The organism is Streptacidiphilus jeojiensis (genome assembly GCF_042510965.1).
GTDB lineage: Bacteria > Actinomycetota > Actinomycetes > Streptomycetales > Streptomycetaceae > Streptacidiphilus > Streptacidiphilus jeojiensis.
The window spans coordinates 736,625-794,295 of record NZ_JBEUKS010000001.1 but is presented as its reverse complement, the minus strand read 5'-3'; the positions used below and the strand labels follow the sequence as shown (position 1 = coordinate 794,295).

At 71.8% G+C, this 57,671-nt stretch carries 48 protein-coding genes (2 of these 48 running past the window's edge); 19 read left to right on the top strand and 29 right to left on the bottom strand.

Annotated features, from left to right (window positions below; translation table 11 throughout):
• On the top strand, positions 1-293 hold the 3' end of the coding sequence (locus ABUW04_RS03585; protein ID WP_380562589.1) for a hypothetical protein. The gene continues 1,036 nt to the left of window position 1, outside the view; only the last 293 of its 1,329 coding nucleotides appear in the window; its start codon lies off the left edge, out of view; the stop codon is at positions 291-293.
• Here ABUW04_RS03585 and ABUW04_RS03580 read toward each other — a convergent pair.
• The 9 genes from ABUW04_RS03580 to ABUW04_RS03540 form a co-directional block, all read right to left on the bottom strand.
• On the bottom strand, positions 271-1,065 hold the full coding sequence (locus tag ABUW04_RS03580; protein WP_380562587.1) for a hypothetical protein: 795 nt from the start codon (positions 1,063-1,065) through the stop codon (positions 271-273). The two genes, ABUW04_RS03585 and ABUW04_RS03580, sit on opposite strands and share 23 nt — an antisense overlap.
• The gene (locus tag ABUW04_RS03575) at positions 1,050-2,237 is read right to left on the bottom strand and encodes an ATP-binding protein (protein ID WP_030258650.1); all 1,188 of its coding nucleotides are present in this window, start codon (positions 2,235-2,237) and stop codon (positions 1,050-1,052) included. Before ABUW04_RS03575 ends, ABUW04_RS03580 begins: the two co-directional genes overlap by 16 nt.
• A complete protein-coding gene (locus ABUW04_RS03570) occupies positions 2,234-4,462 on the bottom strand; it encodes a hypothetical protein (RefSeq protein ID WP_380562585.1) in 2,229 nt (742 codons plus the stop codon). The genes ABUW04_RS03575 and ABUW04_RS03570 overlap by 4 nt, the downstream gene beginning before the upstream one ends.
• A gap of 187 nt (positions 4,463-4,649) precedes the next feature.
• Positions 4,650-5,747, bottom strand: coding sequence for a patatin-like phospholipase family protein (locus ABUW04_RS03565; RefSeq protein WP_380562583.1), 1,098 nt, complete (start codon positions 5,745-5,747; stop codon positions 4,650-4,652).
• Positions 5,744-6,775 (bottom strand): hypothetical protein, encoded by a 1,032-nt coding sequence (locus tag ABUW04_RS03560; protein WP_380562581.1) that lies wholly within the window; start codon positions 6,773-6,775, stop codon positions 5,744-5,746. The genes ABUW04_RS03565 and ABUW04_RS03560 overlap by 4 nt, the downstream gene beginning before the upstream one ends.
• A complete protein-coding gene (locus tag ABUW04_RS03555; RefSeq protein ID WP_380562579.1) occupies positions 6,772-8,268 on the bottom strand; it encodes a hypothetical protein in 1,497 nt (498 codons plus the stop codon). Before ABUW04_RS03555 ends, ABUW04_RS03560 begins: the two co-directional genes overlap by 4 nt.
• Positions 8,258-10,528, bottom strand: a complete 2,271-nt coding sequence (locus tag ABUW04_RS03550; RefSeq protein WP_380562577.1) for a dynamin family protein — start codon at positions 10,526-10,528, stop codon at positions 8,258-8,260. The genes ABUW04_RS03555 and ABUW04_RS03550 overlap by 11 nt, the downstream gene beginning before the upstream one ends.
• Positions 10,529-10,720: 192 nt before the next feature.
• The gene (locus ABUW04_RS03545) at positions 10,721-12,238 is read right to left on the bottom strand and encodes a CATRA conflict system CASPASE/TPR repeat-associated protein (RefSeq protein ID WP_380562575.1); all 1,518 of its coding nucleotides are present in this window, start codon (positions 12,236-12,238) and stop codon (positions 10,721-10,723) included.
• Complete coding sequence (locus tag ABUW04_RS03540) at positions 12,235-12,570, bottom strand: hypothetical protein (protein WP_157623906.1); 336 nt, start codon at positions 12,568-12,570, stop codon at positions 12,235-12,237. Before ABUW04_RS03540 ends, ABUW04_RS03545 begins: the two co-directional genes overlap by 4 nt.
• A 97-nt stretch (positions 12,571-12,667) precedes the next feature.
• On the opposite strand from ABUW04_RS03540, the gene ABUW04_RS03535 reads away from it, so the two are divergent.
• Positions 12,668-15,877, top strand: a complete 3,210-nt coding sequence (locus tag ABUW04_RS03535; RefSeq protein WP_380562573.1) for a CHAT domain-containing protein — start codon at positions 12,668-12,670, stop codon at positions 15,875-15,877.
• 13 nt (positions 15,878-15,890) lie between these two features.
• On the opposite strand, the gene ABUW04_RS03530 is transcribed toward ABUW04_RS03535, so the two are convergent.
• Positions 15,891-17,006: a sensor histidine kinase gene (locus ABUW04_RS03530; RefSeq protein WP_380563434.1), complete on the bottom strand. Its 1,116-nt coding sequence runs from the start codon at positions 17,004-17,006 to the stop codon at positions 15,891-15,893.
• A gap of 7 nt (positions 17,007-17,013) precedes the next feature.
• Positions 17,014-17,709 (bottom strand): response regulator transcription factor, encoded by a 696-nt coding sequence (locus ABUW04_RS03525; RefSeq protein WP_380562571.1) that lies wholly within the window; start codon positions 17,707-17,709, stop codon positions 17,014-17,016.
• Between the two features lie 87 nt (positions 17,710-17,796).
• Here ABUW04_RS03525 and ABUW04_RS03520 point away from each other — a divergent pair, with 87 nt between their 5' ends.
• The 5 genes from ABUW04_RS03520 (at position 17,797) to vanX (ending at position 22,719) form a co-directional block, all read left to right on the top strand.
• The gene (locus ABUW04_RS03520) at positions 17,797-18,891 is read left to right on the top strand and encodes an endonuclease/exonuclease/phosphatase family protein (RefSeq protein ID WP_380562569.1); all 1,095 of its coding nucleotides are present in this window, start codon (positions 17,797-17,799) and stop codon (positions 18,889-18,891) included.
• An 82-nt stretch (positions 18,892-18,973) separates the two neighbouring features.
• The gene (locus tag ABUW04_RS03515) at positions 18,974-20,125 is read left to right on the top strand and encodes a lipid II:glycine glycyltransferase FemX (RefSeq protein WP_380562567.1); all 1,152 of its coding nucleotides are present in this window, start codon (positions 18,974-18,976) and stop codon (positions 20,123-20,125) included.
• A gap of 8 nt (positions 20,126-20,133) precedes the next feature.
• A complete protein-coding gene (locus tag ABUW04_RS03510; RefSeq protein ID WP_380563432.1) occupies positions 20,134-21,081 on the top strand; it encodes a D-isomer specific 2-hydroxyacid dehydrogenase family protein in 948 nt (315 codons plus the stop codon).
• Positions 21,074-22,114 (top strand): D-alanine--(R)-lactate ligase VanA-Sc, encoded by a 1,041-nt coding sequence (vanA-Sc, locus tag ABUW04_RS03505; protein ID WP_380562565.1) that lies wholly within the window; start codon positions 21,074-21,076, stop codon positions 22,112-22,114. Before ABUW04_RS03510 ends, vanA-Sc begins: the two co-directional genes overlap by 8 nt.
• On the top strand, positions 22,111-22,719 hold the full coding sequence (vanX, locus tag ABUW04_RS03500) for a D-Ala-D-Ala dipeptidase VanX (protein ID WP_380562563.1): 609 nt from the start codon (positions 22,111-22,113) through the stop codon (positions 22,717-22,719). The genes vanA-Sc and vanX overlap by 4 nt, the downstream gene beginning before the upstream one ends.
• Here the strand turns inward: vanX and ABUW04_RS03495 are convergent.
• The 7 genes from ABUW04_RS03495 to ABUW04_RS03465 form a co-directional block, all read right to left on the bottom strand.
• Complete coding sequence (locus ABUW04_RS03495) at positions 22,716-23,429, bottom strand: alpha/beta fold hydrolase (protein WP_380562561.1); 714 nt, start codon at positions 23,427-23,429, stop codon at positions 22,716-22,718. The genes vanX and ABUW04_RS03495 overlap by 4 nt on opposite strands.
• A gap of 119 nt (positions 23,430-23,548) precedes the next feature.
• Positions 23,549-24,499: an ROK family protein gene (locus tag ABUW04_RS03490; protein ID WP_380562559.1), complete on the bottom strand. Its 951-nt coding sequence runs from the start codon at positions 24,497-24,499 to the stop codon at positions 23,549-23,551.
• Positions 24,496-26,199, bottom strand: a complete 1,704-nt coding sequence (locus ABUW04_RS03485) for a class I mannose-6-phosphate isomerase (protein ID WP_380562557.1) — start codon at positions 26,197-26,199, stop codon at positions 24,496-24,498. The genes ABUW04_RS03490 and ABUW04_RS03485 overlap by 4 nt, the downstream gene beginning before the upstream one ends.
• Positions 26,200-26,262: 63 nt before the next feature.
• On the bottom strand, positions 26,263-28,914 hold the full coding sequence (locus ABUW04_RS03480; RefSeq protein WP_380562555.1) for a LamG domain-containing protein: 2,652 nt from the start codon (positions 28,912-28,914) through the stop codon (positions 26,263-26,265).
• The gene (locus tag ABUW04_RS03475) at positions 28,911-29,816 is read right to left on the bottom strand and encodes a carbohydrate ABC transporter permease (protein WP_380562553.1); all 906 of its coding nucleotides are present in this window, start codon (positions 29,814-29,816) and stop codon (positions 28,911-28,913) included. Before ABUW04_RS03475 ends, ABUW04_RS03480 begins: the two co-directional genes overlap by 4 nt.
• Complete coding sequence (locus tag ABUW04_RS03470; RefSeq protein ID WP_030258592.1) at positions 29,813-30,703, bottom strand: carbohydrate ABC transporter permease; 891 nt, start codon at positions 30,701-30,703, stop codon at positions 29,813-29,815. Before ABUW04_RS03470 ends, ABUW04_RS03475 begins: the two co-directional genes overlap by 4 nt.
• A gap of 76 nt (positions 30,704-30,779) precedes the next feature.
• Entirely contained in the window at positions 30,780-32,057 is a 1,278-nt protein-coding gene (locus ABUW04_RS03465; RefSeq protein ID WP_380562551.1) for an ABC transporter substrate-binding protein, read from the bottom strand.
• Between the two features lie 189 nt (positions 32,058-32,246).
• Here ABUW04_RS03465 and ABUW04_RS03460 point away from each other — a divergent pair, with 189 nt between their 5' ends.
• From ABUW04_RS03460 to ABUW04_RS03445, 4 genes are all read left to right on the top strand, one after another.
• Positions 32,247-33,275 carry a LacI family DNA-binding transcriptional regulator gene (locus ABUW04_RS03460; protein ID WP_030258586.1) on the top strand — a complete coding sequence of 343 codons (1,029 nt, stop codon included), beginning with the start codon at positions 32,247-32,249 and terminating at the stop codon, positions 33,273-33,275.
• A 352-nt stretch (positions 33,276-33,627) separates the two neighbouring features.
• Entirely contained in the window at positions 33,628-36,450 is a 2,823-nt protein-coding gene (locus ABUW04_RS03455) for a glycosyl hydrolase family 95 catalytic domain-containing protein (RefSeq protein WP_380562549.1), read from the top strand.
• Positions 36,451-36,490: 40 nt separating this feature from the next.
• Positions 36,491-38,122, top strand: a complete 1,632-nt coding sequence (locus ABUW04_RS03450) for a CocE/NonD family hydrolase (protein ID WP_380562547.1) — start codon at positions 36,491-36,493, stop codon at positions 38,120-38,122.
• A gap of 64 nt (positions 38,123-38,186) precedes the next feature.
• Positions 38,187-38,549, top strand: coding sequence for an AQJ64_40280 family protein (locus ABUW04_RS03445; RefSeq protein WP_380562545.1), 363 nt, complete (start codon positions 38,187-38,189; stop codon positions 38,547-38,549).
• Between the two features lie 69 nt (positions 38,550-38,618).
• On the opposite strand, the gene ABUW04_RS03440 is transcribed toward ABUW04_RS03445, so the two are convergent.
• The 3 genes from ABUW04_RS03440 to fdxA form a co-directional block, all read right to left on the bottom strand.
• Entirely contained in the window at positions 38,619-38,822 is a 204-nt protein-coding gene (locus tag ABUW04_RS03440) for a ferredoxin (RefSeq protein WP_030258578.1), read from the bottom strand.
• 2 nt (positions 38,823-38,824) lie between these two features.
• Positions 38,825-39,994 (bottom strand): cytochrome P450, encoded by a 1,170-nt coding sequence (locus ABUW04_RS03435; protein ID WP_380562543.1) that lies wholly within the window; start codon positions 39,992-39,994, stop codon positions 38,825-38,827.
• Between the two features lie 176 nt (positions 39,995-40,170).
• Entirely contained in the window at positions 40,171-40,491 is a 321-nt protein-coding gene (fdxA, locus tag ABUW04_RS03430) for a ferredoxin (RefSeq protein WP_030258573.1), read from the bottom strand.
• 202 nt (positions 40,492-40,693) lie between these two features.
• Between fdxA and mftR the strand changes: the two genes are divergently transcribed.
• Positions 40,694-41,308 (top strand): mycofactocin system transcriptional regulator, encoded by a 615-nt coding sequence (gene mftR / locus ABUW04_RS03425; RefSeq protein ID WP_380562541.1) that lies wholly within the window; start codon positions 40,694-40,696, stop codon positions 41,306-41,308.
• Here the strand turns inward: mftR and mftF are convergent.
• From mftF to mftA, 6 genes are read right to left on the bottom strand one after another with little or no spacing between them, the layout of a single operon-like run.
• On the bottom strand, positions 41,224-42,792 hold the full coding sequence (mftF, locus tag ABUW04_RS03420) for a mycofactocin biosynthesis glycosyltransferase MftF (protein ID WP_380562539.1): 1,569 nt from the start codon (positions 42,790-42,792) through the stop codon (positions 41,224-41,226). The two genes, mftR and mftF, sit on opposite strands and share 85 nt — an antisense overlap.
• On the bottom strand, positions 42,789-43,544 hold the full coding sequence (gene mftE / locus ABUW04_RS03415) for a mycofactocin biosynthesis peptidyl-dipeptidase MftE (protein ID WP_380562537.1): 756 nt from the start codon (positions 43,542-43,544) through the stop codon (positions 42,789-42,791). The genes mftF and mftE overlap by 4 nt, the downstream gene beginning before the upstream one ends.
• A 4-nt stretch (positions 43,545-43,548) precedes the next feature.
• Positions 43,549-44,730 (bottom strand): pre-mycofactocin synthase MftD, encoded by a 1,182-nt coding sequence (gene mftD / locus ABUW04_RS03410; protein WP_380562535.1) that lies wholly within the window; start codon positions 44,728-44,730, stop codon positions 43,549-43,551.
• Between the two features lie 59 nt (positions 44,731-44,789).
• Complete coding sequence (mftC, locus tag ABUW04_RS03405) at positions 44,790-46,034, bottom strand: mycofactocin radical SAM maturase (protein ID WP_380562532.1); 1,245 nt, start codon at positions 46,032-46,034, stop codon at positions 44,790-44,792.
• Positions 46,031-46,354 carry a mycofactocin biosynthesis chaperone MftB gene (mftB, locus tag ABUW04_RS03400; protein ID WP_380562530.1) on the bottom strand — a complete coding sequence of 108 codons (324 nt, stop codon included), beginning with the start codon at positions 46,352-46,354 and terminating at the stop codon, positions 46,031-46,033. Before mftB ends, mftC begins: the two co-directional genes overlap by 4 nt.
• A 15-nt stretch (positions 46,355-46,369) precedes the next feature.
• Positions 46,370-46,510 carry a mycofactocin precursor MftA gene (mftA, locus tag ABUW04_RS03395; RefSeq protein ID WP_063757583.1) on the bottom strand — a complete coding sequence of 47 codons (141 nt, stop codon included), beginning with the start codon at positions 46,508-46,510 and terminating at the stop codon, positions 46,370-46,372.
• A gap of 205 nt (positions 46,511-46,715) precedes the next feature.
• On the opposite strand from mftA, the gene mftG reads away from it, so the two are divergent.
• The 3 genes from mftG to ABUW04_RS03380 all read left to right on the top strand — a co-directional run bounded on the left by mftG (position 46,716) and on the right by ABUW04_RS03380 (position 50,368).
• Positions 46,716-48,281 (top strand): mycofactocin dehydrogenase MftG, encoded by a 1,566-nt coding sequence (gene mftG, locus ABUW04_RS03390; RefSeq protein WP_380562528.1) that lies wholly within the window; start codon positions 46,716-46,718, stop codon positions 48,279-48,281.
• 63 nt (positions 48,282-48,344) lie between these two features.
• Positions 48,345-49,043, top strand: a complete 699-nt coding sequence (locus ABUW04_RS03385; protein WP_380562526.1) for a TetR/AcrR family transcriptional regulator — start codon at positions 48,345-48,347, stop codon at positions 49,041-49,043.
• 95 nt (positions 49,044-49,138) lie between these two features.
• The gene (locus ABUW04_RS03380) at positions 49,139-50,368 is read left to right on the top strand and encodes an NAD(P)/FAD-dependent oxidoreductase (protein WP_380562524.1); all 1,230 of its coding nucleotides are present in this window, start codon (positions 49,139-49,141) and stop codon (positions 50,366-50,368) included.
• Between the two features lie 33 nt (positions 50,369-50,401).
• Here the strand turns inward: ABUW04_RS03380 and ABUW04_RS03375 are convergent, their stop codons facing one another.
• On the bottom strand, positions 50,402-51,889 hold the full coding sequence (locus ABUW04_RS03375) for an MFS transporter (protein WP_380562522.1): 1,488 nt from the start codon (positions 51,887-51,889) through the stop codon (positions 50,402-50,404).
• Between the two features lie 110 nt (positions 51,890-51,999).
• Here ABUW04_RS03375 and ABUW04_RS03370 point away from each other — a divergent pair, with 110 nt between their 5' ends.
• Positions 52,000-53,100, top strand: coding sequence for an acyl-CoA dehydrogenase family protein (locus ABUW04_RS03370; protein ID WP_380562520.1), 1,101 nt, complete (start codon positions 52,000-52,002; stop codon positions 53,098-53,100).
• Positions 53,101-53,165: 65 nt separating this feature from the next.
• Here the strand turns inward: ABUW04_RS03370 and ABUW04_RS03365 are convergent, their stop codons facing one another.
• Positions 53,166-54,167 (bottom strand): LLM class flavin-dependent oxidoreductase, encoded by a 1,002-nt coding sequence (locus ABUW04_RS03365; protein WP_380562518.1) that lies wholly within the window; start codon positions 54,165-54,167, stop codon positions 53,166-53,168.
• Between the two features lie 98 nt (positions 54,168-54,265).
• Between ABUW04_RS03365 and ABUW04_RS03360 the strand changes: the two genes are divergently transcribed.
• The 3 genes in view from ABUW04_RS03360 to ABUW04_RS03350 are tightly spaced (at most 36 nt apart) and all read left to right on the top strand, a layout consistent with a single transcriptional unit that may run on beyond the window.
• Positions 54,266-55,486: an acyl-CoA dehydrogenase family protein gene (locus ABUW04_RS03360; RefSeq protein WP_380562516.1), complete on the top strand. Its 1,221-nt coding sequence runs from the start codon at positions 54,266-54,268 to the stop codon at positions 55,484-55,486.
• Positions 55,486-56,619 carry an acyl-CoA dehydrogenase family protein gene (locus ABUW04_RS03355; RefSeq protein WP_380562514.1) on the top strand — a complete coding sequence of 378 codons (1,134 nt, stop codon included), beginning with the start codon at positions 55,486-55,488 and terminating at the stop codon, positions 56,617-56,619. The genes ABUW04_RS03360 and ABUW04_RS03355 overlap by 1 nt, the downstream gene beginning before the upstream one ends.
• Before the next feature lie 36 nt (positions 56,620-56,655).
• A protein-coding gene (locus tag ABUW04_RS03350) for an acyl-CoA dehydrogenase family protein (RefSeq protein ID WP_380562512.1) crosses the window boundary here: on the top strand, positions 56,656-57,671 show its 5' portion. It continues 172 nt past the right edge of the window; only the first 1,016 of its 1,188 coding nucleotides appear in the window; the start codon lies at positions 56,656-56,658; its stop codon lies beyond the right edge, outside the window.

The window sequence follows — 57,671 nt, the reverse complement described above, 5'->3', positions numbered from 1 at the left end:
GCAGCTTGGACGGCCTGCAGCTCACCTCTGCCGGAGCCCTGACGTCAGCTGACGGTACGACAGGTGTCCAGCTCCCGCACGGTCAGGAGGTCACCGCGGAGAACTGTCGGAAGGCGCTGGCCTCCCGGTCCGCCCGACTGCCGGCTGTCAGGCCCTGGGCCGGGCTGACGGTCTGCACAGGTACGAAGGGTTCCTCCGACGTGATGGTCGCCACCGTCACCGGGGTGCAGAACTCGGCGAAGCTGCACGCAGTCTCCATGACCGTCGGCATCACTGCGGCCGGCGGCACCTGAACAACCGCGCGGCCTCCTCGGCGAGGCGGCCCACGAGGTTCTGCGCGCGGTCCACCGGCGACTCGGACGACGGCTCGACCGGTGCCGCGCGGAGCGGTTCGACCTCGGTGAGGACGCCGTTGACCAGCAGGATCGCGCACGGATCCGGCTGTTCGGCGGCTGCCTGCGCGGCTCCGGCCACGGTGGTGAGTGCATGACTGGAGAAGGCCAGGCCCGGCTCCCCGGCCGCCAGGCGCTCGATCCGCGCCAGGAACGCCCCGCGCGCCCGCTCGCCGCCGACGGGTCCTGCCCACGACCCGTCGATCTCCGCCTCGGCGCTGGGCTCCGGGTGCGTGGCGTAGGCTGCGCCGAGCAGCTCGGCGAGGCGCCCCGCCACCGGCTCGCAGGGGACGGTGCCGGCCAGCATTCCGTCCACGGTATCGGCGTCGAAGACGGCGTCGAGGCGTGCCCCGAACCGTTCGCGCTGCTCGGGATCGAGTCCCATGGCGACGAGTGACCTGACCAGCCCGGGTTGGTCCGTCAGCTCCTCCACGACCAGCGTGTAGCGGATCCTTGTGCTGCGCACGTCCCGTCGGATCGACGGCACTCCGCTGACCAGCACGGCGGGTGAAGCCCCGCCGCGCACCACGATCTCCGGTTGCTCCAGGACGACTCGCCCGCGGTGCGCCAGCGGATGCCACCAGAAAACGGGGGGCGACTCGCCGAGGAAGTCGTAGTCGAGTTGCTGTGCCCACCCCCGGGTCATCAGATAGGGCTTCACCTCAGCTGCCACACCTCCACCCGGGGGTCGTCGGCTTCCGTGGACAGGGAGCGGAGTGCGCTGTTGAGCTTCCGTTCGCTCTGCTTGGCCGCGATCAGCTGTTTGGCGGTCAGTATTCCATCGCGCCGGGCCCACCAAGCCTCGCCGCTCAGATAGAAGGTGAGCGCGCCGAAGAAGCCCTTGCGCAGGTAGCGCCGTTCGAAGATCCTCCGCTGTTCCTCGGTGGCCGCCCTCGCAAGTTCCGTGTTCCGGGCCGCCTGCGCGGAGATGACGGACCGGCACAGCTCCCGCATCACCGTGGCGGCGGCCTTCTCCTGGATGCGCGGGGGCCGCCCGCGGAACCGGTAGTGTCCGGTGAACTCCAGATACTCCCCGCCGACGTCGTGCCAGATCGGCTCCATGAGTTCGACGCAGCCGTAGGTGTCGATGGGGGCGTAGACCACCTTCACCCGGCCGGGCGCCTCTGCCTCGGCCGCCTCCACGGCGTCACGGTAGGTGTCCTGGACGAGCTGCCTGAGTCGGGGTGCCTCCTTGCCGCCGCCGCCGTTGTCGTCGAAGTACTTCTCGCACTTGAGCGGGGCCAGTACCAGGACCGCGGGTTCGCTCCCGCTGTCCTTGCGGGAGCGGGCCCAGAGCCGGGTCATGGCGGTGACCTCCTCGATGCCGAGGAGGTCGACCACCGATCCGCGTTCGGCCGGCTTGCGCGCCTCCATCAGTACCGCCGCGTCGATGGGGACCAGCAGCATGACGCTCCGCTGGATGTGGTCCTCACAGGCCGGCCATTGCTGCTGGGCCTCGGCGGACCGGTTGCGGGTGACCGGGTTCAACCACCCGCCGGGGTAGTCGAGGATGCTGAAGGGGATCTCGATATCGATCCGGTCCTGCGGAGCCACGCCCGGCTCGCTGTCGGCGCGCAGGACCACCTCGTACAACGACGTCGTCTGGTTGCCGCTGAGCGCGGCGGCGTCGAACTCCTCGGCCGCGATCGCCCGGCGCAGCGCGCGCCGCTGCTGGTGGATGCGCTCCTCGGTGGTCTCTCCGGCGAGGATGCGGACGCCCGTTCCGGCGAGTTGCCGCTCCGTCTCGGAGAGGATAGCGGTCAGCAGCGTGGTCTTGCCGACCCGGGACGGGCCGACGACCGCGACCCTGAAGGGCTCCTGCTCGACGTCGACGAGCTCACTCATCCGTTGCTCCTCTTGCTGCCTGTCAGCGCCTGGTTGAGGTGGTTCAACGCGTCCTTGGCCCGCTGGATCCGGACCGTGGACGTGGCCGGTCCGGAGACCTCCTCGGGCCAGAGCTGGTCCTGGAAGCCGGTGGTGACATTGAGGAAGTCGTCCGGAGTCCCGGCCGACCGGATGAAGGCGTCCTCGAAGTACTGCCCGTAGGCGAGCAGGATGAGCGCGTTCGCCGACGGTTCGCCCGACAGCATGCCGCCGATGTCGGTGATGACCGACCTGGCCAGTCCTGAGATCTGATTGAAGAGCTGGTGTCCGCCTTCCGCGGTCGCGGCAAGCGTGAGCATGGAGAAGAACTGCTCCTCGGTCTCCTTGCGGTGGTACGGCATCAGCGCCTCCAGCTTGCGCCACACCTCGGGCAGCAGCCTGGTGCGGTAGTCCAGCCGTACGTCCAGGGCCTGGTCGAGGGCCTTCACCAGGGAGGGACTGTCGTGGTCGGCGCTGTCCAGGGTGTCGCGCAGGTTCCGCAGTACCTCCTCCGGGCTGTCGCCTTGCAGGAGGTTTGCGAACCGGGGCCCGAGCCCTCCGGCCAGCCCCTTCCAGAACTCGTTCCGGCGCTTGTCCAGCATGGAGTCGATGTCGTTGAACCGGATGGCGATCTCGGTCCGGATTCCGTTGAGCGTGTTCTGCATCACCGTGGCGGGGCCTGCGGCCCGCAGCATCTTCGGCAGGACCTGCTCGACCCAGGCTGCTTGCCCGCCTTCGACGCCAAAGCCGTCGATGACCCAACTCCTGGCCCGGTCCTGGACCTTGGTCACCTCGTCGAGGAACTCCTGATCCGCGTACTCGGCGCCGGTCCGGGCCTGGAGTTCCTCGATCCAGGCGTGCAGATGGGTGGTCACCTCGTCCAGCAGCTCGGTCCGCTTGTGGTCCAGGCGCAGCAGCTCGCTGGGGGTGTGGATCGATCGCAGCGCGGCGAGGTGGCGTCCGATCAGACCGCGGAGCTGCTCGCGGCCGGTCTCGCAGGCGGCCTGGGCGAAGGCGAAGACGTCGGCGTCCATCCGGGGCAGGGCAGTGGCGAGGTGTTCCAGGACGACCTGGAGCACCTGCTCCTTCACCTGCTCGCGGTCGGCGGAGTCCGCCGTGATCACGTTGTAGGAGCGGTCGTCCAGGCCCTCGTTGAGCCGGTCGCGGATGTCCCGCTGGAGGGCGTCGATGTTCTCGGCGGCGCAGCCACCGGAGTTGACCAGGATGGTGACGAAGTCCCGCACCGCTGCCGCGCCGCTGGCGTCGATGATGAGCTGCAGGGCGTCGCCGTCCTCGACCGACCACAGGGCGTTGGTGTCGGTGGGGCGTTTGACGACGATCACGAAGTCGACGTCGTCCTTGAGGCCGTCGAGGTGGTGCCGGTCGGCGTCGGGGACCAGCTCGCCCAGCCCCGGCAGGTCGACCAGGCCGAGGTCGGCCACGTCGTCGATGGGGAACCTGCAGGTCACGGCGGCATCCTTGACCGCGAGATAGCGGCGGTCGGGTACACCCGGGCCGGTCGTCGCCGCAGGATAAGCCACCCAGTCCTTGAGCGACGCCAGTTCGGACTCGGTCAGGGTGACCTCGCGCTGATGCCCGGTCAGGTAGCCACGGAACGAGGGCAGGGCCCGCTGCATCTCGCGCAACCGGGCCAGCATGGGACCGGATTTCGGATGGGGGCCGACGTCACCGGTGAGTTCGTCGGCGGTGGGCGGATAGCGGAAGGTGCTGAACTCCAGCAGGGTCCTCGGCGTCGGCATGAGGTTCAACGCCCGGTGGTAGGGCGCGAGCACACCGGCGCAGAAGGAGGCCTCGTTGTGCAGCGTCAGCACGGCCCCGGTGCGCACCGTCGAGTGGTAGATGCTGCTGCGCACGGCCGTGACCGGCTGGCCGCGGCCGGCCGGGATCTGATCGTCGCTCAGGCCGGAGAGTGACTGCAGCAGGGTGCTCTTTCCGTTCCTGGCCCGGCCGCTGACGCCGATGTTGATCGTCCTGCGGCTGACCCGTGACCGTACGCCCGCCAGTGCTCCCAGGGCGGCCACGGCGATGGCGTCCATCGCCGCGACGTCCAGGTCGGCGGTCGCCGCGATCGCGGTGACCTCGTCCCCCTCGCGCAGGTCGTCGAGGGCGGCCCCGAGATCGGCGATCATTCCCCTGACGGTGGTCCAGTAGGCGGTCTCCCGCTCCACCATCGGGATCTGGCGCATCCGGGCTTCCAGAACGGCTGCTATGCGCTCGTTGTTGGTCGGCAATGTGTGTCTCCCCCCAGAGAAGCCGGCACAGGTGCTACCAGCCATTGTCTGTTTCCATGGTGCCGCAGTGGCGGGTGCAGCGGATAGTGAACAGTGCAAGTTGACAGCTCATCAATGAGCAGGCCAGGGACGGGAGATGGCCTCACTCGTCGAGGCCGTCGAGGGCTGTCAGCATTGCTGCCTCGGCCGAGCGCAGGGCCGTGACGCTGTGCAGCGTCTCGGCGAGCGGGTCGAGGATGGCCGCGGTGTCGGCGCGGCCCTGTGCGCGCAGCCTGCGCAGCCGGTGCGGTGAGAAGTCCAGCATTCCGGTCATGTCGCCGCCGGGCCCCGCCGGTGCCAGCGGTCGACGGGGCCGGATCTCGATCATGCTGGTTCCGGGGAAGTCGTGGGCGTCCCAGGTCGAGCCCCGGGACAGGTGGACCACGATGACGATGTCGCAGCCCGCGTGCCGCACCAGCGCGCCGGCGGGGGTGTTGTCGGCGAGCCCGCCGTCCCGGTAGAGCCGACCGTTCAGTCGCCGGGGCGGCAGGATCAGCGGCAGCGCCGCGCTGGCCAGGACGGCCTGGCGGCAGTCATGGTCCGACAGCCCGTTGAGGTGCAGCCACTCCACCGACGCGCCCAGGCGGGACCTGACCACGTCCACCGCCCAGCCCCAGCGGTTGAGCGGGTCGATTCCCTCCACGGCGGGGAACGCGGAGACCCAGATGGGCGTCCCGGTGCGCAGCCGGCCGGGATCGACGTGCTCGGCGACCAGCCGCTCCAGGTGCTGGGGGCTGACGGCGGGGTGGGTCAGGCGCGAGGGCAGCCGGGCGAGCTGTTCGAGGGTGTTCTCGTCGCGGTCCTCCCGGCTGAGCGAGCCCGCAGGGCCTAGCCTGCCGACCTCGTCCCAGACCTCGGCCAGGTGGGCCGCCGCCGCGTCCAGCGAGTCCGACCCGGCGATGACCGCGCCGTTCAGCGCCCCGATGCTGGCACCGGCGATGGCGTGCAGCCGGGTGCCGACCGAGGCCAGGTACTCCAGCACGCCGACGTGGTAGGCGCCCTTGGCGCCGCCCCCGGACAGCACCAGACCGATGCGCGGAACCGGCCCGCGATCCGGCCCGGTGGGCGCACCGGGTTCCACTCCGCGCTGAGTCCCGGCAGTCCCGACGCGTTCCAGTTCCGACCCGGTCCCTGTACCGCTTCCCGGCGCCAGCTGCCGAGCGCGGCGGGCGAGTTCGCCGAGATCGCCGATCTCGCTCATGACTGCTGCTCCGCTGCCAGTGCGTCGCGACGCTTCCGCGCCGCTTCGGCCTGCTCGCGGACGACGCGCTCCACCAGCGAGTAGGGGTCGCTGGTGCGCGGCACCCAGCCGGGCCGCCGAATGGCCAACTCGCGTGCGGCTGCGGCTGGTTCGGGCGGACGCTCGGAGTCGGGACGGGTCCACAGCTCGGTGGCGTCCGCCACCATCGAGACCAGCGGGCCCTGTTCCGGGGCGAGCCCGGGTTGCAGCCCGGCGCCCAGGATCTCCGCGACGAGTCGCAGCCGCCCGGCGTCCGGCGCGTCCCGACAGTCGTCGTCGATCATGCGGGTGATGACGATCCCCGGGCGCTCCAGCACCGCTGCGGACCGCGGTGAGGCCAGGATCCGGTGCACCAGTCGGTCGCTGACGGTGTCGGTGCCGCTGAGCCGGGCGTAGCGCCCGGCCGGTCCCTGGGCGATCTCTCCGGCCAGCAGCACGATCTGCAGGATCCAGGGCAGACCCGGGTAGGTCCGTCCGGCCGACCAGCGTTCCAGCGCGAGTTCGAACGCCGTGTCCGCGTCCAGGCGCAGCTGCAGCATCAGCTGGGCCTCCTCCAGCGCGGAGACCCGGGCGTCCAGGGAGCCGATCCGTTCCTCGCAGGCCTCGGCGATCATGGCCACCACTTCGGCGAGCTCGCCGAGTTGGGCTGCGGCCCGGTCGGCGGTGCGGTCGATCCGGCGTCGGGTCTCCTGGACGTGCCTGGCGACCTCGGCGACGGCCAGGTCCGTCACCGTGACGTGGCCGGAGACCTCGGTGAGCCAGCTGACCAGGGCCCGCTGGCCGTCGGTGAGGGCCCGCTCGGTCAGCAGCGCCCGCTTGCGGTCGCTTCCGGTGATCCGGGCGACGATGCCGCCGATCGCCGACTGCTCGCGGCGGAACGAGTTGAGGTCGTCGGCCACCACCAGGGAGTTGGCGAGCTCCAGTAGCGCCCGGTCGGCGATCGGCGGCAGTTCCTGCGCGATTCTCGACACATCGGTGGTCGTGGTCATCCTGTCGCGCTCCAGTCTGTACCGGGTGTGCTGTCCGGGCCCTGGACCAGCGCCCGCACGGATTCCTTGCGCAGGGCCAGTACGTCCAGGGGTTTCCGCGGCAGGGTGACCGCGACGGCCGGGTCGGGTGTTCCGACGGCCTGGGTGAGCCGGTCGAGCAGGACGCGCACGGCCATCCGTCCCGGCTCCTCCGCGCAGGCGCCGAGGAACGAGTCCAGCAGGTACGGCACGCCCGAGCGGCGCCAGGCGTCCGAGGCGCGGTCCCTGACCCAGCCGGGGTCCCGGGCCGGCGGCTGCTCGCCGTCGGCGTCCAGGGGGAACAGGGTGCGCAGGAACGCGGACCGGGCCGATCCGGACGGATCCGCCGCGTCCGGGTCGGGGTTCGGGTCCGGCCAGAGCACGGTGGCCGCCTCCAGCGCCTGCCGGGCCGCGGTGCACACCGCGTGGTCGGCCGGGTCCGCGGTCCGCTCGGCCGTCGACCTGGCCGGGGTGAGCCTGCGCAGCACCGAGCGCAGTTCCGCGGAGGGGGGCTGGGCGATCCGGCCGGCCGGGGTGGACTCCAGTTGCGGCACCATGTCCACCCGGTTGACCACCACCCGCACCCCGGTGCGGCCCGGCCACACCAGCGCCTCGTCGACCAGACGCGCCACCGAGGCCTCGGCGCTCGCCTCCATCCGGGTGGCGTCCGCCACCAGCAGCAGTTCGTGGGCCCTGGCCACCTCGGCGGCCACGAATCCGTTCAGCACACCGGGCAGCAGGTTCTCGTCCGGTCCAGGTGTGTCCACCAGGACCAGCCAGCCGCCGACCGGTTCCCGCTCCAGCCAGGGCACCGGGACCACCACCTCGGGCGCGCGCAGCAGCTGGATCAGGGGCAGCGCCGTGTCCTGGAGCACCGACAGCGCCAGCCGGAGCAGGTCGTTGGTCTCGGCCAGTCCCCGGCGCACGGCGCGGGTTCCCGACCGGTGCGCTTCGGGGGCCGGCCGTGGCCCGCCGCTGATCGCCGTGGCGACCTGTGCGAGCTGCGGGGACCGTTTCACCGCGGCGGCCAGTGCGGACCGCCGGTCCGGGGCGGCCAGCCGTCCGGCGATGTCGGCCAGGACGGCGACGGTGGCGTCCGCGAAGGTCAGTACGGGCTCCGGGGTGCCCTGCCGGGTCACCGGCACCACCTGGGTCGGCAGGATGGTCATGGCCGGGCCGCGGGCCGGCAGCAGGTCCTGGCAGAGCAGCGCGTTGATCAGCGTCGACTTCCCCGCCTTCATCGGGGCGATCAGCGGCACGCGGTACTCCAGCCGTCCGGCCGGAGCCTCGCGCAGTGACGGCAGCAGCGCCCGCAGCTGCGCGGCGGTGTCCGGTGGCAGCGGAGGCGCCCCGCCGAAGGGCAGCCCGAGCGCGTCCCGGGCCGCGGTGTGCAGGGCGCTGAGGGCGTACACCCAGCGCGCGGGCATCGACGGGGGCAGCGGCCTGGCGGTCAGCCCCGACGGTTCACGCCGCACGGAGCTGACTCTCGATGTCGCGGCGCAGGCCGTCGACGGAGGCGTGGAACACCTCCAGCTCCCGGCGCAGGTCCGACTGCTCCTGCTCCTGGAGGGCGTTGTCCTGGGAGGACTGGTCCAGGATGTCCCGGTAGCGCTGCAGGAACGCCTCCACGTTGTCGTAGTACTCGTTGATCTGGTCCACCAGGACCTGGGACACATGGCTGCCCAGACTGGTCCGGATGCCGTTCACCTGCGCGGTGTAGGAGTCCCGCAGGGCCTTCACCAGGGCGTCGGCCCGCACCAGGTAGGTGGTGTCGGTGACGTCCACGCTGACCGTCTCGGTGAAGGTGGTCTTCCAGAGCCACATGGTCCGGTACGAGCGCCGGTGGACCTCGCGTTCCTCCTGGCGCTGGGTGGTGCGGGTCTCGCTCTCGGGGGCGGTCGCCGCCGCGACCGAACCGGTGGGCAGGCTCAGGTCGGGTACCGCGAAGTCGATGTCGAACTCCGCCTTGAGCCGGGCCGCGGCTCGCTGCACGATGGGCTGGACCTTCGCTCTCTCGGCATTGACGTACTGGAGTGCGGAGTCGCGCAGGGTCGACTCGATCCTGCTCCGTGCGGTGGCCAGGGCATCCTCCAACTCCCGGCGCGGTTGCACGGTGTGGGCGTGGATGAAGTAGTTGGCCGCGTCCTCCGAGTCGAACTCCAAGGTGTCGTCGCCGCGGACCCGGAAGATCTTCCGCACCATTCCGGTGAGGCCGCTGTCGCCGGCCGCCTCACGTCTGATCCCGTCCCGCAGCCGCTGGGTGATGGTGCGTCCGGAATCCGTGGCCGTGTCCAGGAGGCTGTCCACCTGCGCCCGCAGGCGCTTCACGATCGCGTCGGGGGGAGCCACGCTGTCGCGGAAGGTGCCGATCGTCGTCATCTCGTCCGCGATCTGTGCCGCGGCCTGGGTGAGCGTGTCCGACTTACGGCCGATCAGATCCCGCCGGGCGGCGATCGCCGCCAGCAGGTCGGCCACCTCGCCGGCCGCCTTGAGCAGAGCCGCCTCCAGCGCCAGCGGCAGTGCCCGGGCCCGCAGCCCGGCGATGGCCGATCCCAGCAGCGTGTTCATCTCGCTGAGCTTCCAAGCGCGCCGGGCCATCTTCTCCAGCCGGTGCAGGTCCAGGTCCTCGAGCTCGTCCTGCCAGTACAACGGCGAGGCCACCTTGAGGAGTTGGACCGCGTTGTCGCTCTCGGCGGGTGCCGGCACCTGGCCACCGCGCAGGTCGGCCAGCACCCGCACCGCGCGCAGCGCCCACTCGGCGGACGCGGTGAACACCCGTTCGTGCGCCGCCTGGTCCGTCAGCCCGAGATTGACGGCCGCCGAGCTGCGGATGCCGTCCGGATCGAGGTCGGTGTCGTGCTTGCGCTGGTCGATCTTGTTGACCACGGCGTAGAGCTTCTCCGTCCCGATGATGTCCAGGGTCGGCTGCATCAGGGTGCGGATCTGGGCGTCGGAGTGGCCGCCCATCTTGGTGTAGTCCAGTACCACCAGCACGATGTGACTCTCGGTCAGCTGGGTGCGGACCACCGCGCCGAGCATCGCGGAGAGGTCCTCCTCGTCCGGTCCGGGAGTGTCGATCACCACCAGCCGCCCCGGGCCCTCGCTCGCTTCGAGGTCCGGGGACCAGTACGAGGTGCGGATCACCGGGACGTCGGAGAGCTGGAAGGTGCCGCTGTTCCCGAAGACCAGAGCGGCGAGCCGGACCAGGTCGTTCAACAGCAGCAGGGTGATCTGGACCGCCTCGCGCCCGGTGCAGGTCCGCTTGAGGCCGACGTCCTGGCCCGAGGTGATCCGCTGCACCAGGTCGGCGAGGTAGGGGCGCTTCTCGATGATCTCGGGCCCACGCTCCCGCAGCTCCTTGCGCAGCGAGGAGATCAGCTTGCGGAACTGCGCCTCGTCGGCCGGGGTGATCGCCAGTCGCGGGGAGAACGGCTCGCGATTGGACAACTCGGTGTCAGTGGCCTGCCGTTCCAGCACGATCCGGGTGGGCAGGGTGGTCATGGCGGCCGCCCGGGCGGGCAGGAACTCGTACCCCACGATCGAGTTCACCAGCGTCGACTTGCCGGCCTTCATCGGGGCGACCACGGCCATCCGCAGCTCCCCCTCGCGCACAGCCTCCAGCTGGTGCTCCATGGCCTGCACGGATCCCTCGTGCCCGTTGAGGTTCCGGCTCCACGCCAGTTCCATCTGCTTGGCCTGGGAGAAGTTCTGCAGGACCTGTCCGATCAGGTCCACGACGTCTCTTCCCCGCTGCTCCTCGTAACTGTCTCCGCGCAGAACCATGGTGCACGACCCCCCCAGGACGGTTCGACCGGTGCCTGCCACCTGCCGATACGCTCCGTATGGTAGCTATGTCAGGCTGTGATCAGGTCTGTTTTGGCCCGCTTGATGTCCTGAATGTGTCTGGTACGACGGGGCGTTGTGCAGTCAGGGCCGCAGCAGCCGCCAGCGCAGTCCGCCGCCTAGGGCCGCGCCCAGGCCGACGGCCGCCAGGGTCTGCACCGGCGTCGGTGTTCCGTGCAGGGCGGACCAGAGCACGGCGGACAGCAGCCACGCCGTGGCCGCACCCGCCGCGGTGAACAGGGCGGTGTCGGTGACCCGGCTCTGCGCCCGCAGGCCGATCGCGGTGCGCCGGGGCAGGATCAGCATCGGAAGGACCAGTGCGGCCAGCGTCAGGAAAGCGATCAGGGCAGGTCGAACCGGTCGGGGCAACTGCAGTGTGTACTGCAGCGCCTGAGCGGCCGTCAGCGCCATCAGAAGCGCCCCGACGATCGAGGTCTGCAACAGTGAGAGCTGGTCGCGGCGGGTGCGGTCGGCTCGCTCGACCGCGGTGGACAGGCGCTCGGCGCACTCGGCGGCCCGCTCGGCTGCGGCGGTGAGGCCGGCCCGGGTCGCCGCCAGCTGCTCCCGCGCCCAGCGCGCCAACCGCAGTTCACCGTCGAGCAGGGCGCCGGCCGAGGTCCCGACGGCCGTCACGTTCTGCTCGCAGGCCGCGAGCGTGGCGTCGAGGCTCGCCATCAGCGCCAGGGAGCGGATGATGCCGCTGCGCCCGGTCCGCAGTTCGCTGAGCGCCGCCTCGGCGGCAGCCAGCCGGGCCACCGGAACCGGCCCTGGCGGGGAGGACCGCAGCAGGTCGGTCGAGGAGTCGCAGGCCTCCTCGACGCGGCGGGTCAGCCGGTCCAGTTCCGGAAGCTCCTGCCGCAGCAGGGCGCACTGGTCCCGCAGTCGGGCGCTGTGCAGCAGGATCAGCGTTGCGGGCGCCGCCCCGGCGGCGTTCCCCTGCCAGGCCCAGCGGCTCAGCGCCGGCTCGTCGGCGGTGCCCGCCAGGACCAGCAGCCGCCGCCGCTCCGGATGCGCAGAGGGGGGTGTCAGCTCCCAGAGCGGGAACCGGCCATCGGGTCCGGCCCGGAACGCGTCGGCCGCGATCCCCGGGGCCGACGGTGCCAGGTCCGCGGGCAGGCGCGCGCCCAGGCTCCGGGCGGTCGCTGCGGTGAGCGGTGCGGCGGCGATGGCGTCGGACACCGTGCCCAGCAGCAGCTCCGCGGACCCGAGCAGCCCCGCGGTCCCGGCCGGCACGGTGCCGGGGCCCAGCCGCTGCCAGGATTCGGTCAGGTCCCGCCAGCCGACCGCGTCGTCGTTGGGCGCGAGCAGCACGGACACCGCCGTCACGTCGTAGTAAGCGATCACCAGCATGATCCGGTGCGCGCCGGGGACCCGGCGCCGGCGCGCGGCCACGATCCGGGGCTGGTCCGGCCGGTCGCCCGCGGCCGTCGCAGGCAGCCGGTCCGGCCACGGCGGCAGCGCGTCGTCCAGGCCCAGCCGGTCGCCGGCCGACCACCACCGCTCCAGCAGGGCACGGGTCTCGGAACCCGGTTCGGCCACCCGGTCGGTCCGCAGGAACAGCTGCACCACCAGCGCGGCCCGGTGGACCCCGGCGGCCGTCACCGGGCCGGCGCCGGAGCCGGACCCGGCGGCGGTCCGGGGATCCGCTCGGTCAGCCGGTCCAGCAGCGGGACCAGGACCGCCAGGACCTCCTCCGTCGCCCCCGCCTCGGCGGCAGCGGCGGGCAGGTCGCCCTCCAGCAGCACCGGGCCGCGATTGGTCAGCCATCCCAGCGCCCGGTCGAAGGCCGCCGGATCGTCCGCCGCGAGCGCCGAGTCCAGCGCGGACAACGGCTCCGGCAGCGCCGTCCAGCGCGGCAGCGGCATCGACCAGTCCGTGCGGATCAGCTCCAACCGCCGTGCCGCCGCCCGTAGTCTGTCTTCCCGGATCGCCACTCGCAGCCCTCTGCTCCGCCGACTGATCAGCTGTCAGAGGTACATGATGGAACATCAGCGACCTCGGCGCGAGGCGTCCGGATCGGGGGAGGCGCCAGTGGACCAGGAATCCGCCCTGTACGACATCGTCTGGGGAATGGTTCGGCACTTCTTCGACGCCTTTGAGCGGAGTGCCGAACCCAGGGATCTGGACGTTGTTCTGACGGCCTATCAGACCGCGCAGTCCCGCTGCCCGAGCCGGTCCGCGCAGACCCGGTCGCTGGCCGTCGACCTGATGACCGCACTGGTCGACAGGTTCGAGAGTCTCGGCACCGACCTGACGGACCTGGCCGCGGCCATCGCCATCGGCGAGGAACTGCACGGCGGTTCGCCGGATGCAGCGGTCGGCGCGGACAGCGCCCTGCTGCTCACGCTGGCCCACTGCTACCGGCTCCGCGCCCAGGTCCCCGCGCGGCCGGGCGCCGGGGACGGGGACGGGGCCGGGGCCGGGGACGGAACGGGAGACCTCGATCGCGCGGCGGACCTCGCCGAGCAGGTGATCGCCCAGGGCCCGGTGTCCGCGAGGGCGGACGCGCAGGCGTCCCTCGGCGTCATCCTGACCGCCGGCTACCGGGCCGGCCGCGGGCGGCCGGACCTCGAACGGGCGCTGGGGCTGCTGGTGGCCGCCCTGTCCGGGAGCAGGGACCCCTCGGCGCAGCTCGGCATCGCCAACGACCTGGCCGGGGCGCTGCACCTGTGGTTCGGGACCACCGGGGACATCGAGAGCCTGGACCGGGCGGTCGAGCTGATGGACCAGGTCGCCGGGACGGTTGCCGACGATGACCCGCAGGCACCGGTCTACCTGGTGAACCTCGGCGTGCTGCTGGCCACCCGCGGCGAGCGGACCGGTTCCGAGGACGACCTGGACCGGGGCGTCGCCACGCTGAACGCCGCTCTGGCACTCCTGCCGCCCGAAGGCGTCCGGGCGGCGCATGCCCGCTCACTGCTGGCCGAGGCGCTGCGCATCCGGTCGCTGCGGGGCGGCGGCCGGGACGACAGCGGCCAGGACGACGCTGTCGAAGCCGCCCGGGCGTCGGTCGAGGCGTCCGCCGTGGTCATCGGCAGCCAGGGGGCGCCGGAACTGCACCTGGCCAACGCCCTCGCCCAGCGCTACCTGCTGCACGGGGAGTTGGCGGACCTGGACGAGGCCGTGCGGGCCGTGACCGCCGCGGTGTCCAGGACACCCGCGGCCCATCCCCGGATGCCGTCCTACCTCACCGCCCAGGCCAACCTGCTGGTCCAACTGAACCAGCGCACCGAGGAACCGGAACTGCTGGACCGCGCCGTCGACGCGGTGCGGCGGGCGGTGGATCTCACGGCCGAAGGCTCCCCCGACCTCGACGCCCTGCTCAGCAACCTCGCCTACGTGCTGCGGCTGCGCTACCTGACCGACCACGACCGCACCGACGACCTCGCCCAGGCCCTGGCGGCCGCCGAACGGGCGGTCGCCCTCGACCCCGACCGCGCCCACCTGACCGGGGCCCGGCTGAACCTCGCCAACGTCCGGCACCTGGTCTACGAGCACAACCACAACCCCTGGGCGCTACCGATCCCCGACTCCGCCGACGCGCGTGACGCGGCGTACCGCGCGGCGGAGGCGGCCGTCCCCGAACAGCCCGGGCACGACGCGGTGCGCGCCCGCGCCCTGCTGGTCCTGGGCATGGTCGCCGAGGCCCACCACCGCTACGAGGCGGACCCCGCCGCGCTGTCCCGCGCGGTGTCCGCCTACCGCGACGCCGCCAGGACCACGGGGGCCCCGATCCTGGTGCGCGCTCTGGCGGCGGCCGACGGCGGCGTGCTGGCAGCGGAACGCCGGCTCTGGGACGACGCCGCCGAATGCCTGGACCTGGCGCTGGACCTGCTGGGGCCGCTGACCGAGCCGACACTGCTGGGCTGGGAGAGCCGGGAGCTGCAGATCAAGAAGTTCTCCGGGCTGGCCGCCGCGGCCTGCGCCGTCCAACTGGAACGGGACCGGCCCGATCTCGCCCTGGCCGCGCTGGACCGGGGCCGGGGCATCCTGCTCGCCCCGGCCTGGGGGATGCGTTCGGAGGCCGAGCGGCTGCCCGCGGACCAGGCCGAGCGCTACCGCGCGCTGATCCGCGCCTCCTTCGAGGACGGACGGGCGACTGACGCCCCGTTCACTGCCGCCCCACCGCCCGGTTCGGCGGAGGCGACGGAGGACGGCGCGGCGCGGCGGCGGCGCGCCCGGGCCAACCGGGAGCTGCTGACCGATCCCGCGGTGCGCACGCTGTACCCGCCCACCGACCTGGACCGACTGCGCCCCCTGCTCGGCGACGGCGCGGCCGTCAGCATCAATCTGGACGACAGCCGCTGCGACGCGCTCATCCTCACCGCGCAGGGCGTGCAGTCGCTGCGCCTGCCCGAGCTGACCCACGACGACGCCCTCGGCCGGGCCCGCCGCTTCCTGGAAGCCGTCGAGAACCCCACCGCCACGGCCGTGGACGACGCGCACGAGATGACCGAGTGGCTGTGGGACGTGCTCGCCGGCCCGGTGCTGGAGCGTCTGGGCCACCGCGGCGCCGGCGGCGCGGAGGGCCGGGTGTGGTGGATCCCGACCGGAGCGCTCAGCCTGCTGCCGCTGCACGCCGCAGGCCACCACCGCGAGCAGGGCCGGCCGAGGACCGTACTGGACCGGGTGGTCTCCTCCTACTCGGCCACCCTGCGGGCGCTGGCCCGCGATCTGGGCCGCACACCGGCCAGGGGCTCCGGTCCCGCCCTGGTGGTGGCCCCGGGGCGGGGAATCCCCGCGCCTTTGGCCGACGCGATCCGGCTGACCGGCCCCGCGGCGACCCGGCGCGCGGTGCTGGACCACCTCCCGGACTGCGCCGTGGTCCACTTCAGCTGCCACGGCCGGGCCGACCCGGACTCCCCGGCGGACAGTTTCCTCCGGCTCCACGACGGCCCGTTGCGCTTCGCCGACATCGCCGGCCAGGACCTGCCGAAGGCCTGGCTGGCCTTCCTGGCCGCCTGCGAGACGGCGGTGCCCGGCGAGGAGACCGAGGACGAGGCCATCCACCTCTGCTCGGCCTTCCAGCTCGCCGGGTTCCCACACGTCATCGGCACGTTGTGGCAGGTACTGGCCGAGACCTCGGCGGACGTCACCCTCGCGGTCCACACCGCGCTGCAGCGACCGGGCACCCCGGTCCCACCGGCCCTGGCCGTACACCGCGCCGTCCACGCCGCCCGGGACGCCTACGCGGACGCCGGCCCGATCGCCTGGGGCGGCCACGTGCACTTCGGCCCCTGAACGCGCTGAAGCCTCAGCCGTCGGTCCGGGGGTCCGGCGCGGGCAGTTCCACCGTGATGCGGAGGCCGCCGGCGGGGCGTGGGGTGAGGGTGAGGGTTCCGTCGTGGGCCAGGGTGATGGTCTTGACGATCGCCAGGCCAAGGCCCACGCCGGCGTGGTCGGTGCGGACCCGTTCGGTGCCGCGGCTGAAGGGTTCGGTGAGCGTCGAGACCAGCTGCGGGGTGAGCCGCTCACCGGTGTTCTCGACTGTGAGCACCGCTCTGCCGAAGCGCACGCCGGTGCTCACCCACACGGTGCCCCGGTCGGGCAGATTGTGGACGATCGCGTTGTGCACCAGGTTGGTGGTCAGCTGCAGCAGCAGCGCCTGGGACCCCGTCGTGGGGGTGGGGTCGGCGGAGGTCGCGATGGTGACGCCACGCTTCTCCGCGAGCGGCAGCAGCGTCTCGGTGGCCTCCTCGGCCAGCAGCGACAGGTCGACGGGTTCCGGGGTGAACGAGGTCTGGTCGGCACGGCTGAGCAGCAGCAGCGCCTCGGTGAGGTCGATCGCCCGGGTGTTGACGGCGCGCAGGCGGTGGAAGATCTCGCCGGTGTCGTGGGTCGGATCGGTACGGGCCAGGTCCAGCAGCGCCTGCGAGATCGCCAGCGGGGTGCGCAGTTCGTGCGAGGCGTTGGCGGCGAACCGCTGCTGGCCGGCGACATGTGCTTCGAGCCGGGCCAGCATGGCGTCGAAGGCGTCGGCGAGTTCGCGGAACTCGTCGTTGCGGCCCGGCAGCCGGATCCGGTGGGACAGCGACCGGGTGGTGGCCAGCCGGGTGGCCTCGGCGAAGCGGGTCAGCGGGGCGAGCATCCGGCCGGCCAGGATCCACCCGCCCACCAGGCCGAACACCAGCAGGATGGCCAGCACCTCGGCCGCCCTGGGGGCGAAGACCTGAAGCAGCCTGGAGCGGACCGGGAAGACACCGCCATTGAGGCTGCGGCTGTCGGGGACGTAGAGCATCGCCCGGTCGGGGACGTAGCGCAGCAGGAACAGCCACACCGCCGCGAGCAGCAGGACGCCGGCGACCATGAGGAATCCGGCGTAGCTGAGGGTGAGCTTGAGGCGGACGCTCAACCCGGGCGCTCGCTCCATGGTGTCCTCATCCATGCTGTCCTCCCTCGGCTCCGGCCGACGGCTGCCGGTCGATGCGGTAGCCGACGCCCGGGACGGTGGTGATGATCCAGGGCTCGCCCAGGCGCTTGCGCAGCGCCGAGACGGTGATGCGCACGGCGTTGGTGAAGGGGTCGGCGTTCTCGTCCCAGGCCCGCTCCAGCAGTGCCTCGGCGCTGACCACACCGCCCTCGGCGGCGACCAGGACTTCGAGCACGGCGAACTGCTTGCGGGTCAGCGCGACGTAGCGGTCGTCCCGGTAGACCTCGCGGCGGAACGGGTCCAGGCGCAGTCCGGCGATCTCGCGCACGGGCGGCCTGCTGTGGCCGCGCCTGCGGTCGAGCGCTCGGAGCCTGAGCACGAGCTCCTGGAGTTCGAAGGGCTTGGTGAGGTAGTCGTCGGCGCCCAGTTCGAAGCCGGAGGCCTTGTCGTCCAGCCGGTCGGCCGCGGTGAGCATCAGGATCGGCATGTTGCTGCCGGAGGCGACGATGCTCTTGGCGATCTCGTCGCCGGAGGGTCCGGGGATGTCGCGGTCCAGGACGGCGATGTCGTAGACATTGACGCTCAGCAGTTCCAGGGCGGTGTCGCCGTCACCGGCGATGTCGGCGGCGATCGCCTCCAGGCGCAGGCCGTCACGGACGGCTTCGGCCAGAAAGAGTTCGTCCTCGACGATCAGCACACGCATGCACCCGATGCTACGAGCCGGTACGTATCGTCGGCGTATCGGAAAACCCATACGCGCCGGCAACATCGCGCCGCGTTGACTGGCGGCATGCACCACACCCCGCCGGCAGCACAGACCGAACCGCAATCCGCACCGCAGACCCCTGTCCCTCCCGAGGGCCCCGCCGGGCCGCGGGGTGCGCGCATCCGCTCGGTGCTGCGCGGCCTGCTGCGCCCCGGGCCCTGGCGGCGCGGCCCGGTGCTCGCGGCGCTGGCGCTGCTGCTCGGGCTGCTGATGCTGCTGCACGCGGAGATCCCCAACGGGTGGACCGGGAACCTCGGCAGCCTGGTGGAGACCTTCCTGCCGTGGTTCGGACTGTTCGTCCCGGCGCTGCTGGCCGGGGCGCTGTGGCGCCGCTCGGCCGCCGCGGTGGTCGCGCTGCTGCTGCCGGTGGTGGTGTGGCTGAACCTCTTCGGCGGACTGCTCGGCGACAAGTCGCAGCCCGGCAGCCAGCTCACCGTGGCCGAGCAGAACGTCGACGCCGGCAACCGCGACCCGGCCGGCACCGCCCGCGCCCTGGCCGCCTCCGGCGCCGACCTGCTGGCCCTGGTGGAGCTGACCCCGCAGGCCACCGGCGTCTACGAGAAGGAGCTGGCGAGGACGTACCCGTACCGCACCGTGCAGGGCACGGTCGGGCTGTGGAGCAAGCTGCCGCTGTCGGACACCCGGCCGATCGACGTCATGGACTTCGGACCGCTGGCGGCCACCAAGACCGCCGCCCAGGAACTGCCCGCGAACCGGGCGCTGCGCACCACCGTGGCCACCGACCACGGACCGCTGACGGTGTACGTGGCCCACCTGGGGTCCGTACGGGTGAACCCCCGGGCCGGCTTCTGGACGGCCTCGCGGGACATCGGCGTGCAGGCCCTCGGCCGGGCCGTGGCCGCCGCTCCCAGCAAGGCGGTGGTGGTACTCGGCGACCTCAACGGCAGCACGGACGACCGGGCGCTCTCCGGCCTCACCTCCCAGCTGCGCTCGACCCAGACCGCGGCCGGGGCCGGCTTCGGCTTCACCTGGCCGGCCCGGTTCCCGATGGTGCGGACCGACCAGATCCTGGTCCGCGGCGTGCAGCCGGACCGCTCGTGGGTGCTCCCGGCCACCGGCAGCGACCACCTGCCGGTGGCGGCCGGCATCAGCTGGTGACCTGCCGGACGTATCGGACGTATCGCCGGCGTATCGAAAACCGCATACGGACCGGCAACACCGCGCCGCCTTGACTGAGGGCATGCACTTCAGCCAACCAGCACCGACTGCGGGCAGCAGACTGACCGTCAGGTCGATCAGCGCCACCGAGCACCTGGCGTTCGTCCGCACCCAGCGGTCGGTCAGCTTCCTGCAGACCCCGGCCTGGGGTCGGGTCAAGACCGAGTGGCGCAGCGAGTCCCTCGGCTGGTACGACGGCCGGCGACTGGTCGGTGCAGGGCTCGTCCTGCACCGACCGGTACCGCGGCTCCGACGCTTCACCCTGGCCTACCTGCCCGAGGGGCCGGTCATCGACTGGACCGGTGAGCTCGCCCCGTGGCTGGACCCGCTGGCGGCCCACCTCAAGGCACGCGGCGCCTTCGCGATCCGGCTCGGCCCGCCGGTGCCCACCGACGCCTGGAGCGCCGCCCAGGTCAAGGAGGGCATCGCCGCCCCGGGCACCAGCCGGCTCACCGACATGCCCGCCGATCGGACCGACCCGGTCGGCGCCCGGGTGGCCGACCGGCTCCGCGCCGCGGGCTGGCTGCCGCAGAGTCCGGAGGACGGCTTCGGGGTCGGGCATCCGCAGTTCAAGTACGAGCTCCCACTGGCCGGCCGGACCGAGGACGACCTGCTGCGGGGCATGAACCAGCTCTGGCGCCGCAACATCAGGAAGGCGACCAGGGCGAACGGGGGAGTCGAGGTCACCGTCGGCGCGGACCTCAAGGCGTTCCACGACCTCTACGTCCACACCGCCGAACGCGACCGCTTCACCCCGCGGCCGCTGCACTACTTCGAGACCATGTTCGCGGCGCTGAGCGCCGAGGACCCCGAGCGGATCAGGCTCTACCTGGCCCGGCACCAGGGCGATCTGGTCGCCGCCGCCGTCCTGATCCGGGTCGGCGGCCGCGCGTGGTACTCCTACGGCGCCTCCTCCACCGAGAAGCGCGAGGTACGCGGCTCCAACGCCTGCCAGTGGGCGATGATCCGCGACTCGCTCGCGGGCGGCTGCGACGTCTACGACCTGCGCGGCATCACCCCCACCCTGGACGCCGACGACCCACACGTCGGGCTGGTCCAGTTCAAGGTCGGCACCGGCGGCCGGGCGGTGCGCTACGTCGGCGAGTGGGACCTGCCGCTGCGTCCGATGGTCTACCGGGCCTTCGACCTCTACATGAAGGGGCGCGGACGGTGAGGATCACCATGTACGGATGCGGGCCGGACGAGGCCGCCCTGTTCCGGCAGATGGCCCCCCGCTTCGGTGTCGAACCGACCGTCACGGCGGCGCCGGTGTCCGAGGCCACCAGCGAACTCGCGCTCGGGAACCGGTGCATCAGCGTGGGCCACAAGACCCGGATCACCCGTCCCACCCTTCGGGCACTCGCCCGGATCGGCGTGGCGTACGTCTCCACCCGAAGCGTCGGCTGCAACCACATCGACGTGGAGTACGCGGAGGGCCTCGGCATCACCGTCGAGAACGTCGCCTACTCGCCCGACAGCGTGGCCGACTACACGTTGATGCTGATGCTGATGGCGGTACGGAACGCGAAGTCCACGGTCCGCCGCACCGACCTGCACGACTACCGGCTGAACGAGGTCCGCGGGAAGGAACTGCGCGACCTGACCGTCGGCGTGGTCGGAACCGGACGCATCGGCACGGCGGTCGTGGACCGGCTGCGCGGCTTCGGCTGCCGGGTACTGGCGTACGACAACCGCCCCAAGATCGCTGCCGACTACGTTCCGCTCGACGAACTGCTGCGGCTGAGCGACCTGGTGACGCTCCATGCGCCGCTGAATGCGGACACGCACCACCTCCTCGATCACGAACGTATCGAGCGGATGAAACCCGGCGCATTCGTCGTCAATACCGGACGCGGTCCGCTGATCGACACCGAAGCCCTGGTCGCCGCACTGGAGAGCGGCCGGCTCGGCGGTGCGGCCCTGGACGTGGTCGAGGGCGAGGAAGGAGTCTTCTACGCCGACCGCAGCAGCACACCCATCGAGAGCAAGCCGCTGCTGCGACTCCAGGAACTGCCGAATGTGCTCATCAGCCCGCACACCGCTTACTACACCGACCACGCACTGAGCGACACCATCGAGAACTCCATCACCAACTGCCTGACATTCGAAAGCAGGAACCAGCATGGCTAGGCTGAAGGTCGGAATCATCTTCGGAGGCTGCTCCGAGGAGCACCCCGTCTCCGTCAAGTCCGCGCAGGAGGTCGCCCGAAACCTCGACACCCGGAAGTACCAGCCGTTCTACGTCGGCATCACCAGGTCCGGCGCCTGGCGGCTCTGCGAGGGGCCCACTCCGGACTGGGAGGACGGCGACTGCCGCCCGGCGGTGCTGTCGCCGGACAGCAGCGCTCCCGGACTGCTCGTCCTGGAGCAGGGACGGTACGAGACGATCGCTCTGGACGTGGTGCTGCCGGTTCTGCACGGCAGGCTCGGCGAGGACGGCGCGATGCAGGGACTGCTGGAACTCTCCGGAATCCCCTACGTCGGCTGTGACGTCCAGAGTTCCGCCCTGTGCATGGACAAGTCCCTCGCCTATGTCGTCGCCCGCAGCGCCGGAATCGCCACACCGGACTTCTGGACCGTCACGGCGGACCAGGACATCGACCCGGACCGGCTCAGCTATCCCGTCTTCGTCAAGCCGGCTCGTTCCGGGTCCTCCTTCGGCGTCAGCAAGGTGTCCGGGAGGGAGGAACTGCTGAGCGCGGTGGAGGCCGCGAGGAAGTACGACTCGAAGGTGCTGATCGAGGCGGCCGTCGTCGGCAGCGAGGTCGGCTGCGCCATCCTGGGGAACGAGTCGGACCTGGTCGCGGGCGAGGTGGACCACATCTCCCTCTCGCACGGCTTCTTCAGGATCCACCAGGAGAACAAGCCCGAAAGCGGCTCCGACAACTCGACGCCCATCGTTCCCGCCGACATCCCGGCCGAGTCGCGGTCGCTGGTGCAGGAGACGGCCAAGGCCGTGTACCGCGCCCTGGGGTGCAGGGGGCTGTCGCGGGTGGACCTCTTCCTCAAGGACGACGGAACCGTGGTCCTCAACGAGGTCAACACCCTGCCCGGGCTGACCTCCTACAGCCGCTACCCCAGGATGATGGCGGCCGCAGGCCTGCCGCTGACCGAGGTGATCGACCGGATGGTGTCGCTGGCCCTGAGCGGGAAGAGCCGATGAACGACGACTTCGTCTTCGTGGACGAGCTGGTGCCCGGCATACGCTGGGACGCCAAGTACGCCACCTGGGACAACTTCACCGGCAAACCGGTGGACGGATACCTGGCCAATCGGATCGTCGGGACCAGGACGCTGTGCGCGGCCCTGGACAGGGCGCGGGAGGAGGCCGAAGCACAGGGTTTCGGCCTGCTGCTCTGGGACGGCTACCGCCCGCAACGCGCTGTGGACTGCTTCCTGCGCTGGTCGGAACAGCCGGAGGACGGCCGGACCAAGCCCCGGTACTACCCGAACATCGCCAGGGCCGAGATGTTCGAGCGCGGCTACGTCGCCGCCAGGTCGGGCCACAGCCGGGGCAGCACCGTCGACCTGACGCTCTATCACCTGGCCACCGGTGAACTCGCCGCGATGGGCGGGGACCACGACCTGATGGATTCGATCTCCCATCACGGCGCCCAGGGGATCGCGCCGGTGGAGGTGAGGAACCGGCAGTGCCTGCGCACCGTCATGGAAGCCAGCGGGTTCAGCTCGTACGCCTGCGAGTGGTGGCACTACACGCTGAAGGACGAGGCCCACCCGGACACGTACTTCGACTTCCCCATCGCTTAGAGCAGACCCAACAGGATCTCGGCGACCGCCTTGGGTGCGGTCACCATCAGGTCGTGGCCGGAGTCGACCACCCAGGTCTGTTCCTTCCCGGCCAGGGCCTCGGCCGTGCCCGGGGGCGACATCGCCAGGGACGACGTGGTGTGGATCTCGGCGCGCGGGATCCGCGTGAGCGCGGCCGGGTCGTTGAGCCGCAGCGGCTGCTCGAAGCACTTCCAGGGATGCGGTGTGAGCTTGTCCCACATCCATGACACATCGTCAGGGTCGGTCACCCCGTAGTACCGGACGGCGTCGGAGTCCGGCCACAGCACCAGTTCGACGCCGTCCACCACCCGGGATCCGGCCCGGGCCGCGGCCATCAGCAGGCCGGCCACGGCGACGAGGGACTGTCCGTCCTCGGGGATCGCGGCGTCGAGGTAGACCAGGCGGCCGACCCGGTCGGCCGCCCGGTCGGCGACCCCGGTGATGACCATTCCGCCGTAGCTGTGCCCCACCAGGACCACCTCGGTGAGGCCCTCGTACGTCAACACGCCCACGACGTCCGCGATATGGGTGTCCAGGTCGATGTCCGGGCTCAGCAGGTGCGCACGTTCGCCCAGGCCGGTCAGCGTGGGCGTGTACACCTCGTGCCCCGCCGCTCGCAGCAGGGGCGTCAGCCGCTGCCAGCACCAGCCGCCGTGCCCGCCACCGTGCACCAACACATAGGTCGCCACTACTGCCTCCGTACTCCGCCTCGCACCGTCTCTCGCCGGGCGAGCACAGCAAAGCACAGGGCTGAGAACCCTGCTAGGCATAAGTGAGACTGTGATTCTCGCCGTGTGGTGAGGCGCCGTCAGGTGCGACTGGCGGCCTCCGCCAGGACCGGGGTCGCGGCGAGGTAGGCCGCACCCAACAGCGGTGCCCTCCAGTCGAGTTGTGCGGCAGCGACGACGGTCCTGCCATCCCCGTGCCGGGCGCCAGCGATGCCCTCGCGCAGGGGTGGGGCGACCAGGTCCCACGAGGTGGCGATGGATCCGCCGATCACCAGGATGTCCGGGGCGAATGCGGCGAGCATCGGACCGAGCGCCTGCCCCAGCGCGTGGAAGGCGTTGGTGAGGACCCGGGCTGCGACGCCGTCGCCGGCCCGGGCCCGCTCGGCTATCTCGCGGACGTCGGGCTCCCCGGACCGGCCCGCCTCCTGCTGGGCGCCCGCGTCCTGGGCGTAGGCGCGCCGCAGCGCGCGGCGGGACACCGTCTCCTCCAGGGGCCGGCCCTGATACTCCATCAGGTCGATCCGGCCGCCGGGCGGGATTCCGGGGCCCTGCCGCACGATACCGCCCTCGCGCAGGAAGCAGGAGCCGACACCGGTGCCCAGGGTGAGCCCGGCGACCGTGCGGTGTCCCCGCGCGGCGCCGGCCTGCCACTCGCCGTAGGCGAAGGCGTCCGCGTCGTTGCAGAAGCCCAGGGTGGGGCGGCCGGGCAGGCGGTCGGTGAGGGCGGTGCGCAGGTCGAAGCCGTGCAGCGCGTCGAACTTGCCGACGCCCTGGTAGCGTCCGATGCCGCGCTCGTAGTCGAACGGGCCGGGCAGTGCGATGGTCCAGTGCCGCGCGGCCGGCCCGGGCAGCCGTCCCGCGCAGCGGACCAGCGCGGCCACGAACTCGTCCGTGCCGGCCGCGCTGTCCAGTGGTTCGCGGAAGGAGGGGCCCAGGCTGAGGCCGCCCGCGGCGACCTCCACCTGAGCAGCCGTCACATGGGTGCCGCCGACGTCCATCACCGACACCGTGGTCGCTGCGTCGGAGGTCACCGGACGAACGCCTTGACGTAGCGGACCGGCCCGGCGCCGAGGGCCCGGACCCGGTAGTCGCCGACCGAGGCGGGCACGGTCAGCGTCTCGGCGTAGGCCAGTTCGTAGCGGTGTCCGCCGTGCGTCTCCAACAGCAGGCCGTCGCCCTCGACGACATTGAGGATGTGGAACCGTCCGTCCGTGGTGTCGTCCGCGGCGCCGTCCGCGGCCAGTTCGAACCTCCGCACCTCGAAGAACATCTCCGGCAGCCGGCCGATGACGTCCTCGTTCCAGCCGTCGCCGGAGCGCAGCGTCGCCGGGTGCTGCACCAGGTCGCGGGAGACCGCGTCGCCCGATCGGGCCGGGTCCAGGTTCCGGAAGGCGTGGCCGACGTGGACCGGCCGCTGCCTGCCCTCACGGTCCTTTCGCAGCCAGTCGTAGAAGCGCAGGCTGTAGAGGTAGGGCGTGGCGCTGATCTCCAGGACGACGTTGCCCTCGCCGCTGCCGTGCGGGGTGCCGCCGGGGATCAGGAACAGCTGGTGCTGTTCGGCGGGGAAGGTCTGCACGTAGCGTTCGATGTCGAAGGCCACGCCGTCGTGCACCGCCCGGTCGGCCTCCCGCCGGAAGGCGTCCAGGTCGGCGTCCTGCTGCAGGCCCAGGAACACCTTGCGGTCGGAGCCGCCGACCATCATGTAGTAGGTCTCGTGCTGGGTGTAGGGCCAGCCGAACACCCGCTGCATGTAGTCGGACTGCGGGTGGCAGTGCACGGAGAGGTTGCCGCCGCCGACCGTGTCGAGATAGTCGAAGCGGATGGGGAAGGACGTGCCGAAGGCCGCGTGCACGGGCCCGCCCAGGACCTGCTCGGGGTGGACGGCCACCAGGAGTTGTAGCGGCACCTCCACGCGCGGGCCGTCCGGGGCGCCGACCAGGATTCCGCTCTCCGGGGCGATGAGTTCGTAGCCGAGCGCGGTGTTGGGGGCCTTGGGGTTCATGCCCAGCTCCTGCTGGGCCCAGTGCCCGCCCCAGGAGGTGGTGTTGAAGGTGGGGCGGGTCCGGAACGGCTGTCCGGCGAGGTCGGTCAGGGCCTGGCGCAGCACCGGCCCCTCCAGCCAGGTCGGACCGTGCTGGTGCTGGGTGTCCAGCCACAGGTCGATCCGGTCGGCGAGCGAGTCGCGGTGACGGTCGAGCACCGGCCAGTCGATGTAGAACAGGCGGCGCGTGGTCCCGGCCCCGGTGCCGGCCGGTTGCCCCAGGTTGCCGCCGGTGCCCGCCGTGATCTGCGCCTCGGCGTAGCGTTTGGGCAGGTCGGCGTACCAGAGGAGGTCGTGGGCCGGCAGCGAGGCGCCGGGGCCGAGGACCACGGTGACGGCGTCGGCGGCTGCCGCCGGCTGCGGTACCGCCCGGAAGAAGTCCGCCATCCCGGCCTGCGACAGCGGCGCGAAGTCGGGGTCGTCGGCCAGCTCGGCCGAGGCGGTGAGCGCGAGGATGTCCTCCCAGGCGGCGAAGTGGTCGCGCATGTCGACCTGGTGCACATCCAGTCCGCGCTCGGCGAGGGCGTCGCGGATCCCGGTGGCCAGGGCCTCCCAGTCGACGGCGACCGGCCCGTCGACGGCCAGGACCTGACCCGGGGTCAGCCGGGCCAGGGCCTGCCGGTATCCGGATCCGACCGCTGCGGTGACTGCGTGACAGGGTTCGGCTTCGTAGCTGCGTACGGGCGACATCGCGATGTGCCGGGCCTTTCGAATACGAGGGTAGCGTTGGTGAGCGGGCGTGTTGACGCAGGGTCAGGCGCCGTGCGGGCGACGGCGGATGCCGCTGAGCGTGCCGATGCCGTCCACGGTGATCGAGTCGGGGAGGGACTCCGGGTCCCCGCCGTCGGCGAAGGACGGGTTGAGGTCGAAGAGCGCGGACATCACCGCCTCCGCCCCGGCGGCTCCGGCGATTGTCTCCCGATTGGAGACACCCCGTTCGGCGACCCGGGCCCGCGGTCGTCCGTCCGGGCCGGTGACGATCTCCATGGCCTGCCCCCACAGGCCGCCGGAGGCGGCCGAGGAGAGGTCGCGCAGCAGTGTGAGGGCCCGGTCGCGGAAGCCGAGCCGGGCCAGGCCGTGGGCGGTGACGCCGGGCCAGGCGCAGAAGGCGCCGCCGGCGCCGTGGTCGGGGCGGTCGGAGGTGGCGGCGATCGGGTCGTTCGGGCTCAGCGCCCGCATCCAGCCGGCGACCAGCAGGTCGCTCTCGACGAAGTCGGCCATCTCGCGCCGCACCCGGGGGTCCAGGTCCTCGTGCAGGGAGGCGGCGACCAGCCCGAAGTCCAGGCAGTGGCCGATGGTGTCGGTCGCGTCCGGCCGGCGTATGTGCCAGCGGCCGTCCCCGGCGTAGAGGTCCAGGACCGCGTCGGCGAGCTGCCGGGCCTCGGCCGCGGCCCGGTCGGCGTCCTGGTGGCGGCCCCGCCGCCGGTACAGCCCGGCCAGCGAGCGGGTGGTGCCGACATAGGCGCCGTTGAAGGAGGCGACCACACCGGTGTAGCTGGGCACGCACTCCAGCAGCTGCCAGGGGTCGTCGCCGAAGTCGGCGAGCACTCCGCCGGTGGCTGGGCGGCGCCGGTCGCGCCAGCCGAAGCCGAGGCGCTCCAGGTGTTCCAGGACGGTCGCCGCGCCGGCAGGTGTGTCCAGGAAGCCGGTGTCGCCGGTGATGCACACATAGTGCTCGATCAGGCGGAACAGGGCGTGGTCGTTGGCGCTGTAGGCGTTGCCCAGGGGGCCGCCGCTGCGGGCGTCGATGCCGAAGGACTCCCGGTAGGGGCCGGCCAGGACGCGCAGCAGCCAGGACCGCAGCCCGGCCGGTTCCAGTAGGGCGTACATCCGGCTCCACTCGCTGTGGTCCCAGAAGTAGGTGGTGGTCGGGCCCAGGCGCGGCCCGCCGGTGAGGAACACCGGCTCGCCGGGCCGGATCCGGGTGTTGCGCATGTAGAGCAGTTGCAGGGCGCCCATGTAGTAGGTCTTGGCCAGGCCGGCGTCCTGGGTGTCCAGGGTCGGCAGGTGCCCGGAGAAGTCGGGGTTGCCGGGGGTGAACATATGGGTCCAGTGCCGGTGCCAGCCGTCCTCCCCGGCGCGCAGCGTGGCCTCGAAGTCCCGTGCGGCAGCCCGGGCCTGGGCGCGTACGTCGTCGGTGTCGGTCCCGTAGGCGCAGGCGATGCCGACGGTCAGGGTCTGGCCGGGTTCGACGTCGAGGGTCCAGGTCGCGCGGCCGCCGGCGCCGAGGGAGCTGAGGGCGGGGGAGGGCCCGGAGAAGGCGTAGCCGGCCCGCGCCGCCGAGCGGGTGTCCTCGACGGTGAGTTGGGGTTCGGGGTCCTCGGTGGTCCGGGAGGTCCAGCGGTGCGATTCGGTCCAGTGCCGGGTCCTGGCGACCTCCTTCCCGTCGACGGTGAGTACCGCGTGGTCGGCCTCGACACGGGCGCTGACGCGGTGCCAGGTCCCGTCGGGCAGCGTTTCGGTGCCGTACTCGCGCTCCCCGGTGATGCCGAGCCACAGCCGGCCGTCCTCGACGCCGATCTGCAGCGAGTCGGGGTGGTTGCCGTGGGTCAGCACGGTGCCGGACTGCCCGGCGGCGTCCAGGCGCAGGTCGAAACTGACGGCCGTGCCGGGGGTGAGCACGAAGGCGTCGAAGGCCGCCTCGTCGTCGGGGGTGAGCGTGACCGGCCCGTCGACGTCCAGGACCGGGCCGGGGCCGTCGTCGCCGGAGCTGACCTGGAGCGAGCGCACCGTTGCGGCCACGCCGGTGCGGGGTTCGGGTTCCTTGTCGGGGCTGAAGTGCGAGGGCAGCGCGTCGTCCAGCAGCATCGGGCCGGTGTCCTCGTCGCGCTGGATGCCGGGGACGCGCGGCCTGCCCAGCCGCAGCAGCCGCGGTGCCGGCGAGAGCAGGTAGGACGGGGCGCGGCCGCCGGTGGTGGCCCGGATCCGTTCCAGGGCCATGAAGTCGTGGTGATTGCCGTGGTTCCAGGGCACGTCGTAGAGCCAGCCGTAGCCGGTCTCGGTGTGCGCGACCATCGCGTACAGGTCCTGGGACAGTTCGACGGTCCTGGTCCGGTCGTCCTCGTTGGTGACCGAGATCTGCCACAGCAGCAGGTCGCGGGAGAGGGCCATCCGGGTGTCGGTGCGTATCAGCAGCCCGTCGCCGCGGTGTTCGCGCAGCACGCCCCAGGGCTTCCAGCGGAAGCGCTGGGCGGCCGGGGTGCGGCCGTCGACCCGCAGTTCGCCGGTGTGGTAGCCGAGGGTGAACGGGGGTGCGACCAGCCAGGAGGTGGACGTCAGGTCAGAGTTGACGTGGCTCTGCCCCAACTGGTTGCGCAGCGAGGGCAGATGGGCGATCTCCTCCGCGTCCACCCAGTGGCCGGCGACGTCGTCCAGGTCGGGGACGCCGAAGGTGGTGCGGGTCACTTGGTGGCTCCCGAGGTCAGGCCGGCGATGAACTGCTTCTGCAGGGCCAGGTATCCGGCGACCGGGATCACCGCGGCCAGGAACATCACGCCGAACAGCTGGGCGTAGTTGGTGGAGTACTGGCCCACCGACAGGTACAGGCCGGTGGTGATGGTCTGCCCGTGCAGCGGGCCGAGGATGAACTGCGGGTTCATGAAGTCGTTCCAGATCCACAGCGACAGGAAGATGGTGACGGTCGCGGTGGCCGGGCGCAGCAGCGGCATGATGATGGTCCACCAGATCCGCAGCGTGCCGGCCCCGTCCACGGTGGCGGCCTCGACGATCTCGGCGGGGATGGAGCGCAGGAAGCCGGAGTAGACGAAGACCGCGAAGGACAGGTAGCCGCCGCCGACGTTGGCCAGGATCAGCCCCGGATAGGTGTGGTCCAGGTGGAGCAGCGTCAGGATCCGGATGGTGGGCAGCAGCAGTACCGCCGGCGGGATCATCAGGCCGGCCGAGAAGCAGGCCAGGACGATCCGGCGGAAGCGGGCCGGGCGGCGGCTGAGCCAGAAGCTGAAGGCGGCGCCGAGCGGGATGATCAGCAGCACCGAGGCGATGACGGTGACGGCCGAGTTGGTCAGGCCGATCTGGATGATCCGGTCCGGTCGCGACAGGGCGTCGGTGAGGTTGTGCAGGGTCGGCGGCGCGGGCGGCGCGGCCGGGTTCCTGACGATCTGGTCCTGCGTCTTGAAGGCGTTGACGATGGTGAGGTAGATCGGGCTGACGAACGCCAGGGTCAGCAGCCCGGCCGCGACCAGGTAGCTCCTGGAGGTCCAGACCCGACGCCTGGTGCGCGGTGCGGGCGCCGGGGGTTCGGCGGCCCGTCCGGTGGTCGTCGGTCGCTGCGAGGTCGATGCGATCACAGGTCCACCTCCCGGCGGCGGAGCAGGCCGGTCACGATCAGCGAGATGACCGCGGAGACGGCCAGCAGCAGCATGGCCACCGCGGAGGCGTAGCCGAACCGGTCGTCGGTGAAGGCGAGCTTGATGATGTAGAGGGCGGTGGACTGGGTCGAGTCGGCCGGTCCGCCCGAGGTGAGCACCGCGATGATGTCGTAGAGCTTGAGCATCGTGATCAGCGAGATGGTGACGCTGATGGTGGTGCCCGGGGCCACCATGGGGAAGGTGATCGCCCGGAACCGCTGCCAGCGGCCGGCCCCGTCCACCATGGCGGCCTGGTACAGCTCGACCGGGATGGACTGCAGCGCGGCCAGGTGCACGACGGTGGTGAAGCCGGTGAGCACCCAGGTGGCGACCAGGGCGATGGAGAACATGGCCAGGTGCGGGCTGCCGAGCCAGGTGACCGGATGGCTGATGATCCCCAGCGAGCCCAGGATGTTGTTCAGGACGCCGTCCTGGGCCAGGACGTAGCGCCAGACGAAGCCGACGATCACGCCCGACAGCACCTGCGGCAGGAAGGCCAGGGTGCGCATCATCCGGAAGCTCAGCGAGGTCCGGTTCAGCAGCATCGCGAACGCGATGCCCAGGGCGTTGGCGGCCAGAGTGACCACCGCGGCCAGGACCAGGGTGAAGGTCAGGCTCGCGGCCAGGGCGCTGTCGTGGAGCATCTCGGTGTAGTTGGCGGCACCGATGAACCGGGCGTGGTCCTGGAGCGGGTTCTCATTGGTCAGGCTCTTCCAGGCGCTCATGACCACGGGGACGAGGATGAACAGGGCGTACAGTCCCATCGCCAGCACGGCGATGGCGCCGAGGGCTGGGTCGCCGCGACGCGGCCGGACTCGGGTGGTCAATGGCGTGTTCCCTTGGAGGAGGTGGGTGGCGGTGCGGCCGGCGCCGGACGTGGTGGGCCCGGCGCCGGAGCTGTGGCTACTTGGTCGCCGAGTCCCAGGCGGCGTCCAGCTTGGCCATCTGGCCGTGGACGTCGTCGGAGGTGAACAGGGCCTGGCTGGCGGCGTAGAAGGCGTCGTTCAGGCCCGAGGGCATGGAGTCGTCGTTGGTCGCCCAGCCCAGGGCCGAGACCTTGGTGTTCTGGCTGGTGACGTAGGAGTAGGAGTCCTTGAAGACCTGAGTGACGTTGACGTTGTAGTCGGCCAGCGTCTTGCCCTTGAGCATCGGGAAGGCGCCGTCGCCCTCGATCAGGGTCTTGTAGTTGTTCGGGTCCAGCGACCAGGCCTGGGCGAAGGCGGTGGCCTTGGCCGGGTCCGCGGTCTTGGCGCTGATGGCCATGGAGCCGCCGACCGCGAAGGGCACCACCAGCGAGCCGTCGGCGGTGGGAGTGAGGAAGGCGCCGAAGTCGGCGGCGTTCGCCTTGGGCACCGAGCCGAGGAACCAGCTGCCCATGATGTACATCGCGGTCTTGCCGGCGGTGAAGTTGGTGATGGAGTCGGCGTACTTGACCCCCAGCGCGCCGGTCTCGAAGTAGCCGTTCTTGACCATGGCGCGGTACTTGGCGACGGCCGTCTCCACGTTGGCGTCGGTGAAGTGGACCTTGCCGGCGTAGCGCTCCTGCAGCCAGTTGGGGTCCTTGCCGAGGATGTCCGCGGACAGGATGCCGACCAGCGGCATCGACGCGGAGAAGGGGTCGCCGCCGCCGAGCTCGATCGGGGTGACCCCGGCGGCCTTGAGCTTGGCGCAGTCGGCCATGAACTCCGCCCAGGTCTTGGGCGCGGCGGTCAGGCCCGCCTTGGCGAACAGCTTCTTGTTGTAGAACACCTCGGGGATGATCTGGGAGTTGGTCGGCGGGATGTAGACCTTGCCCTTGTAGGCGTTGCCCAGCGGCAGCAGGAAGTTCGCGTCGACCCAGCTCTGGTCGTAGGGCTTGAGCAGCCCGGCGGTGGCGAAGGTCGACGGCGTGATCGACTGCAGCAGGTCCGGGAACTGGCCGGAGGCCTGCAGCTGCTTGGCGTAGGCGTCACGGTCGGTGCTGGGCGCCACCAGCTTCTTCACCGTCAGCCCCGGGACCTTCTTCTCGGCGTTGGCGATGGAGCTGTCCCAGAACGACGCCGTCAGACTGGGGGTCTCGAAGGTCAGATAGGTCAGGGAGGAGCCGCCCTTCGCTCCGCCAGCCGGGGTGGCTGCGGAACATCCGGTCACCAGCGCGAGCCCTGCGGCCAGACAGGCCGCAGTGAGAATCTTGTGCCGCATGGAAGTCTCCTGGGGGATGGTGTGACCCGTGTATATGTGACCCGTGGGGTGGTTGGGGCGGATCGGTGGGTGGAGATCGACGCCGGGGCACCCTGCGAGATAACGTTATCGCGAGGGTACGCGCGCATTGCGGGAATGTGTCAAGAGTCGATCTGATAACGGTGCGCAGTGACAACGAGGAGTGACTGGATGAGCGGAGCACGGGATGGCAACGGCACCGGGGGGCGCCCCAAGCGGCCGACCATGGTCGATGTGGCCAGGGAGGCCGGGGTGGCGCTGCGCACCGTCTCGCGTGTGGTCAACGACGACCCCACGGTGGGCCCCGAGTACGCCGCCAAGGTCCAGGCCGCGATCACGGCACTGAACTACCGGCCGGACGAGCGGGCCCGCCAGCTGCGCACCGGGATCACCGGCACGATAGGGGCCGCGGTCCGGCGCATCGCCGAGGTCAACCCGGAGCTGGCGGCCATCGAGCAGACCGCCCGCGAGTCGGGGCTGACCCTGTTCGCGGCCTCCACCGACTTCGAGGAGGCCAGGGAGCGGGAGATCCTGGTGTCGATGTGCCGCCAGCGCCTGGACGGCATCATCGTCGAGCCGTTCGGCGAGAACCACGGCTACCTGCAGCCGGAGCTGGACGCCGGCATGCCGGTGGTGGCCATGGACCGGCCGATGAGCGGCATCTCGGTGGACTGCGTGATGTCCGACAACGCCTCGGGCATCGGCACCGCCTTCCACCATCTGACCAGGTACGGACACCGGCGCATCGCCTATGTGGGGGACCGCGAGCAGGTCTACTCGGGCCGCGAGCGCGCCGCCGCGTTCCGCGCCGCGCTGGGGGCGCACGGGCAGTCGCTGGACGGCCTGGTCCACCCCGGGGAGATCACCCCCGAGCGGGTCGCCGCGGCCCTGGACACCGCGCTGTACGGGCCCGAGCCGGCCACCGCGCTGGTCACCGGCAGCATGGACACCACGCTCACGGTGCTGCGGGTGCTGGGCCCCAAGGCGGCCTCGCGGCTGGCCATCGTCGGCTTCGACGAGGTCCCGCACGCCGACCTGCTGCAGCCGGCGCTGACCGTGGTCGCCCAGCAGACCGCGAAGATCGGCCGGACCGCGGTGGAGCTGCTGCTGGCCCGGATGGCGGACCCGGGCCGCCCGGTCCAGGCCGTCGTGGTCCCGCTGACGCTGACGGTCCGCGGCTCCGGGGAGATCCCGGTCTGAGACCGGGCGGCGCTTGGGCGGCAGTCGGGTGGGGCACGGGCCGTGACCGTGGCGCGGTGTCAGAACCCTTGACACCGCCCCGGGGCGCCAGCACTCTTTCGCGATAACGTTATTTCACCGAAGCCGGCGCGGTCGATCCTGACCCTGCGACCCGCTGGATCCCGGCTCGCGCGCCGACCTACCGCCCGCCCTGAACCCGCAACCCCACCGACCGGGCGCAGCTGCGCCCCGTGCGGGTTCGGCGCGCCCAGAAACGACTTCCATCTCCCCACCCGATCCCGCTGGATGAGAGGTCCGACCGATGAAGATCCAGGCACGTCTCGGGACATTGCGCCTGCACCCCAGAAAGGCCGTGAGCGTCGCCGTGGTCATGGGGCTCGCCGGCGCCATGGTCACCACCACCCTGGCCCGTCCCGCCCAGGCCGACCCGGTCACCGCCAACCAGGCCTGGCGGATCGCGCAGCAGTACACCGGGGTGTGGACCAGCCCGCCCACCCAGCTGACCGGCGGCGAGACCGTCGACGCCCCGCTGCTGGGCAACGGCGACATCGGCGTCGCGGTGGGCGGGTCCATCGCGAACCAGACCATGTACGTGGGCAAGAACGACTTCTTCTCCTCCTCCAGCCATGCGATCAAGCCGCTGGGCCGGATCGTGGTCAAGGCCGCCGGACTCAGCGGCTCCTCCTACCACGTGGTCCAGGACATCGCCCATGGCGAGGTCGACGGCAGCTACACGCTGGGCAGCCAGACGCTGACCACCGCCAGCTGGGTGGACGCCAACTCGGGCCTGGCCGTCACCTCGTTCAAGCTCACCGGCGGCAGCGCGCAGAGCATCGGCGTCACCCTGCAGAACGGCTCGGGCGGCACCCCCACGGTCAGCACCACCGGCAACGACCTGGACGCGGACGTCGCCGCCGACACCGGGACCGGCAGCGACCCCAGGGCCAGGATGGCCGCGCGGATCATCGGCCAGACCCAGTCGGTCTCCGGCAACACCCTCAGCATGACCCTGCCGCCCGGCGGCACCGCCACCCTGGTCACCGGAATCGTCTCCAGCGTCGACAGCTCCTCCTGGCAGTCCGGCGCCGACGCCCTGGTGCAGAACCTCACCCAGACCGACGTCGGCAACCACAACACCGCCCACCGCGCCTGGTGGCAGAACTACTGGTCGCAGTCGTTCGTCGAGATACCCGACAAGGCCGTGGAGAAGAGCTGGTACGGCTCGCTCTACCTGCTCGGCTGCATCTCGCGCTCCGGCAAGTCGGCCCCCGGCCTGTGGGGCAACTGGATCACCGGGGCGATGAACTGGAACGGCGACTACCACACCAACTACAACTACGAGGCCCCGTTCTACGCAGCCCTGTCCACCAACCACATCGCCCAGATGGACGCCTACGACCAGCCGGTGCTCGACTGGCAGTCAGCAGGCCAGGCCCTGGCCACCGCCAACGGCTACACCGGCGTGCTGTACCCGGTCGGCCTGTCCCCGCAGGGCACCAGCGCCGACACCGCCCTGCACAACCAGAAGTCCAACGCGGCCAACCTGGCCAGCGACATGGTGATGCGCTTCGAGTACACCGGCGACACCGCCTACGCCACCAAGGTCTACGCCTGGCTCAAGCAGGTGGGCCTGTTCTGGCAGTCCTACCTGACCTGGGACTCCGCCAACAACCGCTACGTCATCAGCAACGACGCCCCGCACGAGGACCAGAGCTACCCGCAGACCAACGCCGGCCTCTCGCTCGGCCTGGTCCACCTGCTGTTCCAGGGCCTGATCGACATGAGCACCGCGCTCAACCAGGACGCCACCACCCGCGCGACCTGGCAGAACATCGTCTCGCACCTCAGCGCCCTGCCGACCATGACACTCAACGGCCAGACCATCCTGCGCGAGACCGAAGTCGGCAGCGACTTCTACAACGACGGCAACGACATCGACTCCCAGGCCATCTACCCCGGCGGCCTGGTCGGCCTGGACAGCGCCTCGACACTGCTGGCCACCGCGAAGAACACCATCGGCGCGCTCACCAACGCCTGGCACGGCGGGAACGCACCGGCCACCTTCTACGCCGCGGCCGCCCGCGTCGGCTACAACCCGAGCACCATCCTGACCAACCTGCACGACGAGGCCACCACCGAGAGCTATCCCAACATGGCCGTCCACCACAACGGCGGCGGCGTCGAGAACATCAACGTCACCACCTCGGGCCTGGACGAGATGCTGCTGCAGTCCTTCCAGAACGACGTCAAGTTCTTCCCGGACTGGCCGGCCAACACCAACGCCAAGTTCGGCGACCTGCTGGCCTACGGCAACTTCCTGGTCTCCAGCAGCCTGTACGGCAACAGCGTCCAGTACGCGCGGGTGGTCAGCCAGAGCGGCGGCTCCTTCACCTTCACCAACCCCTGGCCCGGCAACGTCGAGGTGTACCGCAACGGCACCGACACCGGCACCGTCTCCGGTTCGAAGATCACCCTGACCACCGCTGTCGGCGACACCCTCTACCTCGCCCCGGCCGGAACCCCGCTGGCGACCGTCCAGAGCGAACTGGCCCAACCCCTGCAGACCGGCACCGGCACCACCAGCAGCAGCTTCAGCTCCGGCTTCGAGTCCACCGACCCGGCACCGCTGGCCGACACCGTGGACACCAGCGGCGGCGGCGTCGCATCGGTGACCGGCCTGTGCTGCGGCCTGACCGGCCCGGAGTCGTCCGTGCGCACCGGCGAGACCGCGCACACGGGCAGCGGGGCGCTGATGTACTCCGGATCCGGGCAGGGCGGCAGCGCCGTGCACGCCTACATGGAGCTCTACGACCTCAGCGCGAGCCCGCTGGCGATCGGCAGCGGCAAGACCCTGAGCTACTGGATCTATCCCCAGTCCAGCGCCACCAGCAGCTGGCTGGCCGCAGGGTCGAGCAACAGCTCCTGCACCGCCGTCGACCTGGTCTTCAGCGACGGCAGCACGCTCAGGGACTCCGGCGCCGTGGACCAGAACGGCAGGAGCATCCACCCCGCCCAGCAGTGCGGCAAGCTGACCCTGGACGCCTGGAACCACGTCACCGTCAACCTCGGCACCAACAACGCCAACAAGCAGATCAGCCGGATCCTGGTCGGCTACGACAACCCCAACTCGACCGGAGGTTACCGCGGCTACGTCGACGACCTGACCATCGGCTGACCCCGCACCGCCGACCGACCGACACCAGGAGGGCGCCGCCGTGCATCATCCGCATTGGGACACCGACACCCGGACCGAGCTCCGGACCGACCTCGAAGCCACGATGCGCGACGGCACCGTCCTGCGTGCCGACGCTTACCGTCCCACCGGCGGCGGACCGTGGCCGGTCCTGCTGGTGCGCACCCCCTACGGCAAGCAGGACCCCGGCGTGCTCGCCCGCCTGGACCCGTTCACCGCCGCCCGCCGCGGCTACCTGGTGGTCGTCCAGGACTGCCGCGGGCGGTTCCGCTCGGAAGGGGACTGGCGACCACTGGCGCACGAGAGCGCGGACGGGTACGACTCCATCGCTTGGGCAGCCCGGCTGCCCGGGGCCGACGGACGGGTCGGCATGTACGGACCCAGCTACCTCGGCCACACCCAGTGGGCCGCCATCGCGGCGGACCCTCCCCAACTCCACGCCGCCGCCCCCGAACTGACCTGGTCCGACCCGCAGGACGGGCTGCTCGCCCGGGGCGGCGCGGTCGAACTCGGGCTGGTCACCCACTGGACCCTGACCCTGGGCGCCGATGTGCTCCAACGCCGCCACGCCGACGACCCCGAGCAGCTGCGCCGCCAACTCGCGCTGCTCGACCGGGCATTGGACCGACTGACCACCCACACCTACTGGGAGCTGCCCGTGCCGGCGTCCGCGACGATGCGCCGACTCGGCCTGCCGGTTCCGGCTGCACCGCTCAGGGAGACGAACGGTTCCCCACCTCCTGGGGTCCCCACGCTGGCCGTCGCTGGCTGGTTCGACTGCTTCCTGCAGGGCAGTCTCGACAACTACATGACTGCACGCCGGACCGGCGTCGAGGCTGCTCTGATCGTCGGACCCTGGTCCCACGACAACCAGAGCGGCCGCATCGGCGACACCGACTTCGCCCCGACCGCCGACGCCGCCGGCATCGACGGCGGCGGGTCGCTGCTGGAACGAGAACTGGACTGGTTCGACCGCCAGTTCAAGCAGCAACAGGCCGTGCCCGAGCCATCGTCCGTGCTGCTCTTCGTCATGGGCGTCAACCAGTGGCGTCGTCTGGAGTCCTGGCCCCCGGAGTCCGTCGACACCGTTTGGTACCTGAACGCCGGTGGACGCCTGTCGCTCGACCCGCCCGGCCCGCCGGGCCCGCACTCCTCATCGGACAGTTGGCAGCACGACCCGACCGATCCCGTCCCCACCTGCGGGGGCGCCGTCCTCATGGCACCGGGATTCCCCGCCGGTCCCCTGGACCAGCGGCAGATCGAGAAGCGCGACGACGTACTCGTCTACACCAGCGAACCCCTGGAGGCTCCGCTGGAGGTCGTCGGCCGGGTCAGCGTCCACCTGGTCACCGACTCCTCGTCACCGTCGACGGACTGGGTGGCCAGGCTCTGTGACCTGGACGCTGACGGCACGTCACGGAACATCACCGACGGCATCCTGAGGGATCATCAGACACGACCGGATGCCGACCTCTCGATCGACCTGTGGTCCACGGCGCACGTCTTCCTGCCCGGACACCGCATCCGTCTCCAGATCACCTCCAGCTGCTTCCCCCGCTGGGACCGGATGCCGGCTACCTCCGTCGCCCGCCGAACCGTGCACCATGACGCGGCTCGGCTCTCGCGAATCGTCCTTCCCGTGTTCCGGCATTGACCCCTCGGGCGGGGTAGCCTCAGCGGCGCAGCAGCAGCGCCGAATTGACCGAGTGAGGGTGGGCATGACCGATCTGAGCACTGTGGTGACCTGGGTGGACGCACGGGAGGGACTGCCTCACAGTGGCGCGCCCGTGGCAGCGGCGGTCACTGGCCGGTATCCGGCCGAGCCCGGCTCGGCATCGGGTGACGAGTTCTGGCTGGTCCTGCCGATGTACTTCACCGCCCTGCACTGGGGCAAGGACGGCACCGAGCACCACGACTGCTTTGTCGATTCCGACGGAATCGTGCGCCTGCCCTACGGCCCCGCCGGCGATGAATCCGTCACCCACTGGGCCGAGTTGCCCACCCTCCCGGGCGCGGCCACGCGCATCGTGTTGGGCGAGGGCGTGCCGGCTGCGCTTCGGAACGCCTATCCCGCCGCCTAGGCCAAAGCAAAAGGGTGTCCAGGACCGGTTGGTGACGACCGATCAGGACACCCTCCTGCAACCACTGGTTCAGCTCTCCTCGACGAGGGCGAGGGTCCGGCCGGGGCAAACGTTGACGGCCTCCCTCGCGCGGGCGATCTCCGGCTCGGTGCCGGGGTTGGGCCGCAGAACGATGACGGTGCCGTCCGCGTCGTTCTGGTCGAACGCCTCCGGGTCGACCAGAACGCACTGGCCGGCGCCGACGCAGCGGTCCTGATTGGCGGTGATGCGCATGGTTACCACGCAACTTTCAGTTCGTAGACACCGTAGTTGGGGCCCTTCTCCTTGAAGGGGATCTCGGTGAACGGCACCGCGAGGCGGAGCGTCGGGATCCGGCGGAGGAGGGTGGCCAGGACGATCTCGAGTTCCAGGCGGGCGAGGTTCTGGCCCAGGCACTGGTGCGGCCCGAAGCCGAAGGCGAGGTGGTTGCGGGCCATCCGGGTGAAGTCGAGCTCGTCGGGCTCGGGGAACACCAGGGGGTCCCGGTTGGCGGTGTTGGTCAGGCCCAGGACTGCTTCGCCGGCGCGGATCTGCACGCCGCCGATCTCGACGTCCTCGATGGCCAGCCGGGCCGCGCCGATCTCGGCGATGGTGAAGTAGCGCAGCAGCTCCTCCACGGCGCCGACGGTGCGCTCCGGGTTGTCGCGCAGTTCGGCCAGGTGCTCGCGCCTGTCGAGCAGGGTGGCCACCGACAGCGAGATCATGTTGGCGGTGGTCTCGTGGCCGGCGATCAGCAGCAGGAAGCCGAGCGACACCACCTCCTCCGGATCGGCGCCCGCGAGGATCTGGCGGCTGAGCAGGTCCTCGCCGGGGGACTTGGTCTTCTCCTGGACCAGCTCGGCGATGTAGGCCTTGAGGCGGCCCACCGCCGCGCCGCGCTCCTCCGCGGTGGCGCCGGCCCGGACGAACTCGGCACTGTTGTCCTGGAAGAAGTCGTGGTCGGCGTAGGGCACGCCGAGCAGTTCCGCGATGACCGCTGACGGCACCGGCAGGGAGAGGGCCTGGACCAGGTCCGTCTCGGCGGGGCCGGCGAGCATGTCGTCGATGCTCGCGTCCACGATCTCCTGGATCCGGGGGCGCCAGGCGGCCAGCTTCTGCACGGTGAACTCGCCGACCACCGAGCGGCGTACCCGGGTGTGGTCGGGTGCGTCCATCTCGATCAGCCCCGGGCGGTGGTCGGGGCCCATGTAGGGCTGGTGGCTCGGATGCCGGGGGTCGCGGCGGTCCGAGCTGAACCGCCGGTCGGCGAGCATGGCCCGGACGTCCTCGTGCTGGGTGAGGACCCACATCTGACGGCCGTCGGCCAGCTGGACCCAGCTGATCGGGGCGTCCTCCTGCAGCCGTACGTGTTCGGTGGGCGGACGGTACGGATCGGTGCGGTCGAGCGAGATCGTAGGCGTTGCCATGGTGTACTCCTGCCGTAGCGATCGTCGCGAGCAGACGATCGTCGTCCTCTTGCTGTCCAAGTGTTCGGCCGGGCCCGTCGGCTGTTCGCTTCAAGGCTCATCTGCCTTGCGGCGGACGGTCGCTGCTGCGAGTCGGTGCGACTCGGTGCGGGCCGGCGCGAGCAGCCGCGGGCCGGTCAGTCCGCCTGGCGGGGGAGCGCGGCCACGAACGGGACGTCGCGGTCGATCTTCCCGAGCTTCCGGGCGCCCTTGGGGGCTTCCATGTCCGCGAAGAAGTCCGCGTTGAAGTCGGCGAACTGCAGGTCGGGGTCGGTGAGGTCGGCGTCGAAGCGGATCGCCGACATGGGGCACACCTCTTCGCAGGCGCCGCAGTCGATGCACTGGTCCGGGTTGATGTACATCATCCGGCCGCCCTCGTAGATGCAGTCGGCCGGGCAGACCTGGGTGCAGCTCTTGTCCTGCACGTCGACGCACGCCTGTGTCACGACGAAGGTCATTTCTTCTCCCTTGCGATGAACCGCCGACTGTTTTGTTTAGTAGAACGGTCGATCCATTTAACGATTGTTAGTGTTGTGTGCGTTGCGCGCAGTGTCAAGGAGTCGGCTCCATGGACGCGGATCCTGGAACCGGCGGTGAGCGGCGCGTATCTTGGGGCGAGCACCGGCAGCCGCGGCGGCCGGGCGGACGGAGGGAGAACCGGTGGAGCGGCCCGAGGCCGGACTGCTGGATCCGGGGCGGAGCAGGACCAGGACCGGACGACCGCGGGCGACGTCCCGGGGCGAGCTGGAGCGCATCGGCTTCGAGCTCTTCGAGAGCCGGGGCTTCGACGCGGTCACGGTCGACGACATCGCCGCCGCGGCCGGTATCGGCCGGCGGACCTTCTTCCGCTACTACGCCACCAAGAACGACCTGGTCTGGGGTGACTTCGAGGGCCAGCTGGCCTGGCTGCGGCAGTTGCTGGCCGCCGTCCCGGCCGAGGTGCCCACCATGGCGGCGCTGCGGTCCGCCGTGGTCGAGTTCAACCGCTTCGATCCGCAGACGGTGCCGTGGCACCGCCGCCGGATGGATCTGATCTTCCATGTGCCTGCCCTCCAGGCCGACTCCACGCTGCGCTACAACGCGTGGCGCGGCATTGTCACCGAGTTCGCGGCCGCCAGGTCCGGCCAGCAGCCGACCGACACCGGACCGACCCTGATCGGGCACGTCGCCCTGGCGGCCAGTGCGGCCGCCTACGAGCTGTGGCTGCGCGACGAGGAGGCGGACCTGGCGGAACTGCTGGACGCCACCTTCGGCCGCTTGGCCACCGGGCTCTGAACCCGGGGCAGCAGCGCCGTGGGGGAGCGTCCGCGCAGTGCCGACCACCACACCCCGGAGCCGTAGGCGATGTCGTCCAGGCGGCGTGCCAGTGTGTACCGGACCGGGTCCAGGCCCGCCGCGCTGCCCCGGTACTCCAGGACCACGTCCGCCACCGCGGCCACCGCCGCCGCACGCCGCGCCCGGCGGGAGACCAGGCACAGCACGGCGGTGGCGGGCCACCAGTGCCGGGTGATCAGCGCGCCGGTCTGGCTGAGCGCGGCCACCGCCCCGTTCCCGGTGAGCTGGACCGCGGTGCGTACCGGCTGCTGCGTGCCGGACAGCCGGCGGCTGATGCGCAGCGCGGTCGCCGCGCACAGGCCGGCGGCCACCGGTGCCGACCAGCGCCGCTGGGCCAGCAGTGCCAGCACCGCCGCGGTGCTCCAGGGGGCGAGCACGGCGGGCGCCACCGACCGGGGGTGGCGTTCGGCCAGCGGCTGGGCGCCGGTGCCGTACTCGGCCTTGCGGCGGAACCAGTCGGCGAACCCGGTCCGGTGCTCGTGGGCCGCGCTGACCGAGGGCTCGTACCGCAGCCGCCAGCCGCGTTCGACGGCCCGCCAGCCCAGGTCGACGTCCTCACCCACGCGCATGCGCTCGTCGAATCCGTCGCCCAGGGCCTCGCGGCGGGCGACCACGCAGGCCGTGGAGGCCCAGGAGACGTAGGAACCGGGACGGACCAGGGCCGGGCGGTCGCCGAGGTCCAGCGAGGAGCGGGCCTGTTCGTAGCGGCCGATCCAGTTGTCGGAGCCGGTGGTGTGCAGTGCGGTGATGCGCGGCACGGCCAGCCCGACCCGGGGGTCGGTGAAGTGCCGCAGCAGCGTGGGCACGGTGTCCGGGTCCAGGACGACGTCGGAGTCCACGAAGACCACGAAGGGCGTGCGGACCAGCCGCAGCCCGGCGTTGCGGGCTCCGGCGGGCCCCAGGTTCCGTCGCAGGGCCACCAGCCGCGCTCCGTGCCGGCGGGCGACCGCGGCCACGGCGTCCGGGACCCGGGAGGCGTCGTCGACCACGATCACGGTGGCACCGGGGGCGACACTGGCGAGCAGCCGCTCCAACTGGCCGGGCCGGTCGCGGACCGGGACCACATAGGTGACCTCCGGTGCGGTGGGTGCGGGGAGGTCGGCGACCAGCGGATGGGCCAGTCCCAGTTCCAGCAGCCGGTCCGCGAGCGCCGCGCCGGCCCGGTCGCGCACCTGCAGCACGCGGTCGGCGGTCAGCAGCGGCCGTGCGCGCGGGGTGAGCCGCAGCAGCCGGGTGACCGGTGCGCCGCCGAGCAGCGCACGGCCGCCGTCCAGCACCCGGGTGTTGCGGTCCAGGACGATGCGGAAGCCTGTCGGCAGCGGCGCCTGAGCTGGCGTCGGCGGCAGCGCGCCCGGCCGTGGGGCCGGGGCCGGAGCGGGGGCCAGCCGCAGGGTGCCCGGCCGGTGCAGTTGATGGTACGTCATCGGACCACCGCCGGGGCGGGATCCAGCAGCCGGCCGTGCCGGTCGGTGCTGAAGGCCGCGATGCGTCGGGCCGTTGTCCGGGCCTGCGCCTCCATGAGCAGACGACCCTCCTCGGGGCCGGCCCCGGTCGGATCGCCGAGCACCCCGTTGGGTGCCACCGCGCGCACGCCGGACGCGACCAGCTGCGGCAGCAGCTCGGCCAGCGGCAGCGTGTTGCCCGGCTCGGCGGCGCCGGTGAGCACGCTCTCCGGTGCCAGATGGAGCATCACCGAGGTCTCGGTGCGGCCGGCGTGGGGATCGGAGCCGGGGAAGTCGCAGCCGGTCCAGGCGACCTGGTGCCCCTCGGCGCGCAGTTGGCCGACCGCGGCGTCGAGGGTGCGGGCGTTGCCGCCGTGTCCGCTGACCAGGACCGTTCGGGCGGCCCACAGGCCGATCGAGCGCACCAGTTCGACCAGCACCAGGCACAGGGCCTCGTGGCCGATCGAGACGGTGCCGGGGAAGCCGGCGTGCTCGCCGCTGCTGCCGTAGGCGAGCACCGGCGCCACCAGGACCGGACCGGACAGTTGCTCGGCTGCCCGGTCGGCCACCGCTCTGGCGATCACGCTGTCGGTGGCCAGCGGCAGATGGGGTCCGTGCTGCTCGGTGGAGCCGACCGGGACGAGGACGGTCGTCCCGGTCGGCGGCACCCCGGGCCAGGTGCGGTCGGCGAGTCGGGTGTCCATGGCGTTGGTGTCCAGGGCGTTGGTGTCCACGGCGTCAGGCCGGGGAGCCGAGGGTGCGGGTGAACCCGTCGGGGATCACCAGGTCGTCCGGGTTCAGCTCGCCCACCGAGGCGTGGCCCAGGCCCAGGACGGCCGAGTCCAGGCCGCCGCGCAGGATGTCCAGCACGTTCTCCACGCCGGTCTGCCCGTTGGCGGCCAGCCCCCACAGGTAGGCACGGCCGATCAGCACCGCCCGGGCGCCCAGGGCCAGCGCCTTGGCCACGTCGCCGCCGCGGCGCACGCCGCCGTCCAGCAGCACCTCGATCTGGTCGCCGACGGCCGCTGCGACCGAGGGCAGGATGCGGATGGTCGCCGGGGTGGTGTCGAGGTTGTTGCCGCCGTGGTTGGACACCGAGATGGCGGTCACCCCGGAGTCGACGGCGCGCTTGGCGTCGTCCACCCGGCTGACGCCTTTGAGCAGGAAGGGCCCGTTCCACTCCTTCGCCAGCCAGTTGACGTCCTCCCAGGTCGGCGGGGTGGTCTGCATCCACTCGCCGTAGGCGCCGAAGAAGGTCGGGGCCTGGCCGCCCGGCGGCTGGAGGTTGGGGGTGGTCAGGTCCGGGATGCGGCCGCTGCGGGCGAAGGTCCACATCCAGCGGGGGTGCGGCAGCACGCCCGGGGCCAGCTTGACCATGGTCCTCAGGTCGACCTTCTCCGGGATGGACGGGCTGCCCCAGTCCCGCCCGTTGGAGAAGGACCAGTCCAGGGTCAGGATCAGCGCCTTGCTGCCGGCGGCCCTGGCCCGCTCCATGCGCTGGACCATGGTGTCGCGGCTGCCGGACCAGTACAGCTGGAAGGCGGTGTCCGGGTTGGCCGCGGTCACCTCCTCGACCGGCTTGCTGGCGTAGGAGCTCAGCCCCATCGGGATGCCGCGGTTGGCGGCCGCGCGGGCGATGGCGACCTCGCCGTCGGGGTGCACCGCCTGCACGCCGGTGGGGGAGATCATGACCGGGAAGGCGGCCTTCATGCCCAGCACGGTCGTGGACAGGTCGCGGGCCGCGTGGTGGCCCACGACCCTGGGGGCGAAGCCGAGTTCGCCGAAGGCACCGATGTTGTCCTCGATGGTGCGGCCGCGCTCGGACCCGGCCACCAGGGCGCCGTAGACCATGCCGGGCAGGTACTTCTCGGCCCGCCGCTGTGCCTCGGCGACCGTCTCGAACCAGGGGTTTCTGCTCATGGGATTCGCTCTCGTGATGCTGGGCGTGATGCGTGGGTGGGAGGCGACGGGTGCGCGGCTCAGCCGAGCCTGAGGCCGGCCAGCGGGGACTCGTCGCAGGCGCTGACCGGGGGGCGGTCCAGGTCGGGGCGCCTGGTCAGGGTGAGCGGGACCGGTCCGCTGCGCGCGGCCGGCGCGGTGCGGTGGGAGTGGTCGCCGGAGGGCTTGGGCAGCGCGCCGCGGCGGTCGAGCAGCGGCTCGGCGTGGCCCTGCACGCACTCCGGGTCCGGGCCGTCCAGCGGCAGTCCGGTGAAGAACTTGGCCGCCATGCAGCCGCCCTTGCAACTGTCGTAGAAGGTGCAGGAGGCGCAGGCGCCGCCCTGCTGGGGTTCGCGCAGCCGCCGGAACAGCTCCGACTGCCGCCAGACCCCGGTGAATCCGGCGGGCTCGCGCACGCTGCCGGCCAGGAACTCGTCGTGGATCGCGAACGGGCAGGCGTAGACGTCCCCGACCGGGTCGATCAGGCAGACCACCCGGCCGGCGCCGCACAGGTTCAGCCCCGGCAGGGGCGCGCCGAACGCGGACAGGTGGAAGAAGGAGTCCCCGGTCAGCACCTGGTCGCCGTTGGCCACCAGCCAGTCGTAGAGCACGCGTTGCTGCTCCGGCAGGGGGTGCAGGTCGTCCCAGACGTCCGCGCCGCGTCCGGAGGGGCGCAGCCGGGTCAGCCGCAGCTGGGCGCCGTAGCGGTCGGCGATCTCCTTGAACGCGTCCAGCTGGGCGATGTTGTGGCGGGTGCAGACCACCGACAGCTTGGCGTTGCGCAGCCCCGCGTCGGCGAGGTTGGCCAGCGCGCGCAGCGCCGTGTCGTACGAACCCGCCCCGCGCACCGCGTCGTTGACCTCGGGGGTGGCTCCGTCCAGGGAGATCTGGACGTCGACGTAGTCGTTGGCGGCGAGCCTGCGGGCCACCTCGGGGGTGATCCGGATGCCGTTGGTGGAGAACTTCACTCCGACGTGGTGGGCGGTGGCGTAGTCCAGCAGCTCGAAGAAGTCGGGGCGCACGGTGGGTTCGCCGCCGCCGATGTTGACGTAGAAGACCTGCATGGCCTCCAGCTCGTCGATGACCGCCTTGGCCTCGGCGGTGGACAGTTCGCGAGGGTCGCGCCGGCCGGAGCTGGACAGGCAGTGGGTGCAGGACAGGTTGCAGGCGTAGGTGAGCTCCCAGGTCAGGCAGATCGGCGAGTCCAGGCCCAGCTCGAACAGGTCGGTCAGACGGGGGGCAGGCTGCGCCGTCGCGGGGCTTGCCGTCACAGAGGTCGCCGTCATCGGGTCACGGTCCTTTCGACCAGCATCGAGGAGTGCGCCAGTGTGGCCAGTGCCTTGGCGTAGCGGGGGAGTTGAGTGTCGGTCACACCGGCGGCGGTGCAGGCGGCCCGGGCGTCGGGCGCGGATTCCAGGGCGCGGACCACATCGAGCAGCCGGCGGTCCTTGAGGAAGGACAGCTGTCGGGTGCCGAAGTGGTACAGCAGGGCGCCGAAGGGTTCGGGGCGTACCGACACCTGGGAGTGCAGCGTCCACGGGCGGTCGAGGTCCAGGCCCCGGTCGGCGTCCGGGGGCGCCGGCGGCTCGGGGCGGGAGGCGGGCATGAGTGGTCGCCCGGCCTAGTAGACGCCGCACATGCCGTCGATCGAGACTTCCTCGACCAGGTCGTCCGCCTCGATGAGTTCGTCGGTCGCGACGGGGGCGGTGTCGGCCTCGGTGCGGTGCAGGTCCTGCGACTGGGTGGTCACGCTCTGGTCCATGACTGGCTCCTACGGCTCGGGCCCGAGCCCGGGGGTGGGGGCGGGCCGGCTGGCGGAGCGCCCCTGGGCTTCAGGGCTTGTGCATGATGCACGTCAGAGTATTGGCATGGAGTGCCAAAAGCTAGGTCCCGGTGGGGCGGGATTTCCGCGACGGTCACTTCCCCGCCTTGTGCTGAGGTCAGGAAGGGTCTTTGATGCCCAGGACATGAACACTTACGACCAGCTCGAAGCAGGCCCGTGCGATGTCGTCGTGGTCGGCGCGGGGGCGGCCGGCGCCGTGCTCGCCGCGCGGCTGAGCGAGGACCCGGACCGCAGCGTCGTGCTGCTGGAGGCCGGACCGGTGCCCCGGGGCGCCGACGGTTTCGGCCCGGAACTGCTCGACGCGCGCCTGGTTCCCGGGGCCCAGACTGGGCACCGCGCGGTCAGGGCCTGGCCGACCCGGCTCACCCCCGACCGCCCCTGGGCGGTGCCGCGCGGCCAGGTGGCCGGCGGCTCGACCACCGTCAACGGGGGGTACTTCATCCGGGCGAGGCGCGCGGACTTCGACCGCTGGGCCGCCGTCGGCGGTCCCGCCTGGGGCTGGGAGCGCGTCCTGCCGTTCCTGAGGGCCCTGGAGAACGACCTGGACCTGGGATCCGGCGAGGCCCACGGCGACCACGGCCCGGTCCTGGTGCGGCGCAGCCGCCTGCTCCACCCGGCCGAGGCCGCGTTCCGGGACGCCGCCCTGGCCCTGGGCCATCGGGCCGACCCGGACAAGAACGACCAGTGCCCGCCCGGCTTCGGCCCGGTGCCCTCCAACGCGGTGGACGGGATCCGCCGCAACACCGCGCTCAGCTACCTCACCGCCGAGGTGCTCGACCGGCCCAACCTCCGGGTCCTGGGCGACTGCCCGGTCCGCCGGGTCCTGGTGGAGCACGGACGGGTTGCCGGTGTCCTGGTCGAGCACGCCGGGCGGACCGTGCGCCTGGCCGCCCGGTCCGTCGTGGTCAGCGCCGGTGCGCTGGCCTCGGCCCAGCTGCTGCTGCTCTCCGGCATCGGTCCGCGCGTCGAACTGGAGCGCCTGGGCATCCCGGTGGTGCGCGACGCCCCCGCGGTGGGGGCGGGTTTCAGCGACCATCCGCAGCTGGCCCTGGAGTGGGGCGTCCAGGACGCTTGGGGCGAACCGGCGGACTCCTGGCTGGGCGGCTGCCTGCACCTGGCGCTGGGCGACGGCCTCGGGGAGGTGGAGATCCTGCAGTCGCTGGTGCCGCTGGCCGGCCTCATGGAGGGCCGGACCACGGTCCCCGGCGCGCCGCTGCCGTTCCTGGTCTCCGCCCTGGCGCCCCGCCGCACCGGTCGGCTGCGCCTGGCCTCGGCCGATCCGCGGACGCCTCCGGTTATCGAGCACGGGTACCTGTCGACGCCGCAGGACCTCCAGCGGCTGCGCGCCGCGGCACGGGCTACGGCCGCACTGCTGGAGACCGCGCCCTTCACCGGGCACGGCCCCGGCCTGCTGGCCCCGGGGCCCGCGGTCCTGGACCAGGACGGGCTGCTCGACGGCTGGATCCGGGACCATATCGGCACCGCCCAGCACAGCTGCGGCACCGTGCCGATGGGACCCGAGGGCAGCCCGGACGCCGTGGTGGACCAGTTCGGCCGGGTGCACGGGGTGCCGGGGCTGACCGTGGCCGACACCTCGATCCTGCCCGACGCACCTCAGCGCGGGCCGGCGGCGACGGCCGTGCTGGTGGGCGAGGTCGTTGCCGACGCGCTGCGCCGCGACAGTCGCTGACCGATCGCTGCGTGCACAGCGCGTGCCTGGTCGGAGCGGGTCCACGCCCTATGATGACCAACCATGGCGAGACCACCGGGCCACGGGCCGGGCTACGAGATCAGGCGCGAGGAGATCATCGACACGGCGGCCGCGCTGTTCGCGAAGAAGGGCTACGCGGCCACCGGCATCGCGGAGATCTGCGACGCCGCCGACATGGCCCGGAGCGGGCTGTACTACTACATCGGTTCCAAGGAGAAGCTCCTCGTCGAGATCCAGAACCGGGTGATGCAGCCGATGCTCATGATGGGCCACCGGATCGCCGACATGGACGAGGACCCGGTGCTGCGGCTGCGGATGCTCTCGCAGATGCTGCTGGAGCACATCCTGATGTGGTTGGACCACATCTGGGTCTACGAGCACGACTACCGCAACCTGCGCGGGGTCAACCGCCGGCTGCTGCTGGACCAGCGCAGCGAGTTCGAAGGCATCGTGCAGGACCTGCTGACCGCCGCCATGGAGGAGGGCTCGATCCGCAAGACGGACCCGCGCCTGGCCACCCTGCAGTTCCTGAACCTGCACAACCACACCTACCAGTGGGTGGATCCCCGGGGTGAATGGGATGCGGCGCACCTGTCCCGGGAGTACTGCGCCACCCTCTTCACGGGTCTGTGCACCCCCGGCCACCGGGTCGAGGACCTGGAGGAACGGATGGCCGAGTTCCTGCAGCGGCGGGAGAACTTCACCACCGCTCCCCGCACCCGGCGGGCCCGCAAGCGCTGACGGCCCGCCGTTGACAGGGATGTCGGCGGCGATCACTATAAGAGTCGTTGCGTTGTAGGGATCAACCGTTCTCTTTAAAGCGAAGGACCCGGACGATGACAGAAGCAGCCACAGACCGTCACGTCGTCATCGTCGGGGCCTCGCTCGCCGGGACCCGGACCGCCCAGGGCCTGCGCGTCCAGGGGCACACCGGCCCGATCACCCTCGTCGGCGCCGAGGCCGAGCTCCCCTACGACCGTCCGCCGCTGTCCAAGAAGCTGCTGCAGGGCGAGTGGTCGGAGTCCTCGGTGGACGGGATCCGCCTGACCACCCGGGCGGAACTCGAGGAACTCGGGATCGAACTGCGGCTCGGGACCGCCGCTGCGGACCTGGACCCGCAGGCCCGGCTGGTGCGTCTGGCCGACGGAACGACCGTTCGCTACGACGTGTTGGTCATCGCCACCGGAGCCGCGGCCCGGCCCTCCCCGTGGCTCCCGGAGTCAGGCGTCCACCAGCTCAGGACCCTGGACGACGCGCGGGCGATCGCCGCACGGCTCGCGCTGGGCGAGCCCGTGGTCGTGGTCGGCGGCGGCTTCATCGGTACCGAGATAGCCGCCGCGGCCAGCGGGCGCGGCTGCGCGGTCACGGTCGTCGACCCGGTGCCGGAGCCGATGGCGCGGCTGGTCGGCCCCGAGATCGCCGGCAGCCTGGTCGAGCTGCACCGGCGCAACGGCGTGCAGACCCGCTTCGGCGTCGGCGTCGTGGGCATCGAGGGCAAGGCCGGGGACCTCACCGTGGAACTGGACAGCGGGGAGCGGCTGGCCGCGTCGACCGCGGTGGTGGGGATCGGATCCGTTCCCTCGACCGGCTGGCTGGCCGGCTCCGGCCTCAAGCTGGACAACGGCGTCGTCACCGACCGCTTCCTGCGGGCGATCGGCTTCGACGACGTCTATGCCGTCGGCGACGTGGCCCGCTGGCCGCATCCGGGACACGGCACCGATGTCCGGGCCGAGCACTGGACCAACGCCGGCGACCAGGCGCGGTACGTCGCCACCGCCGTCATCCAGGGCGCCGCGGCCGGGTACGAGCCGACCGACTACGTCTGGTCCGACCAGTACGACTGGAAGGTGAACGCGTTCGGCCGGCGCGACCCCGCCGGGCATTCGGTCGTCGTCGGTGACCTGCAGGCGGACGGCCGGGTCGCCGTCGTCCACGCCGACGCGAGCGGCGCCGCGTGCGGGGCCGTCACGGTGAACTGGATCCGGGCGCTGAACCAGGCCCGCCGGCTGCTGGCGGCCGGCGCGTCGGTCGAGGACGTGGTCGAGGCGATCCGCCAGCTGCCCTGAACGGCTTCCGGTCCGCCCCGGCCTGACCGTGCGTCAGTGCGCCAGCGCTGGAGCGGCTTCCTGCTGGTGTTCGTCGCCGGCCGAGGGCCTGCGGCCGTGCCGCATGGCGAGGGCGACGGCCAGGCCGAGGACGCAGGCGCCGGCCATGATCCAGTACAGGTCGATGAAGCCGCGGGTGGTGGAGATGGTCCGGTGGGTGGTCGGGTCGGTGCGCAGCACGTTGTGGGCCAGGATGATGGACATGATGATGGGCATCACCGAGCCCATGAAGGCCGACATGCAGGTCTGGATGCCGGTGGCGACGCCGGTGATCTCCTCCGGCACCGCGTCGATGATCAGGTTGGGCCCGGCCGCGAAGTAGAAGCCGAGGCAGACCCCGCCGAACAGGCCCGCCACGATGACCTGCCACAGGTGGCTGTGGAAGTAGGCGATGGACAGCGCCGCCACCAGACCGCAGAGCGCCGAACCGATCATCACCAGGCGCGGCGAGGTGCGCCGGCACAGGTAACCGCCCAGCGGTCCCGCCAGCGTGGTGCACAGGCCGGAGGGGATGGCCACATAACCGGCCTGAAGGGCCGTCAGCCCGAAGCCGTAGTCCATGCCGTGCACCCGGTCCGGGCTGACCAGCTGCGGGAACAGGTAGTTCCAGGTGGAGGCGGGGATGCCGACCAGCAGGGCGACCAGCAGGCTGTTGCGCACCGCGTGGCTGGTGAGCACCCGGATCTGGATCATCGGCTCGGCGACCCGGGTCTCGACCACGACGAAGCCGACCAGCACGGCCAGGCCGACGAGCAGCGGTATCAGGAAGGACGCGCTGGTCCAGCCGTTGTCGGAGCCCTCGGTCAGGCTGAACAGCAGGCTGCCGACGCCCAGCGTGATCATCAGCGAGCCGGGGACGTCGATGCGCCGGCTGATCCGCGGTCCGGAGCGCGGCACCACCAGCAGGATCAGAGGGGTGAAGACGCCGATGTAGATGAAGCAGAACCAGAAGATCGACTGGTAGCCGAAGGCGTCCAGCAGCGCACCGGCGACGATCGGCGACATGATGCCGGCCACGCCGACGCCGGTCACGTTCATGCCCACGACGATCGGCACCATCCGCTTGGGGAAGAAGCCGCGGAAGAACGCGTACACGGCGGCCGGCAGCGCGATGATGCCGCCCTGCAGCGCGCGGGCGACCAGGATCAGCGCGAAGGAGTGGGTGACGGCGCCGAGCAGGGACCCGGCCAGGTAGAGCAGGGCGATGACCAGGACCAGCCGTCGGAAGCCGAAGACGTCGGCGAGCTTGCCGACCAGGGGCTGCGCGGCCGCCGCGACCAGCAGGCTGATGCTGACGATCCACGGCAGTTCGGACGGGGTGAACGGCGGACTCATGTGCGGCAGGGCGTTGTAGAACAGGATCGCGCTGAAGGTGTTGGCCTCGCAGAACAGCAGGATGACGGTGAGCACCAGGGCGTAGTAGCCGGTGGAGCGTTCGGGGCCGCTCGATGTCGGGGATCCGTGGACCGAGGTGTCGGACATGGGTGGTCGCCTTCTTCGGAGTGGGGTGGCGCCATCATCCGGCGGTATGGGTTACTTAGCAACCTAGGTTGAAGAAGTTTTCTCAAATATCCATATCGGGAGGCTGTGGCATGGAACTGATGATCAGTGACGAACAACTGGCCCTGATCGGGACGGTGCGGGCCTGGCTGGCGGACCGCACCGATCTGGCCCGGGCCCGTGCCGACCGCGACGGCGCCGGGCTGGTCCGCCGTGAGGACGTCCGTGCCGCCGCCGGGCTGGGTCTGGTCGGGCTGCTGCGCGCGGGGGAGGGCGGTACCCATGCCGATCTCGCCCTGGTGGCCGAGGAGTTGGGCCGCGCCGGATCACCGCTGCCGATCGGCCGGGCCGCCGTGGTGTGCCGGCTGCTGGAGCTGGCCGGCATCGATGGCGACGCCGCGGACCGGATCGCCTCCGGCGAGCTGCTCGCCGTGCCCGCCGTCGCGGAGCCGGGCGAGGATCCGGTCCTGGCGGTGCTGTCCGACTCGGGCGCGGTGCTGACCGGCACCCTGGGCCAGGTCCTCGGCGGATCGGACGCCGACCTGCTGCTGGTGGCTACCGTCACCGACCGGGGGGAGCACGTCCTGGCCCTGCTCGACGCCGACGGCCCGGGCATCACCCGCACCCGCCGCACAGCGCTCGACCTGACCCGGGACCTCGCCCGTGTCGACCTCGACGGGGCGGTCGCGCAGCCGGAGCGCAGCGCGGTCGTCGACCCGGCCGTGCACCGGCTACTGGTGGACGCCCTGACGGTTCATCAGGCCGCTGACGCGGTCGGAGCGGCGGACCTGCTGCTGGAGCGGACCGTCCAGTACGTCAAGGAACGCCGGCAGTTCGGGGTGGCTGTGGGCAGTTTCCAGGCGGTCAAGCACCACGCCGCCAACATGGCCCTCGACGTCCGCTGCGCCCGGCTGACCGTGCGCGCCGCCGCCGGGGCGCTGGACGGCGGCGAAGCCGTCGAACGCGCCACGCGGGTGGCCAACGCCGGATCGCTGGCAAAGGAGGCCTGCGCCCGGGTCGCCGGCACCGCCCTGCAGTTGCACGGCGGCATGGGCTTCACCTGGGAGCACGACCTGCACCTGTACCTGCGCCGGATCAAGACCTCGGAACTGCTCGACGGCACGCCCCGGCAGCACCGCAGCGCGCTGGCCGCAGTGCTGCTGCCGGGCGGCCCGGCCCGGCGGGCGGCCTGACGGGCGGCGGCCTGACAGGGGCGCGGGTGCGCGGCCTGCCGCCACAGGCCGCGCCGGCACATCGGTCAGCCGTGTTCGACCGAGCGCATCAGCTCCACCGCCGAGGCGGCGTAGCGCTCCCGGCGGCGGCCGCCCACCATGAACCCGGGGGAGGAGAGGAAGGCCAGGTCGGGCAGGGCCTGCCGGGCGGCCAGCCGCTGCCTGGCCTCCTCGCGGGTGCCGCACAGGGCGACGGCGTCCAGCATCTCGTCGGTGACGGCGCGGGCCATGCCCTCGATGTCGCCGGCGCCGAAGGCGGTGCGGATCGCGCTCACCTCGTCCTGCCAGCCGTGCAGTTCGACCAGAGTGTCGTAGGTCCTGACGGTCAGGTAGAAGGCGATCTGCAGCCGGGCGTCGCGGCGTGCGCGTGCCGGGTCGTCCTCGTCGACCGCGGTGATCAGCCAGCCCCAGCGGCGCAGCGCCGCCGCGTCGCGGCCGCGCTCCTCGGCGCCGCGGACCAGTTCGGGGCCGATGGTCTCGGTCCACCAGCGGTCGGTGAACAGGCCGTGGCCGAGGACTCCGTCGGCGACGCGGCCGACGGTGCGCACCATCAGCTTGTTGAAGGCGCCGATCAGGATCGGGATCTCCAGGCGGCCGAGGACCGGGGCCCTGATGGCGGCGTTGATCGGGTAGTAGTCGCCCTGGTGGGTGACGGTGCTGCCGTTCTCGGCCTCCAGGTAGGCACGGACGGCGCCGACCAGGTCTGCCATCCGGGCGACCGGCTTGTCGGCGCCGGTGGCGAACCAGTCGGTGTTCATCCGGTAGGTGCCCGAGCCCAGCCCGAGGAAGATCCGGCCCGGTGCCTTGGCGTGCAGGTGGCGCAGCGCGGAGGCGTGCACGAAGGGGGAGCGGGCGAAGGCGTAGGCGATGCCCGGCCCCACCATCGCCCCGGTGGTGCCCGCGACCATCTCGCCGGTGGTCAGGTAGGAGTTGGTGTCGGCGAACTCGCCGGCGCAGAAGGCGGCGGCGCCGGCCTTCTCGGCCTGCGCGGCCACCTCGGGGCCGGGCCAGGGCAGTCCCCAGTGCATGGTTGGCTCCTCCTTCACTCGAATCGTTGTAGCTAACCTAGTTAACCATGTAGTCTCAGCTATGTAAGAGCACCTGGTGATGAGCTTGAGGAGGTCAGATGCCCGCCGTCACCGCCGCGGATGCGGATGCCGACCGCTCGGCGCCGCCCGCAGCCGAGTGGCTGGGCCGGCTGCGCGCATTCCTGGCCGACCGCGCCGGGCGGCCGCCCCGGGACCGGGCCGAACGGCTCGCCTGGGCCCGCGCCTTCCACGCCGACCTCACCGAGGCCGGCCTGGCGGCCCCCGGCTGGCCAGTCGAGGCCGGCGGCATGGCCCTGGAGCTGTCGGACCAGATCGCCTACCACCGCGAGATGGCCAGGGCCCGGGCGCCCAAGCACCCGTGCGCGCTGTCGTTCATCGTGGCGCCCACCCTGATCAAGCACGGCACCCAGGAGCAGAAGGACCGCTTCCTGCGCCCGCTGCTGCGCGCCGACGAGTTCTGGTGCCAGGGCTTCTCCGAGCCGGGGGCCGGCAGCGACCTCACCGCCCTGAGCACCCGGGCACGACGGGTCCCGGCACAGGACGGCGACGGCGACGACTTCCTGGTCACCGGCCAGAAGGTGTGGACCACCCAGGCCCACCTGGCCGACTGGATGTTCGCCCTGGTCCGCACCGGCGGCCCCGGCGCCGAGGGCATCAGCTACCTGCTCATCCCGATGGACACGCCCGGGATCACCGTCCGCCCGCTGCGCGACCTGACCGGCGCCGCCCACTTCGCGGAGGTCTTCCTGGACGAGGTCAGGGTGCCGGCCGGCAACCTGGTGGGCGAGCAGGACGGTGGCTGGTCCATCGCCCGCACCAGCCTCGGCCACGAGCGCGCCACCGCGTTCCTCGCCGACGAGTACCGCTACCGGCGCGTCGTCGACGAGCTGTTCGCCCTGGCCCGCAGCACCGGTGCGGGCCAGGACCCGGTGGTGCGCCAGTCGCTGGCCCGGATCGAGGCCTGGGTGCGGGTGCTGGCCTCCAACAGCCGCCGTGCCCTCGACACGGTACTGGCCGGACGGGACCCCGGGGCGAGCGCATCGGTCAACCGCCTGGTGCGGGCCGAGTTCGACCAGATCCTGCACAGCGCCGCGCTGCGGGTGCTGGGCCCCGACGCGGTGCTGGGGCTGCGCGAGCCCACCGCCCCGGAGGGCGCGCGCTGGACCTACGGCTACCTCAGATCGCTGGCCTCCACCATCGGCGCGGGCACCGCCGAGATCCAGCGCAACACCATCGCGGAGAAGGTCCTCGGCCTGCCCTCGCACCTCGGCGGCACCGTTGCCCGGGAGGGGAACTGATGACCGGTCATGATGTGTCCGACACCGCCGAGCTGGAGGGCGACCTGCGCGACGGCCTGCGGCGGCTCCTGGGCGACCACTGCTCGGCCGCGACCCTAGCCGCATGGTGCGACCAAGGGCGGCGCACTGCGCCGGAACTGTGGCGCGAGCTGGCCCTGATGGGCATCCCCGGCCTGCCGGTCGGCGAGGAGCACGGCGGCAGCGCAGGCTCCTGGGCGCTGGCCGCCGCGGCCCAGGAGGAGCTCGGCCGCAGGCTTGCCCCCGCACCCACCGTCTCCGGCTTCGCGGTCCAGGCCGCCCTGGCCGCCGCCGGGACCCACACCGACGCGCTGGCCGCACTGGGCGCCGGCACGGCCCGCGCCGCCGTCGCGGCCGGACGTACCGATGACGGCTGGATCCCCGCACCCGACCTGGTCGCCACCGAACACGCCGGCGGCTGGACCCTGGACGGCACCGTGCCCGTCGTCGCCGAGGCCGCCGATGCGACCCTGCTCCTGGCCGCCGCCGGCGACCGGCTCTTCCTCGTCGACGCCGCTGGCGTCCGCCTCGAACCCGTCGACGCCCTGGACCCGACCCGGCCGCTGTCCAGGGCCGTCCTCACGGCCGTCGAAGCCGACCCGGTCGGCGACCCGGGGCAGGCCCCGCGGCTACTGGCCGCCGCCCAGCGCGCCGCCCTGGTCGCGCTGGCCGCGGATGCGGTCGGCGTCGCCGCGGAGGCGGCCGACCTGGCGGTCGGCTACGCCCGGACCCGCCGTCAGTTCGGCCGGCTGATCGGCTCCTTCCAGGCGGTCTCGCACCGCTGCGCGGACATGGCGGTCGCGGTCGTGTCCGCCCGGGCCCTGGTCGCCGCCGCCGCCGAGGCCCTGGACGGACCGCCGGACGCGGACACCGACATCGCCGTCGCCCTGGCCGCCTCCGACGCACTGGACACCGCCGTCGCAGTCGCCGCCGGCTGCATCCAGGTCCACGGCGGCATCGGCTTCACCTGGGAACTGCCGGCCCACCGCTACCTGCGCCGGGCCAAGGCCGCGCAGAGCCTGATCGCCCAGCCGGACCGGCTGCGCGAGCGGGCGGCCCGCGCCCTGCTCGATACGGCCCCTCCCACTTCCGTGGCAGCCGGATCCCGGCCATGATCCGTCATGTCCCGCACACCAGCAAGGAGTAGCCGAGTGGAACTCGGAGCCGGAACACCGCTCGAACACTTCCGCGCCGACGTGCGTGCCTTCGTCGCCGCCCACGCCCCCGGGCACCAGGTCCGCTCCGGGGTGCGCAGCCCCGAGGACGCCGAGGAGTACAAGGACCTGCAGCGCTGGACCGCCGACCTCTACGCGGCCGGCTACCTCGGCGCCGACTGGCCCGCGGAATGGGGTGGCAGCCCCGACCACGACCCCCTGCGCGGCGTCGTCGTCGCCGAGGAGATCGCCCGGGCCCGCGCACCCATGCCCCCCAGCGGCAGCAGCCTGGCCGCCAACGCCCTCATCGGCTTCGGCACCGAGGAACAGAAGGCCCGTCATCTGCCGCCCATCCGCTCCGGCGCGCACCTGTGGTGCCAGCTGTTCAGCGAACCCGACGCCGGCAGCGACCTCGCCTCGCTGCGCACCCGGGCCGTGCACGACGGTGACGGCGGCGGATGGACCGTCAACGGCCAGAAGCTGTGGACCACCAACGGCCAGTGGGCCCGCTACGGCTACCTGCTGGCGCGCACCGACCCCGACGCCCCCAAGCACAAGGGCATCAGCGCCTTCGTCCTGGACATGGCCCTGCCCGGCGTCACCGTCCGCCCGCTGCGCGAGCTCACCGGCACCAGCGACTTCAACGAGGTCTTCCTCGACGACGTCCGGCTGCCCGCCGACGCCCTGATCGGCGCCCCCGGCCAGGGCTGGACCATCGCCAACGCCTCGCTGGCCCAGGAACGCAACGGCGTCGGCGCCTCCGTGGTCCGGCTCCAGCTCGCGGTCCGGGACCTGATCCGCGACGCGTCAGCGGTCCGCATCGACGGCCGCGCCGCCCTGGAGCACGACGACGTCCGCCAGCAGATCGCCCGGCTCTCCGCCGAGGTCGACGCCTGCGCACTGCTGGCCCGCGACTCCACCCTCGGCCACCTCGCCGGCCGCGGCACCCCCACCGACGCCCCGATGGCCAAGCTCTTCTTCAGCGAGCTGAACCTGCGCATCGCCGAGTACGC

Bases quoted from the DNA above. Each gene is read 5' to 3' on its own strand.
- ABUW04_RS03575 (WP_030258650.1), bottom strand. From the start codon at position 2,237: ATGAGTGAGCTCGTCGACGTCGAGCAGGAGCCCTTCAGGGTCGCGGTC.
- ABUW04_RS03570 (WP_380562585.1), bottom strand. From the start codon at position 4,462: ATGCGCCAGATCCCGATGGTGGAGCGGGAGACCGCCTACTGGACCACC.
- ABUW04_RS03565 (WP_380562583.1), bottom strand. From the start codon at position 5,747: ATGAGCGAGATCGGCGATCTCGGCGAACTCGCCCGCCGCGCTCGGCAG.
- ABUW04_RS03560 (WP_380562581.1), bottom strand. From the start codon at position 6,775: ATGACCACGACCACCGATGTGTCGAGAATCGCGCAGGAACTGCCGCCG.
- ABUW04_RS03530 (WP_380563434.1), bottom strand. From the start codon at position 17,006: ATGGAGCGAGCGCCCGGGTTGAGCGTCCGCCTCAAGCTCACCCTCAGC.
- ABUW04_RS03525 (WP_380562571.1), bottom strand. From the start codon at position 17,709: ATGCGTGTGCTGATCGTCGAGGACGAACTCTTTCTGGCCGAAGCCGTC.
- ABUW04_RS03520 (WP_380562569.1), top strand. From the start codon at position 17,797: ATGCACCACACCCCGCCGGCAGCACAGACCGAACCGCAATCCGCACCG.
- ABUW04_RS03515 (WP_380562567.1), top strand. From the start codon at position 18,974: ATGCACTTCAGCCAACCAGCACCGACTGCGGGCAGCAGACTGACCGTC.
- ABUW04_RS03510 (WP_380563432.1), top strand. From the start codon at position 20,134: ATGTACGGATGCGGGCCGGACGAGGCCGCCCTGTTCCGGCAGATGGCC.
- vanA-Sc (WP_380562565.1), top strand. From the start codon at position 21,074: ATGGCTAGGCTGAAGGTCGGAATCATCTTCGGAGGCTGCTCCGAGGAG.
- vanX (WP_380562563.1), top strand. From the start codon at position 22,111: ATGAACGACGACTTCGTCTTCGTGGACGAGCTGGTGCCCGGCATACGC.
- ABUW04_RS03485 (WP_380562557.1), bottom strand. From the start codon at position 26,199: ATGTCGCCCGTACGCAGCTACGAAGCCGAACCCTGTCACGCAGTCACC.
- ABUW04_RS03465 (WP_380562551.1), bottom strand. From the start codon at position 32,057: ATGCGGCACAAGATTCTCACTGCGGCCTGTCTGGCCGCAGGGCTCGCG.
- ABUW04_RS03460 (WP_030258586.1), top strand. From the start codon at position 32,247: ATGAGCGGAGCACGGGATGGCAACGGCACCGGGGGGCGCCCCAAGCGG.
- ABUW04_RS03445 (WP_380562545.1), top strand. From the start codon at position 38,187: ATGACCGATCTGAGCACTGTGGTGACCTGGGTGGACGCACGGGAGGGA.
- ABUW04_RS03440 (WP_030258578.1), bottom strand. From the start codon at position 38,822: ATGCGCATCACCGCCAATCAGGACCGCTGCGTCGGCGCCGGCCAGTGC.
- ABUW04_RS03435 (WP_380562543.1), bottom strand. From the start codon at position 39,994: ATGGCAACGCCTACGATCTCGCTCGACCGCACCGATCCGTACCGTCCG.
- fdxA (WP_030258573.1), bottom strand. From the start codon at position 40,491: ATGACCTTCGTCGTGACACAGGCGTGCGTCGACGTGCAGGACAAGAGC.
- mftF (WP_380562539.1), bottom strand. From the start codon at position 42,792: ATGACGTACCATCAACTGCACCGGCCGGGCACCCTGCGGCTGGCCCCC.
- mftD (WP_380562535.1), bottom strand. From the start codon at position 44,730: ATGAGCAGAAACCCCTGGTTCGAGACGGTCGCCGAGGCACAGCGGCGG.
- mftC (WP_380562532.1), bottom strand. From the start codon at position 46,034: ATGACGGCGACCTCTGTGACGGCAAGCCCCGCGACGGCGCAGCCTGCC.
- mftB (WP_380562530.1), bottom strand. From the start codon at position 46,354: ATGCCCGCCTCCCGCCCCGAGCCGCCGGCGCCCCCGGACGCCGACCGG.
- mftA (WP_063757583.1), bottom strand. From the start codon at position 46,510: ATGGACCAGAGCGTGACCACCCAGTCGCAGGACCTGCACCGCACCGAG.
- mftG (WP_380562528.1), top strand. From the start codon at position 46,716: ATGAACACTTACGACCAGCTCGAAGCAGGCCCGTGCGATGTCGTCGTG.
- ABUW04_RS03385 (WP_380562526.1), top strand. From the start codon at position 48,345: ATGGCGAGACCACCGGGCCACGGGCCGGGCTACGAGATCAGGCGCGAG.
- ABUW04_RS03380 (WP_380562524.1), top strand. From the start codon at position 49,139: ATGACAGAAGCAGCCACAGACCGTCACGTCGTCATCGTCGGGGCCTCG.
- ABUW04_RS03375 (WP_380562522.1), bottom strand. From the start codon at position 51,889: ATGTCCGACACCTCGGTCCACGGATCCCCGACATCGAGCGGCCCCGAA.
- ABUW04_RS03370 (WP_380562520.1), top strand. From the start codon at position 52,000: ATGGAACTGATGATCAGTGACGAACAACTGGCCCTGATCGGGACGGTG.
- ABUW04_RS03365 (WP_380562518.1), bottom strand. From the start codon at position 54,167: ATGCACTGGGGACTGCCCTGGCCCGGCCCCGAGGTGGCCGCGCAGGCC.
- ABUW04_RS03360 (WP_380562516.1), top strand. From the start codon at position 54,266: ATGCCCGCCGTCACCGCCGCGGATGCGGATGCCGACCGCTCGGCGCCG.
- ABUW04_RS03355 (WP_380562514.1), top strand. From the start codon at position 55,486: ATGACCGGTCATGATGTGTCCGACACCGCCGAGCTGGAGGGCGACCTG.